The organism is Ruegeria profundi (assembly GCF_020171505.1).
GTDB lineage: Bacteria > Pseudomonadota > Alphaproteobacteria > Rhodobacterales > Rhodobacteraceae > Ruegeria > Ruegeria profundi.
Genome location: NZ_JAIUZS010000001.1, coordinates 1036548 through 1094218 on the forward strand (window position 1 = coordinate 1036548; position 57671 = coordinate 1094218).

Annotated in this window: 53 protein-coding genes (2 of these 53 cut by a window edge); 15 read left to right on the top strand and 38 right to left on the bottom strand. The window is 58.7% G+C overall.

Features of this window, described 5'->3' with window-relative positions; translation table 11 throughout:
• The 15 genes from LCM21_RS05005 to ruvC all read right to left on the bottom strand — a co-directional run.
• A protein-coding gene (locus LCM21_RS05005) for a formate--tetrahydrofolate ligase (protein WP_224889582.1) crosses the window boundary here: on the bottom strand, positions 1-28 show its beginning. Its footprint begins 1649 nt before the window's first position; 28 of the gene's 1677 nt are visible here — the first part of the coding sequence; the start codon lies at positions 26-28; the stop codon falls past the left edge of the window.
• Between the two features lie 165 nt (positions 29-193).
• The gene (locus LCM21_RS05010; protein ID WP_224889583.1) at positions 194-769 is read right to left on the bottom strand and encodes an MOSC domain-containing protein; all 576 of its coding nucleotides are present in this window, start codon (positions 767-769) and stop codon (positions 194-196) included.
• Between the two features lie 104 nt (positions 770-873).
• Complete coding sequence (ftsH, locus tag LCM21_RS05015; protein WP_224889584.1) at positions 874-2790, bottom strand: ATP-dependent zinc metalloprotease FtsH; 1917 nt, start codon at positions 2788-2790, stop codon at positions 874-876.
• Positions 2791-2866: 76 nt separating this feature from the next.
• Positions 2867-4120, bottom strand: a complete 1254-nt coding sequence (gene tilS, locus LCM21_RS05020) for a tRNA lysidine(34) synthetase TilS (protein ID WP_224889585.1) — start codon at positions 4118-4120, stop codon at positions 2867-2869.
• Positions 4117-4941 carry a tol-pal system protein YbgF gene (gene ybgF / locus LCM21_RS05025; protein ID WP_224889586.1) on the bottom strand — a complete coding sequence of 275 codons (825 nt, stop codon included), beginning with the start codon at positions 4939-4941 and terminating at the stop codon, positions 4117-4119. The genes tilS and ybgF overlap by 4 nt, the downstream gene beginning before the upstream one ends.
• A 4-nt stretch (positions 4942-4945) precedes the next feature.
• Entirely contained in the window at positions 4946-5461 is a 516-nt protein-coding gene (gene pal / locus LCM21_RS05030; protein WP_068337644.1) for a peptidoglycan-associated lipoprotein Pal, read from the bottom strand.
• Between the two features lie 88 nt (positions 5462-5549).
• The gene (gene tolB / locus LCM21_RS05035) at positions 5550-6869 is read right to left on the bottom strand and encodes a Tol-Pal system beta propeller repeat protein TolB (protein ID WP_224889587.1); all 1320 of its coding nucleotides are present in this window, start codon (positions 6867-6869) and stop codon (positions 5550-5552) included.
• Positions 6866-7963, bottom strand: a complete 1098-nt coding sequence (locus LCM21_RS05040; protein ID WP_224889588.1) for an energy transducer TonB — start codon at positions 7961-7963, stop codon at positions 6866-6868. Before LCM21_RS05040 ends, tolB begins: the two co-directional genes overlap by 4 nt.
• 9 nt (positions 7964-7972) lie before the next feature.
• Entirely contained in the window at positions 7973-8449 is a 477-nt protein-coding gene (gene tolR, locus LCM21_RS05045; protein WP_068337650.1) for a protein TolR, read from the bottom strand.
• 1 nt (position 8450) lies between these two features.
• The gene (gene tolQ, locus LCM21_RS05050; RefSeq protein WP_068337653.1) at positions 8451-9146 is read right to left on the bottom strand and encodes a protein TolQ; all 696 of its coding nucleotides are present in this window, start codon (positions 9144-9146) and stop codon (positions 8451-8453) included.
• Between the two features lie 109 nt (positions 9147-9255).
• Positions 9256-9663, bottom strand: a complete 408-nt coding sequence (gene ybgC / locus LCM21_RS05055; RefSeq protein ID WP_068337654.1) for a tol-pal system-associated acyl-CoA thioesterase — start codon at positions 9661-9663, stop codon at positions 9256-9258.
• 246 nt (positions 9664-9909) lie between these two features.
• Positions 9910-10533: a hypothetical protein gene (locus tag LCM21_RS05060; protein WP_224889589.1), complete on the bottom strand. Its 624-nt coding sequence runs from the start codon at positions 10531-10533 to the stop codon at positions 9910-9912.
• A 60-nt stretch (positions 10534-10593) separates the two neighbouring features.
• On the bottom strand, positions 10594-11613 hold the full coding sequence (gene ruvB, locus LCM21_RS05065) for a Holliday junction branch migration DNA helicase RuvB (protein WP_224889590.1): 1020 nt from the start codon (positions 11611-11613) through the stop codon (positions 10594-10596).
• Between the two features lie 16 nt (positions 11614-11629).
• A complete protein-coding gene (ruvA, locus tag LCM21_RS05070) occupies positions 11630-12307 on the bottom strand; it encodes a Holliday junction branch migration protein RuvA (protein WP_068337662.1) in 678 nt (225 codons plus the stop codon).
• Positions 12304-12801, bottom strand: a complete 498-nt coding sequence (ruvC, locus tag LCM21_RS05075; protein ID WP_224889591.1) for a crossover junction endodeoxyribonuclease RuvC — start codon at positions 12799-12801, stop codon at positions 12304-12306. The genes ruvA and ruvC overlap by 4 nt, the downstream gene beginning before the upstream one ends.
• Before the next feature lie 333 nt (positions 12802-13134).
• Here ruvC and LCM21_RS05080 point away from each other — a divergent pair, with 333 nt between their 5' ends.
• Positions 13135-13347 (top strand): DUF1127 domain-containing protein, encoded by a 213-nt coding sequence (locus tag LCM21_RS05080; protein ID WP_068337885.1) that lies wholly within the window; start codon positions 13135-13137, stop codon positions 13345-13347.
• Between the two features lie 92 nt (positions 13348-13439).
• Here LCM21_RS05080 and LCM21_RS05085 read toward each other — a convergent pair whose 3' ends face one another.
• From LCM21_RS05085 to LCM21_RS05100, 4 genes are all read right to left on the bottom strand, one after another.
• Positions 13440-13922, bottom strand: coding sequence for a hypothetical protein (locus LCM21_RS05085; RefSeq protein ID WP_224889592.1), 483 nt, complete (start codon positions 13920-13922; stop codon positions 13440-13442).
• Complete coding sequence (locus tag LCM21_RS05090; protein ID WP_224889593.1) at positions 13889-14761, bottom strand: 50S ribosomal protein L11 methyltransferase; 873 nt, start codon at positions 14759-14761, stop codon at positions 13889-13891. Before LCM21_RS05090 ends, LCM21_RS05085 begins: the two co-directional genes overlap by 34 nt.
• A gap of 66 nt (positions 14762-14827) precedes the next feature.
• Positions 14828-16060, bottom strand: a complete 1233-nt coding sequence (locus LCM21_RS05095; protein ID WP_068337673.1) for an MFS transporter — start codon at positions 16058-16060, stop codon at positions 14828-14830.
• Positions 16061-16134: 74 nt separating this feature from the next.
• Positions 16135-18330 carry a primosomal protein N' gene (locus LCM21_RS05100; protein ID WP_224889594.1) on the bottom strand — a complete coding sequence of 732 codons (2196 nt, stop codon included), beginning with the start codon at positions 18328-18330 and terminating at the stop codon, positions 16135-16137.
• Between the two features lie 89 nt (positions 18331-18419).
• On the opposite strand from LCM21_RS05100, the gene fsa reads away from it, so the two are divergent.
• From fsa to LCM21_RS05120, 4 genes are all read left to right on the top strand, one after another.
• Positions 18420-19073 carry a fructose-6-phosphate aldolase gene (gene fsa, locus LCM21_RS05105; protein WP_224889595.1) on the top strand — a complete coding sequence of 218 codons (654 nt, stop codon included), beginning with the start codon at positions 18420-18422 and terminating at the stop codon, positions 19071-19073.
• A gap of 197 nt (positions 19074-19270) precedes the next feature.
• Entirely contained in the window at positions 19271-19978 is a 708-nt protein-coding gene (locus tag LCM21_RS05110; protein WP_224889596.1) for a DUF484 family protein, read from the top strand.
• Positions 19975-20895, top strand: coding sequence for a tyrosine recombinase XerC (locus tag LCM21_RS05115; RefSeq protein WP_224889597.1), 921 nt, complete (start codon positions 19975-19977; stop codon positions 20893-20895). The genes LCM21_RS05110 and LCM21_RS05115 overlap by 4 nt, the downstream gene beginning before the upstream one ends.
• A 180-nt stretch (positions 20896-21075) precedes the next feature.
• Positions 21076-21789, top strand: coding sequence for a CDP-alcohol phosphatidyltransferase family protein (locus tag LCM21_RS05120; RefSeq protein ID WP_068337681.1), 714 nt, complete (start codon positions 21076-21078; stop codon positions 21787-21789).
• Here the strand turns inward: LCM21_RS05120 and LCM21_RS05125 are convergent.
• The 8 genes from LCM21_RS05125 to LCM21_RS05160 form a co-directional block, all read right to left on the bottom strand.
• Positions 21774-22241, bottom strand: a complete 468-nt coding sequence (locus LCM21_RS05125) for a hypothetical protein (protein ID WP_068337683.1) — start codon at positions 22239-22241, stop codon at positions 21774-21776. The genes LCM21_RS05120 and LCM21_RS05125 overlap by 16 nt on opposite strands.
• Before the next feature lie 77 nt (positions 22242-22318).
• Positions 22319-22774, bottom strand: coding sequence for a methylated-DNA--[protein]-cysteine S-methyltransferase (locus LCM21_RS05130; RefSeq protein ID WP_224889598.1), 456 nt, complete (start codon positions 22772-22774; stop codon positions 22319-22321).
• Positions 22775-22854: 80 nt separating this feature from the next.
• Entirely contained in the window at positions 22855-25767 is a 2913-nt protein-coding gene (gene ileS / locus LCM21_RS05135; protein ID WP_224889599.1) for an isoleucine--tRNA ligase, read from the bottom strand.
• 163 nt (positions 25768-25930) lie between these two features.
• Entirely contained in the window at positions 25931-28618 is a 2688-nt protein-coding gene (locus LCM21_RS05140; protein WP_224889600.1) for a DUF2339 domain-containing protein, read from the bottom strand.
• A gap of 65 nt (positions 28619-28683) precedes the next feature.
• Positions 28684-29394 carry a VIT1/CCC1 transporter family protein gene (locus LCM21_RS05145; protein ID WP_224889601.1) on the bottom strand — a complete coding sequence of 237 codons (711 nt, stop codon included), beginning with the start codon at positions 29392-29394 and terminating at the stop codon, positions 28684-28686.
• A gap of 54 nt (positions 29395-29448) precedes the next feature.
• Positions 29449-30438, bottom strand: coding sequence for a YcjF family protein (locus LCM21_RS05150; protein ID WP_224889602.1), 990 nt, complete (start codon positions 30436-30438; stop codon positions 29449-29451).
• Complete coding sequence (locus tag LCM21_RS05155; protein WP_224889603.1) at positions 30431-30886, bottom strand: GNAT family N-acetyltransferase; 456 nt, start codon at positions 30884-30886, stop codon at positions 30431-30433. Before LCM21_RS05155 ends, LCM21_RS05150 begins: the two co-directional genes overlap by 8 nt.
• On the bottom strand, positions 30883-32295 hold the full coding sequence (locus LCM21_RS05160) for a YcjX family GTP-binding protein (RefSeq protein ID WP_224889604.1): 1413 nt from the start codon (positions 32293-32295) through the stop codon (positions 30883-30885). The genes LCM21_RS05155 and LCM21_RS05160 overlap by 4 nt, the downstream gene beginning before the upstream one ends.
• Before the next feature lie 107 nt (positions 32296-32402).
• Between LCM21_RS05160 and truA the strand changes: the two genes are divergently transcribed.
• The gene (gene truA / locus LCM21_RS05165) at positions 32403-33170 is read left to right on the top strand and encodes a tRNA pseudouridine(38-40) synthase TruA (RefSeq protein ID WP_224889605.1); all 768 of its coding nucleotides are present in this window, start codon (positions 32403-32405) and stop codon (positions 33168-33170) included.
• Here truA and LCM21_RS05170 read toward each other — a convergent pair.
• Genes LCM21_RS05170 through LCM21_RS05180 form a run of 3 tightly spaced genes read right to left on the bottom strand, consistent with a single transcriptional unit; the run spans position 33167 to position 35584 of the window.
• Entirely contained in the window at positions 33167-34072 is a 906-nt protein-coding gene (locus tag LCM21_RS05170; protein WP_224889606.1) for a nickel/cobalt transporter, read from the bottom strand. The two genes, truA and LCM21_RS05170, sit on opposite strands and share 4 nt — an antisense overlap.
• A complete protein-coding gene (locus tag LCM21_RS05175) occupies positions 34057-34749 on the bottom strand; it encodes a DUF1007 family protein (RefSeq protein ID WP_319003899.1) in 693 nt (230 codons plus the stop codon). Before LCM21_RS05175 ends, LCM21_RS05170 begins: the two co-directional genes overlap by 16 nt.
• A gap of 28 nt (positions 34750-34777) precedes the next feature.
• Complete coding sequence (locus tag LCM21_RS05180; protein WP_224889607.1) at positions 34778-35584, bottom strand: thioesterase family protein; 807 nt, start codon at positions 35582-35584, stop codon at positions 34778-34780.
• A gap of 143 nt (positions 35585-35727) precedes the next feature.
• On the opposite strand from LCM21_RS05180, the gene LCM21_RS05185 reads away from it, so the two are divergent.
• A complete protein-coding gene (locus LCM21_RS05185; protein WP_224889608.1) occupies positions 35728-36663 on the top strand; it encodes a 2-hydroxyacid dehydrogenase in 936 nt (311 codons plus the stop codon).
• Positions 36664-36670: 7 nt separating this feature from the next.
• On the opposite strand, the gene LCM21_RS05190 is transcribed toward LCM21_RS05185, so the two are convergent.
• The gene (locus LCM21_RS05190; RefSeq protein ID WP_224889609.1) at positions 36671-37027 is read right to left on the bottom strand and encodes a hypothetical protein; all 357 of its coding nucleotides are present in this window, start codon (positions 37025-37027) and stop codon (positions 36671-36673) included.
• 175 nt (positions 37028-37202) lie between these two features.
• Here LCM21_RS05190 and LCM21_RS05195 point away from each other — a divergent pair, with 175 nt between their 5' ends.
• From LCM21_RS05195 to LCM21_RS05205, 3 genes are all read left to right on the top strand, one after another.
• Complete coding sequence (locus LCM21_RS05195) at positions 37203-38042, top strand: bifunctional allantoicase/(S)-ureidoglycine aminohydrolase (RefSeq protein WP_224889610.1); 840 nt, start codon at positions 37203-37205, stop codon at positions 38040-38042.
• Positions 38043-38125: 83 nt separating this feature from the next.
• Positions 38126-38446, top strand: a complete 321-nt coding sequence (locus LCM21_RS05200) for a hypothetical protein (protein ID WP_068337709.1) — start codon at positions 38126-38128, stop codon at positions 38444-38446.
• A gap of 54 nt (positions 38447-38500) precedes the next feature.
• The gene (locus tag LCM21_RS05205) at positions 38501-39487 is read left to right on the top strand and encodes a type I glyceraldehyde-3-phosphate dehydrogenase (RefSeq protein WP_224889611.1); all 987 of its coding nucleotides are present in this window, start codon (positions 38501-38503) and stop codon (positions 39485-39487) included.
• 36 nt (positions 39488-39523) lie between these two features.
• Here the strand turns inward: LCM21_RS05205 and LCM21_RS05210 are convergent, their stop codons facing one another.
• Together LCM21_RS05210 and puuE are read right to left on the bottom strand one after the other, a co-directional pair.
• Positions 39524-40009 carry an ureidoglycolate lyase gene (locus tag LCM21_RS05210; RefSeq protein WP_224889612.1) on the bottom strand — a complete coding sequence of 162 codons (486 nt, stop codon included), beginning with the start codon at positions 40007-40009 and terminating at the stop codon, positions 39524-39526.
• Positions 40006-41424, bottom strand: coding sequence for an allantoinase PuuE (gene puuE, locus LCM21_RS05215; RefSeq protein ID WP_224889613.1), 1419 nt, complete (start codon positions 41422-41424; stop codon positions 40006-40008). The genes LCM21_RS05210 and puuE overlap by 4 nt, the downstream gene beginning before the upstream one ends.
• Before the next feature lie 161 nt (positions 41425-41585).
• Here puuE and uraH point away from each other — a divergent pair, with 161 nt between their 5' ends.
• The gene (uraH, locus tag LCM21_RS05220; protein WP_224889614.1) at positions 41586-41942 is read left to right on the top strand and encodes a hydroxyisourate hydrolase; all 357 of its coding nucleotides are present in this window, start codon (positions 41586-41588) and stop codon (positions 41940-41942) included.
• Between the two features lie 205 nt (positions 41943-42147).
• On the opposite strand, the gene LCM21_RS05225 is transcribed toward uraH, so the two are convergent.
• Positions 42148-43068, bottom strand: a complete 921-nt coding sequence (locus LCM21_RS05225; protein ID WP_224889615.1) for a LysR family transcriptional regulator — start codon at positions 43066-43068, stop codon at positions 42148-42150.
• 96 nt (positions 43069-43164) lie between these two features.
• Here LCM21_RS05225 and LCM21_RS05230 point away from each other — a divergent pair, with 96 nt between their 5' ends.
• From LCM21_RS05230 to LCM21_RS05240, 3 genes are all read left to right on the top strand, one after another.
• Positions 43165-44388 carry a urate hydroxylase PuuD gene (locus tag LCM21_RS05230; RefSeq protein ID WP_224889616.1) on the top strand — a complete coding sequence of 408 codons (1224 nt, stop codon included), beginning with the start codon at positions 43165-43167 and terminating at the stop codon, positions 44386-44388.
• A gap of 158 nt (positions 44389-44546) precedes the next feature.
• Positions 44547-46349, top strand: coding sequence for an autotransporter assembly complex protein TamA (locus LCM21_RS05235; RefSeq protein ID WP_224889617.1), 1803 nt, complete (start codon positions 44547-44549; stop codon positions 46347-46349).
• The gene (locus LCM21_RS05240; protein WP_224889618.1) at positions 46346-50428 is read left to right on the top strand and encodes a translocation/assembly module TamB domain-containing protein; all 4083 of its coding nucleotides are present in this window, start codon (positions 46346-46348) and stop codon (positions 50426-50428) included. The genes LCM21_RS05235 and LCM21_RS05240 overlap by 4 nt, the downstream gene beginning before the upstream one ends.
• Positions 50429-50586: 158 nt before the next feature.
• On the opposite strand, the gene fdhF is transcribed toward LCM21_RS05240, so the two are convergent.
• The 3 genes from fdhF to LCM21_RS05255 all read right to left on the bottom strand — a co-directional run bounded on the left by fdhF (position 50587) and on the right by LCM21_RS05255 (position 56052).
• On the bottom strand, positions 50587-53370 hold the full coding sequence (fdhF, locus tag LCM21_RS05245) for a formate dehydrogenase subunit alpha (protein WP_224889619.1): 2784 nt from the start codon (positions 53368-53370) through the stop codon (positions 50587-50589).
• An 11-nt stretch (positions 53371-53381) separates the two neighbouring features.
• A complete protein-coding gene (locus LCM21_RS05250; RefSeq protein ID WP_224889620.1) occupies positions 53382-55085 on the bottom strand; it encodes an NAD(P)H-dependent oxidoreductase subunit E in 1704 nt (567 codons plus the stop codon).
• Positions 55086-55167: 82 nt separating this feature from the next.
• A complete protein-coding gene (locus tag LCM21_RS05255; RefSeq protein WP_224889621.1) occupies positions 55168-56052 on the bottom strand; it encodes a LysR family transcriptional regulator in 885 nt (294 codons plus the stop codon).
• 231 nt (positions 56053-56283) lie between these two features.
• Here LCM21_RS05255 and LCM21_RS05260 point away from each other — a divergent pair, with 231 nt between their 5' ends.
• Positions 56284-56823, top strand: a complete 540-nt coding sequence (locus LCM21_RS05260) for a carboxymuconolactone decarboxylase family protein (RefSeq protein WP_224889622.1) — start codon at positions 56284-56286, stop codon at positions 56821-56823.
• A 68-nt stretch (positions 56824-56891) separates the two neighbouring features.
• On the opposite strand, the gene ychF is transcribed toward LCM21_RS05260, so the two are convergent.
• Positions 56892-57671 carry the 3' portion of a redox-regulated ATPase YchF gene (ychF, locus tag LCM21_RS05265; protein WP_068337730.1) on the bottom strand. Its footprint extends 318 nt past the window's final position, so 780 of the gene's 1098 nt are visible here — the last part of the coding sequence; its start codon lies off the right edge, out of view — the gene reads right to left on this strand; its stop codon occupies positions 56892-56894.

Below are 57671 nucleotides of genomic sequence, written 5' to 3' on the forward strand. Positions count from 1 at the left end.
CGATTTCAATGTCGGATTTATAGCTCATTGGGCAGGGTCCCTGATTTAATGCCGTGCTAAACCGGCGCGATGCGTCGGCGCTGGGAAACCCATACCGTTGTGTACCAGAGAGATGGCTATAGATTCCGACATAATCATGCCGCGAAACGGCGTTGAAGCGGATCAGGCGCTGCTCATCGGAAACATGCGGACCTTAAGGCGCCCAATTCCGCTGATCCGGCACAAAAAGGGACATGGTATCGCCCAGCCTCAATTCTCCGGGCCGTTCGACCCATGCGGTGATACCACGCCGCCCCTGGGCAGCCGCCTTGAATGCCGCGCCATGGCCGGGCAAGTCTGCTTCAATCTCACGTCCCGGAAGCACGCAGGGGCGGTTTTCCATGTCGACCACTATGGTCAGACCACCGGCAACCTGAAGCCGTGACGATGGTGGAACATGCGTGAAGTCAGGGATACCACGCAGCACAAGGGTGGCCCCCAGAAAAGACGGGTCCAAACGCTGAACGCCCATCTCTTTTGCTGTCGCCTCAATCTCTTCCAGAGACAATACAGACAATTGCCGGACGTTGCGGATTTCAGTTCCCTTTGGGTAAAGGTTGGCCATACGTACGCAGGACGCCCTGTTTTCACCTTCATGCCGCGCCCCAAGGTCACCCGAAAACCCAAGGTCCAGCCAGTCAACCGCTTTGGCCCGAATACTGGTTCCTGCGGGGACATGGCCCAGCCAGACAACCTCTGCCTCATAGTCGGTCTTGCGTAAAACCGGCATGCTTGTTCCCCGTCTCAGCCACTTATTGAAGCGCACTAGAGGACAGAAAGCCAAGAATGAAAAGACAAAAAAAAGACCCGGGACATTGCCCGGGTCCAGTCTGTTTAAGCCGAGGGTTCCGGCTCCATCCCGCCTTCGGGCGGAGACTTTTTGACCTTGGTTTTTGGAATAGCGGTCACGCTGGGGGCGCTGCCTGCGTCAGGCTTGTCGCCTTCGTCATCGCTTTCGTTCGGGGACTCACCGTTCATGACGCGCTTGATCTCATCGCCAGTCAGGGTCTCATACTCCAGCAATCCTTGCGCCAGCCGCTCCCACTCTTCGTTTCTGTCGCTCAGAATCGTGTGCGCACGCTCATAGCCCTGTTGGATCAGGCGCTTGACCTCTTCTTCGATCAACTCCTTGGTATGCGCAGAGACCGAGAAGCCGGCGGTGTTGCCCTGATAGCCCTCATGGGCTTCGGCGTAGTCGATGTTGCCCACCTTGTCCGACATGCCCCAGCGCATGACCATCGCGCGCGCCAGCTGGCTGGCCTGCATGATGTCGCCCGCCGGGCCGTTTGAGACGTGATCCTCGCCGTATTTGATAACCTCAGCGGCTTTACCGGCCATGGTCATGGCAAGCTTCTGCTCACACTCGTCACGATGATAGTTCAGGCGATCCATTTCCGGCAGCGAGACAACCATACCCAACGCGCCACCGCGCGGAATAATAGTCGCTTTATATACCGGATCACACAGCGGCAGTTCCAGGCCAACCACGGCGTGACCAGCTTCGTGATATGCAGTCTTTTCCTTCTGGTCCTGAGTCAGCACCATCGAGCGGCGCTCAGCCCCCATCATCACCTTGTCTTTGGCGTTCTCAAAGTCTTCCATGGTGACAAAGCGGCGACCCACGCGCGCGGCCATTAGCGCGGCTTCGTTGACGAGGTTCGCCAGATCAGCACCCGAGAAACCCGGCGTGCCCCGCGCGATGATGCGCAGATCGACATCAGGCCCAAGTGGCGTTTTGCGGGCATGAACGCCCAAAATTTTCTCACGGCCTTTGATGTCGGGGTTGCCGACGGTCACGTTGCGGTCGAACCGGCCCGGACGCAGCAGCGCAGGGTCAAGAACGTCCTTACGGTTCGTCGCGGCCAGAATGATCACACCTTCATTCGCCTCAAACCCGTCCATTTCAACCAGCAACTGGTTGAGGGTCTGTTCGCGTTCGTCGTTACCACCACCGTAACCGGCACCACGATGGCGGCCCACGGCGTCGATTTCGTCGATGAAAACAATACAGGGCGCGTTCTTCTTGGCCTGTTCGAACATATCGCGCACGCGGCTCGCGCCCACGCCCACGAACATTTCGACAAAATCAGAGCCTGAGATGGTGAAGAACGGCACACCCGCCTCACCTGCAATGGCACGGGCCAGCAAGGTCTTACCTGTACCCGGAGGGCCAACCAGCAGCGCGCCTTTAGGAATCTTGCCGCCCAAGCGCGAAAATTTCTGCGGGTTGCGCAGGAATTCGACAATCTCTTCCAGTTCTTCTTTGGCTTCATCAATGCCCGCAACGTCATCGAACGTCACTCGGCCGTGCTTTTCGGTCAGCATCTTGGCCTTGGATTTGCCAAAGCCCATCGCGCCACCTTTGCCACCACCTTGCATCCGGTTCATGAAATAGACCCAGACACCGATCAGAAGCAGGAACGGTAGAAGTGTGATCAGGAATGATTGGAAACCCGATTGTTGCTGTTTAACAGCCTGAAATGGAATGTTTTCATCAAGCAACAGCTTGGTGACTTCGGCATCACCGGGCTTGATGGTTACATAGCTTGCGCCGCTTTCGGTGGTGTAGCGGATCTGCTCACCATCAACCGTCACATTTTTGACGTCGCCGCTTTCGACAGCGCTGACAAAATCGGAATATGTTCTTTCGTTACTTTGGAGCGTTCCGCCCTGACCGCTGAAAAAATTAAACAGTGCAAGGATCAGTAGAAACAGAACGACCCAGAAGGCGATGTTACGAGCGTTGCCCAAGGAAGATCTCCCACAAGATTTCGGCAGATGGAGGTCTGCCGCTTTGATTTATAAAATAGAGAGGATTCAAGCAGGTTCAATGCGATAAAATTGAAGAGTAGAACTCGGGCCGATGTGGCGCAAATTCGGCTGTCCAACCATTTGAATAAGCGGCCAAAGGCGCCGAAAGCAGTTTTTCCCCCTTCCAAACTGCGGGTGAGGATAAAAGCGCCTTGCGGGGTTTTCCCAAGTCTCGCCAGTCGGGCACTTGCGGCAAACCGTCCTTTCCGAGCACGCGCACCTCGGCACCGGGCGACGGTGGTCCCGATAGAATCCAACGGCTATCCCAAACCTCGTTCGGAGCGGCGGTTTCCGCCGCCACTGCGTTTAGCTCCCTGCAAAACCACGTTTTATTGGCATGCGGGATCAATAAGCAGCCAGATAGCGTCATTGCCCGACCATCCCTGACAGCCGCAACAGCCTGATCAACCGCAGTCCGACGCGGCGCGTACCCCTGCCCCGCAATCCATGCGATGATCGCCACAATCAACCGCCGTTGAATTTCTGCCGGGACCTGTTTGAAACCACCCCGGTCCAGACAGACATCCCCGCCATCTACTACAGAGATGCTACGCGCGGATTCTTGCGTATAGCGCGCCAAAGCCTCACGCGCTTGTGCAAGATTTTCAGCCACCCGGGCCAAAGATTGCGCAGAAATCCCTAATGTCTTGAGGTCCTGCAGCGCTTTGCGCGCCTTGATCCGGTCGAACCTCTGATCCTGATTCGACGGATCTTCAACCCAGCCCACACCAAGCTCTGACAGATAGTCCCGTAAGGTTTGCCGCGTGATACCCAGCATCGGACGCAGCAATATGACGCCATTGCGAACCCTTGCATTGGGCATTCCAGACAAGCCTGTCACACCAGCCGCCCGACCCAACCGCATCAGCACAGTCTCAGCCTGATCGTCCGCCGTGTGGCCAAGTACAATCGCCTCGATCTCGTTGCGCCGCGCCCAATCCGTCAACAACCGGTATCTTGCCTGTCGGGCTTGGTCCTGCAAGTTCCCTGCACCATCCCAGTCCTGCCACAGGAGCGTTTCATGCGCGATACCCAAACGCGCGGCCTGATCCGCCACCTGCTTGGCCTCATCAGGGGCCTCGGGACGCAGCCCGTGGTTCACGGTTGCTGCAAACAGGTGGATATTTTCGGACTGCGCAATCTCATGCAGTAGATGCATGAGCGCGACCGAGTCCCCTCCGCCGGACACAGCAATGCCCAATCGCTGCGGCAGATGTTCGGGCAGCCCAGCGCGCAGTTCAGATCGAAGCGTTTCGGCCTGACGGGTCAAGAACAGCCCAGCGACGCCATTTCCTGCGTGGCCGCAGACACCGTGGCCGAGGCTGGAAAGCGCACGCCAACTTCGGACAGGGTAATGCAGGCCTGATCGGTCTGTCCCAGCCGCCCCAAAGCCGCACCCAATTCAAAGAGCGCTTCGGGTGCAAAGGTACCTTCGGAGTCGCCGGTAAAACTGGCGAGGAACGCCCGTGCGGCTTCACGCGTGTTGCCCAGCCCTTCAAGCGCCTGACCGCGTTTCAGATGCGCCTCGGGCGCAAGCGGGCTTCCGGGGTACGAGATATCGAACTGCGCAAACTGATCGGCCGCAGCCTGAAAATCCCCTTCGGCCAGCGCCAGTGCAGCAGCTTCGAAGTCGGACTGCTCACCAACCGCCAACTCTCCTTGTTCGGTCACGGCTGGGGCGAGCGGAGAAGCCGGTGCAGCGGCGGTGATCTCTGCTTCGCCGCCCAAAGTCGAGGTCTCACCCAGCGTGCTCAGATCGCCGCCCTCAAGTTCGACAAGGCGGAATTCAAGGTCGCCGATCCGGTTGGTACCGTCGGTCACGATATTCTGCACCCGCTGGTTCAACTGTTCGGTCTGACGTGTCAGGCGCTGCAACTCGGCCTCGATGGCATCTACACGCTCGAGAACGGAACTGCCGGACAGGTTCGGGGCCGGCGAACCGGTCGTCGAAAACTCACGCTTCAGGCGCTGTATTTCGACGTGAAGCACGGTCAATTCCTGCCGGATATCCGCCAAAGTCTGCTGATCCTGTGCTTGTGCCACACCGGCGGTCGCAACAACCGCGGCCAGAATCCATCCTGCAATTCTCATCGTCTTACCCCAAGGTTGAACCGGTCAGCACCGTCACCGCGCGGCGGTTCTTGGAATAGCAATCCTCGGTGCTACAAATCTCGATCGGGCGTTCCTTGCCATAGCTCACGGTGGTCAGACGGTTGCCCGCCACCCCGCGAGAGATCAGGTATTCTCGGGCTGCATTCGCCCGGCGCGCGCCCAAAGCAAGGTTGTATTCGCGCGTACCTTGTTCATCCGCATGCCCCTCTATGGTCGCGACATAGTCCGGGTTGGCCAGCAACCACTGGGCCTGACCCTCAAGGACCGTCTGAGCCTGCGCTGTCAGGGTCGATTGATCCACCGAAAACAGAACCCGGTCGCCAATCGTTTGCTGGAAATATGCCGGTGAACGCGGATCGCTGGGTGAGCCCGACGCAAACGCCCCATTTGCGCCATTCGCGCCATTGCCAAAGCCGCCCAGGCCGGATGGGTCGTTATTGGTACAGGCTGCCATCGCGGTCAGCGCACCCAAGGCTATGATTTTGCCCAATACATTCATTCCAAGTGCCTCGTTGTTTTATCGGTTTATTGCCGTCTCTGTATCACAGTGCAGGTTTCTTGTGAACTTTTCCACACTCCTGCCTTGATCAATTCTGCAATGGCCCCCACGAGGGATCGCTGCCACCGTCCGGCGTACGCACCGGGCGCAGGTTCCGACCCGAGATATCCACCGAATACAATGTTGCCCGGCCACCGGCCCCTTGGGTTTCGCGGGTGAACATGATGACCCGGCCGTTGGGGGACCAGGTCGGACCTTCATCCAGGAACGACGATGTCAGCAGCCTTTCTTCGCTGCCATCCGTTCGCATGACACCGATGTGGAAACGGCCCTTGTTCTGCTTGGTAAAGGCGATCAAATCGCCGCGCGGCGACCAGACCGGTGTGCCATAGCGGCCTTGCCCAAAACTGATACGGGTCGCCTCGCCTCCATTGGCGGGCATTATGTAAAGCTGCGGCGTGCCGGATCGGTCGCTTTCGAACACAATCTGCGACCCGTCCGGCGAATAGCTGGGGGCCGTTTCAATTGCCGGGGTGTTGGTCAGTCGCGTGCTTTGACCCGAAGCCAGATCCATTCTCCAAAGGTCCGTGTTGCCGCCCTGGATCAAAGAATACACGATCGAACGCCCATCCGGCGAAAAGCGGGGCGAAAAGCTCATCGTGCCGTCCTGGGTATTCAGCTCGGTCCGTCTGACCCGATCAACATCCAGCACGTAGATGCGCGGCTGGCCGGTTTCATAACTGGTGTAAAGCAGCCTGTCACCTGTGGGTGAAAACCGCGGGGCCAGAACAATGGCCGAGCTGTCCGTGAGGTACTGCACATTCGCGCCATCGTAATCCATGATCGCCAAGCGCTTCAGCCGCTGATCCTTTGGCCCGCTTTCTGACACAAACGCCACGCGGCTGTCGAAGTAACTGCCCTCGCCTGTGATCCGGCTATAGACCTGATCAGAGACCTTGTGCGCCATGCGCCGCCAGCCGTCAGTCGTGCCAGCGAATTGAAGCCCATTGCCCAGTTCCTGCCCCGAAAACACATCCCAAACCCGGAACCGCACGGTCAGACGGTTGCCCGAGACGTTTACCGCCCCGGTCACAAGCGCCTCGGCATTGATAGCCTTCCAATCCGCAAACTGTACCGGAGAATCAAAACTGCTGACACGGCTGATGAACGCATCGGCAGAGATTTCGCGGAACAGCCCGGTGCCGGTCAGGTCAGCTGCGACAACCCGAGTGATGTCATTGGCATATTGCGCCGCCGCCGGTCCGTCGGGCACGAAATTCGGCACCGCAAAGGGCAGCGGTTCAATGATCCCCTGATCCAGTTCCAGGCGCAATGGCCCGCTTTGGGCGTAGACCGGCGCTGTCAATATCGTCAGGCCGAGCAACAGGCTGGTCACAAATCTTATCATTTTATCCGCATCCTCTCGGGATTGAATGTAATCTCAATATCCTGCCATTGCTCGTATTTTTCAGCAGGCAGGGTGTATCCTTTGGCCCCACAGCGCAAAATCGCCCGTCGTGCGGCCTCAAAAGCCTGATTTGCCGACGCAGCCGTACCGCCTGAGCTGTCGATCATGCGCAGACTCCCCCCGACAACTTTGCCATCCGGGGTCAGCGAAAATGCCACAACCACCACCGTCTGTAACGCATCGGTAGACAAAGAGCCCACATTCCAGCACTGCGATACGGCAAGGCGCATGGCGTCTTTCTCTCCGCTCGTCAACGGCGGGCCGGACGGTGCAGTGTTTTGCCCCAGCGCCTCGGCCAGAGCATCATCAATTGCGGTGTCGTTCTGCGCAGGCTCGGGCGGGGTCGGGTCCTGTTCTTCGGCTACCTCAGGCTCAGCCGGGGGCGCAGGCCGGTTCGGTCGCACTCGCGGTCGTGGGGATGTGCGCGGTGCGTTTTCTTTTGTTTCTTCGGCTTCGGTCACGATTTGATCGGTGGCCTCTTCCGGGGCGGTTTGATCCTGCTGCTCTTGCTGGGTTTCGGAGCCGTCATCCAGCGATACGGCGGGTGTTTCCACCTCATCGGGCTGAGCCTCTGGCGGCGGCGGAGCGATGGGCTGTGGTGCGACTTTATCGGCCGGGCGTGGCTGAGCCTCGGGGCCCGGAGGAACTGGCAAAGTCTCAGACACGGTTTCTGGCTGATCCAGTGTAGGGGGCTCTTCGACCAATTCGGGTTCAGGGGGTGCCTCAACTGGTTCCGGCACGGGATCGGGGTCAGGTTCTGGCGGTGTCACAACCTCGGGCGGCGTCAGCTCCTCCTCCGTCGCTTCGGGTGGCGTCACATCTTCCGTAGGCGCTTCGGGAGGCTGTAACGCCGATGGGGTTGGCACCTCGGGCGCGGTGCTCTGCGCGGTCAGTGCAGCAAACTGCTCAGCCGACACCACCGAAACCTCCTGTACCGCCATCGGCAAGGGCTCGGACCGAAAGGTGCCGCCAAACAGGGCCCACCCAATCAAGGTGACATGGGCAATAGCTGAGATCTTGGTGCCGGTATCCACCGCGCGGCCTCACTCTCCACCTTCGTCCAAGGCTGGCCCACCGGTGTCTGTCACCAGGCCCACATTGGAAAACCCACCTGCATTCAGCGCGCCCATGACCTGCATCACCTGCGCATAGGGGATAGATCCATCCGCCCGCAGGAACACGCGGTCACTGCTGCGTTCTGCCGCGATGGCGCGTAGCTTGCCAATCAACTCCTGCCGCAAAACATCCGTAGTCTGAATCTGTACCCGTCCATCTGCGGTCAGCGTCACGGTCAGAGGTTCCTCATTATCCCCGGGCAGCGCGCTGGCTGCCGTTTTCGGCAGATCGACCGGCACGCCCACGGTCAGCAAAGGTGCGGCCACCATGAAAATGATCAGCAGCACCAGCATCACATCAACGAATGGCGTTACGTTGATCTCGGCCATGGGTTGCGCGCGACCACGGCGGCGCCCCCGCCTGCGTCCGTTACCGCCTCCGTTCTGTTGAACAGCCGCACCCATGTCAGCTGTCCAATTGCCGCGAGAGGATCGTGGCGAATTCGTCGGCAAAAGCCTCGTAACCGCCGACAATCCGATCACTATCCGCACTAAGCTTGTTGTAGAATATAACCGCCGGGATCGCGGCCAGCAGGCCCAAGCCCGTCGCCAAAAGCGCCTCGGCAATACCGGGTGCGACGACGGCCAGGTTGGTGTTCTGTTGCTCGGCAATCTCGATAAAGGCGTTCATGATGCCCCAGACGGTGCCGAACAGGCCGATGAACGGCGCGGTCGAGCCTACGGTGGCTAAGATGGACAATCCCTTTTGCAGCGTCTCGGCCTCTTTCGCGATGGCGACATCCATCGAGCGGTCAATCCGCGCGGTGGCCCCGGCGATGAGACCGCCATCAGTCCGATGCGATCGCCGCCATTCGATCATGCCGGCCGCAAATATCTTCTCCGAACTGCCATCCGGTTGAGTTCCGATCTGGTCGAACAATTCATCCAGAGGGTTACCTGACCAGAAGCTTTCGTCAAACACCTGCGCCTCGCGCCGTGCGGCGCGGTAGTTGATCAGTTTTTGAATGATGATCGCCCACGACCAGATGGATGCAGCAATCAGCATCAGCATCACAAGTTTGACGATAAATGTCGCGCGGGCATACAGCCCCCACATGGAGAAGTCGATCTCCTGCGCCAGCGCCAGCGTTTCAGCTTCCATGAACCTGCTCTTTGTTTTGCCTGAGGGCCGTTCGTTTGGCCTTGTTTTTCCAAACGCTAACCCAGATGGTTATGAAAAGCCAACAGAACCACTTCGGCCTCGCATTTTGTTACAGCAATGCGCGAATCTCTGCCGGAAGGCGTACGGGCTTTCCCTGTGCATTCATGCATACAGCGGTGACTGTTGCGCGAAAAATCTCGGTTTCGCCGCGCTTTATCAGCTGTCCCATCATCAGCCGAACGCCGGACCGCGAGATAAAGCGGGTCTCCACCGTCAGTTCGTCCTCGAACCTCGCGGTTGCCAGATAGTCTGCCTCGATCCGCCGGACGACCCAGACGATCCCCTCATCACGCATGGCGTTCTGATCATTTCCCAGCTGGCGCACGTAGTCCGACCGCGCACGTTCTATATATTTGAGGTAGTTCGCGTGATAAACCACGCCGCCCATGTCGGTGTCTTCATAATAGACCCGCACGGAATAGACGTGCTTCTTCTGCTCGGGTTCTTGGTCGGTCATAGGGGACGGTCCGATCTTTCAATACTGTTGAAATTTGCTGACGCGGGACGCAACATGCCTCACATATATATAGCCCCGCGTGCAATCCCCGTATGACAACAATTTTGCATGCCGCTATTTCGGAGAAAGAGTTTTTTCACCTGCTGACTTATTTAACGGCTAAGCCTAGTGCGCGAGCAGAGTTGGATCAGAAAGGGGTCACTGAACTGGGCGTTTCGACGCTCTGACACCCCGGACGCCTGTGTCCTACTGCACTGGCTTCATCCGCGCAAACAACCGCAGCGCATGGGACGCTTCCCGCGCCGCGCCGGGCAGAACAGGGTCATAAGCCGCCCGGATCAACTCGGCTATGTCTGGCCGCAGAACCGTCGTTTGCCCCGCCACAGCCAAGGGCGATTGCGACCGAAAGGCCGTGTCCGACCACAATAGAATGGTCTGTACCACCTGGCTCAGCGCTAGGGTTTCCGCCGGAACCTTCGACAATTCATTATCCATCCTCAGAAAGACAAAAGCCGCGCGGATCGCGCCATCCTCTTCGAACCGAAAGACCCGATACTGATTGGCGTCCGCCGCCACCAAACGGTCCACCAAGGGTGCCAGATCCGGGATCAAACGGTCGAGGTCGGGAACCTCCAGCAACTCCTGCCAGTCGCGAAAAAAGAAGACCATGCAATTGGCGCCCAGCTCTGGATCGGTCTCGGCCATCTTGTGCCCGGCCAATGCCACCACTGCCTCGAACGCGCCTTTGACGGTGGACAGGGTCGCATCCTCAACGCCAAAAACAATGGGAACAATAGGTCGCCCCCAACGGGCAAACAGAAAATCACCATTTTCGCGTGTAAACAGCGCCTCGATCTGATCGGGTGTCACGCCCTGCCCCCAGTGTTTCAAACAAAGCCGCCAGAGCCTTAAAGTCTAATGGCGTGCAGTTCAACCAAACAGATCGCTCTGTCGCTTGGGGGCCACCATGCCCAGATGCGTCCATGCTTTTTGCGCCAGCATCCGACCGCGTGGCGTGCGCTGTATCAGGCCCTGCTGCAACAGATATGGCTCAATCACTTCCTCCAGCGAATCCCGGCTCTCGGACAGGGCTGCCGACAAGGTTTCGATCCCCACTGGTCCACCGGCGTAGTTTTCGGCGATCAGTTTCAGATACCTGCGGTCTGCCCCGTCCAGACCCAGATTATCGACCCCCAGCCGCGTCAACGCACCATCGGCCAGATCACGGGTGATCCGCCCGTCCCCTTCGACAATCGCAAAGTCCACAACCCGGCGCAGCAAACGCCCGGCGATCCGCGGTGTCCCGCGTGAGCGGCGGGCGATCTCGCGCGCGCCATCATCTTCGGCAGGCGCACCCAGTTTGCGGGCGTTACGGGTGACGATCTCGTGCAGCTCATCAACAGTGTAGAACTGCAAGCGCGTTGGTATCCCGAAACGGTCGCGCAAAGGGGTCGTCAACAATCCCATCCGCGTCGTTGCCCCAACAAGCGTGAACGGCTGCAACTCGATGCGCACGGTGCGGGCGGCTGGCCCCTCACCGATCACGAGGTCCAGTTCGAAATCCTCCATTGCGGGGTACAAGACCTCTTCGACCGCAGGGTTCAAACGGTGAATCTCGTCAATGAACAGAACGTCCCGCGATTCCAGATTGGTCAGGATCGCAGCCAGATCGCCCGCCTTAGCCAACACGGGTCCTGAAGTCATTCGAAAGTTCACCCCCAACTCCCGCGCCATGATTTGCGCCAGAGTGGTTTTTCCCAATCCCGGAGGGCCATGAAACAGCGTGTGATCCATCGCCTCACCCCGCTGACGAGCCGACTGGATAAAGATACGCAGGTTGGCTCGGGCTTCGGCCTGACCGATGAACTCATCCAGACCCTGCGGGCGCAGGGCGCGGTCATTGTCCTCGGGCAGCGGGTCCGGGCGCAGGGTGGGGTCGGCATCTACCATTTTATCACCCTCTCATTCAGCTTTTAGGGGCAAGCAGTTTCAGCGCAGCCCGGATCAGGTCAGCCTCACCCGCATCGGGCTGGCTGGCCGCTGCTTCGGCCACTGCAGAGGCCGCATCTGAAGGTCCGTAACCAAGGTTGCCAAGCGCTGACAGCGCCCCGGCCGAGGCTGCCGCCGCGCCCGAAACCGCCTTCGCCGCTCGCTTTGGCGCTGCGGTTGGTTCGGTCAGGTCGACAACATCCAGCTCTGGCCCCTCCATCGCCTCAGTCACAGTCCCGCCCATCGCCATTACACCCGGGGCTTTGTCCTTTAGGTCCAGCACAATCCGTTGCGCCGTCTTGGGCCCGACCCCCTTGGCCGCTTTGACGGCACCCCAGTCGCCCAGAGCAATCGCCCGGCTTACCCCATCCGGCCCAAGCGCCGACAGGATGGCCAGCGATACCTTGGCCCCGACGCCCTGAACCGAGCACAGCAACCGGTGCCATTCCTTTTCGACCAGCGACAGGAAGCCATAAAGCTGCATCAAATCCTCCCGCACGACCATATCGGTGTAAATCGATACAGCCTCCCCCACACCCGGCAAGGCCGCCATCGTCCGGTCCGAGCAATAGACGATATAGCCGACACCGCGCACATCGATCAGCACGTGATCCGCCGCGCGATAATCCAGCCGTCCCGTCAATTTCCCGATCATACCCGCACCTCTTTGATCCGCGCTTGCGGCGTTGCACCGTAATACGAGTGGCAGATGGCAATCGCCAGTGCATCCGCAGCATCCGCCCCCTTGGGTTGGCAGCCCGGCAATTGCAGTTTGACCATGTGAAGAACCTGCTCTTTTTCGGCGTGACCGACGCCCACAACCGTCTTCTTTACGCGATTGGGGGCATACTCACCCACTGGCAAACCTGCCTTGGCCAAGGTGAGCAACGCCACGCCCCGCGCCTGACCCAGCTTCAGCGTACCCGCGCCATCCTTGTTCACAAAGGTCTGTTCGATAGCCGCCTGATCCGGTCGATGCTCGGCAATGACCTCAATGATTTGGTTGTGCAGGGACAGCAATCGCTCGCCCAGATCGTCACCGTCCGATTTGCACAAGCCGTTGGCAACATGGCTCAGACGGCTGCCATGCGATTCGATGACGCCCCACCCCAGGGTTCTAAGCCCCGGATCAATGCCCAGAATTCGCATGTTATGCCTCGGTCTGCTCGGGTTTTTGTGACCTTTGTTTCCGGATAGCACGAAGCATGAACATTTTCCAAGCGATTTGACTCGTCATCCGAAAACGACACGCCTGTCTCACCAACGACAGAACGGCCTGTTTGCGACAACGAAAAGCCTGGAATCGACACGATTTATGAAGCAAAATGACCAACAAATTAAGGGAATTTCGCGAAAATCGGGCATTGCAAAAACTGCATAGGACACATGCAATTTTTGCACTTGCTAAGCGATTTTGACGACACTAGATGCCGCTCAGATTGGATGGTCGAGACCTAAACTTAAGACAGAAGGAAACAGGATATGGCTGCACTGGACACTACCCGCGCCACCACTGGCTCGTTCGGCCTCGTTGGCCGTATCGGCGCAACATTTGCATCGGTTGTTAACGCCGTTGTCGAATGGAATGACGCCCGTGTGACCCGCAACACGCTGAGCGGTCTGACGGATCGTGAGCTGGACGATATCGGCCTGTGCCGTGGCGATATTGACGTCGTGGCTGAGGGTCGTCGCTAAGACGAATTTACCACTCTCTCGCCCCACATCGGGCGCAAAAGAACGCCGCGCATCCCGCAATGCGCGGCGTTTTTTGTGAAAGCCTTTGAGGATTATTTTATGAAACTGTTGATCTGCGTTGCAAGGAACGCTGACACAGGATCGATTTGCATCACCCAGGCACCGGCTTGTTCAACAGGCGTTCCCAATGCCAGGTTATCAACGCGATACTGGTAGGCCGATGAGCCCAGGCTGCTCAGCAAAAAAACCTTGAACGCGAACAATCCGGCAAGGCAGATCAAAAGCAGCTTTGCCGGAACTGCCGAACGGACTCGCTGCGGTTTCATCACGACAAGACCATCTTTGCGCATCGTAGCGCGATAGCCCCGGCTGAGCTTTGCGTGTTTCTTGTTCAGGCGATGAATGCGCCGATCAAATTCCAGTTGTTTTCCCGTCATGGCAGCCTCCAAAAAACCGCCCCCGTAACCACAGTAAGACGGTAGTTGCAGATTGCGACAAAAAGGAGGCAAGAATCCAAGAAACTCCTGTAAATGGTCTAATTTCAGCCTTGTTTGCTTAATATCAGCGTCGTCCACTCACCAATCTTATCGTTTTTAATAAGATTGAACCCATTTTGAAGATAAACCGATATCACGTCATCGGCCTGTTCATTGAGGATTCCCGACAAGATCGCATATCCACCGATCCGCAGATTCGCCGCGATTTCCGGGGACAATGCGACAAGAGGACCTTTGAGAATATTCGCGAAAATCAAATCGTAGGGCGCACGCGCTTGCAAGTCCGGATGGTCGAAACCAGCGGCTTCTACGCAGTGGACCTGCCCTGCCATGTCATTGGCCTTGAGGTTGGCCTCGGCAACATCTACGGCGACCTGATCAATGTCACTTGCGATGATATCGCCGTCCCAAACCCGTGCCGCCGCCATGGCCAGAACCGCGGTTCCACATCCGATATCAGCCACTTTGGTCGCCGAGAACCCCGTATCCAGCAAGTAATCCAGCGCCTTGAGGCACCCCAATGTCGTGCCGTGGTGCCCTGTGCCAAAGGCCATCGCAGCCTCGATCAGCAGCGGTATGCGCCCTTCGGGCAGTTTTTCGGCATCATGGCTTCCATACACAAAGAACCGCCCCGCCTCGACCGGGGCCAGTTCGCGGCGCACATGGGCCACCCAATCGGTTTCGGGCAGTTCTGACACCACAAACGGTTTTGCTTGGAACGCAACGGCCAGAACAGCCAACGCCGCTTCATCCGGTGCCTCTGTGAAATAGCCACCAACTTCCCAAAGGCCCGAACCATCTTCGACCTCGAAAACGCCGACACCCGTGGGTTCGGGGTTCAGGCGTTCCATCGCTTGACCCAAACTGTCGGCGGCTTTTTTGCCTTTCAGCGTCGTAAGCGCGGTGAATGTGGGCATTTCGGCCTCCTGTCTCAGTTGAGACAGCGCCTAGGATGTGCGCCAGTCAAGGTCAAGCTCTGCCGGCTATTCCGCCGGGGCCGGTGCGTATTTTGACAGAATTGTTTCATTGCCCGGCTCGGGGTGGCGTGGAATCAACATTGACAGCAGTAACGACACGATGGCCATCGCCGCAGCCAAGCCAAAAACCGCACCGGGGGACACGACCCAAAGCAAGCCGAGCAAGGCAGGCAAAAACACCGCAGCAATGTGATTGATGGTAAATGCCACGGCCGCTGTGGGCGCAATATCTGCGGGATCCGCGATTTTCTGGAAATAGGTTTTCAAAGCCAATGCCAGCGCGAACAGAACGTGGTCGATCACATATAGGATCGCTGCCAGCACTACGCCCCAGCCGAACCAGTAGATGCCACCATAGGCCGCGAAGACGATCGCAAGACCCGTATATTCAAAGATCAGGGTCCGGCGTTCACCGAACCTTGCGACCGCTTTGCCCAACAAAGGCGCGGCGGCCATGTTGATCATGAGGTTGATCAGGTAAAGGCTGGTCAGTTCATGGACCTGAAAGCCGAATTTCTCGACCATCATGAAGCCCGCGAAAACAACGAAGATCTGGCGCCGGGCTCCGGCCATAAACTGCAGCGCGTAATACAACCAATACCGTTTGCGCAGGATGAGTTTCTTGGTCTGCGGCGTCGGCGCATTAAACTGCGGATAGGCGAACAGGCAAAACAACGCCAGCAGGGCAGTCATCCCTCCGGCAGCCATGAAAACGACATTGTACGACAGGTCGAACCGGTCCCAAGTCAGCACAATCAAGCCATAAACCACAGCCGTCGCCGCCGATCCCATGGCCACCAGCCATCCCAATATCTGCGGGGCACGGTCTTTTGGCAGCCATTGCAATTGCAGCGATTGGTTTACAGTCTCGTAGTAATGAAACCCAATCGAACTGAACAGCGTGACGAACAGCAATCCACCAAGGCTGGGAAACCACGCGGTCACCGCTGTCGCCACCCCAAGCATCATCAGCGAAATCATCGCCAGTACCTGCTCGCGGACAAAGATTATCACGGCGATCACGCCAACTGCCAGAAATCCGGGAATCTCACGTACCGTATGCAGCAGGCCGATATCGGCGCCGTCAAAATTCGCCACCTCGATGACAAAGTTGTTCAGCAGGGCGCTCCACCCATTGAACGCGATGGGCATGGTCAATGCCATCATGAACAACAACGTCACAGGACGTCGCCAGAACGGCAGGCTCTGCGCCTCAGAGAGTGGCATGGGTTTTAACATGCACCCCGTCTACGCCCATTTATTCTGTTTGGCGAGAACGTATCGCCGCACAAACGCCCTGCATTGGCGCAGGGTCAGTAAAAACTCTGTGGGTCGATGTCCACGGTCAGTCGTATGTCACCTTTCAGGCGTAGCGGATTGATCCAGCGTGTGATCGCGTCTTGAATAGGTGCTCCCTTGGGTGCCTTGACCAACAAACGCACACGATGCCGGCCACGAATACGCGCAATTGGGGCAGGAGCAGGTCCAAAGACCTGCGCCCCGATCTCGCGCAGGGGCGCATCGTTTCGGGCCAAGGCGTTGCCGATATCAAAGACCGACCCGACCTCTGGCCCGGACAGTACGATCCCGGCCATTCGTCCGTAAGGCGGTACGCCTGCAGCTTGTCGTCCAGCAGCCTCGGTTTTCCAAAACCCTTCTTCATCACCCGACAGGATAGCCCGGATCACGGGGTGTTCCGGCTGAAAAGTCTGCAACAAGGCCTGCCCCGGTTTGTCTGCCCGTCCAGCCCGCCCCGCAACTTGCCGCATCAGTTGGAATGTCCGCTCAGCCGCGCGTAAGTCGGCCCCGTGAAGGCTGAGATCCGCGTCAATAACACCGACCAGTGTCAGCTTGGGAAAGTTGTGCCCCTTGGCAACAAGTTGCGTACCGATGATGATATCTGCATCACCCTGGGCAATGTCTTCGATCTTGGCTTTCAATGCGCGCGCAGACCCAAACAGATCAGAGCTCAGCATCGCGATTTTCGCATCAGGAAAGGTCGCCTCAGCCTCTTCTGCCAACCGCTCGATCCCGGGCCCGATCGGAGCGAGTTTGCCCTCGACCCCGCAAGAGGGGCAAGCTTCGGGCATCGGTTTGGTTTCTCCGCATTGATGGCACATCAGGCGTTTGAGAAAACGATGTTCGACCATCCGGGCGTCACAGTGGTCGCAGGCGATCTGCTCACCGCATGCCCGGCACAGCGTCACGGGCGCATAGCCACGGCGGTTGATAAACAGCAGCGACTGCTCACCCTTTTCGATCCGCTGCAGAACCGCCTGCCGCAGGGACGGTGAAATCCACGTTCCCGGCTGCATTTGCTCGGCCCGCATGTCTATGGCGTTCATCTCGGGGAGCACCGCCGCACCAAACCGCGAGGTCAGGTCAATCCGGTCATACTTTCCGGCTTCGGCATTGGCCCAGCTTTCAAGCGATGGCGTTGCACTGGCGAGGATCACACGCGCACCGCAGATGGCAGAACGCAGAACCGCCATATCACGGGCGCTGTAATGCACCCCGTCTTCCTGTTTGTACGAGGTATCGTGTTCCTCATCGACAACAACAAGGCCAAGATCGCGAAACGGAAGGAACAAGGCCGACCGCGCGCCTACCACCAGTTGCGCATCACCCTGCCCGACCATTCGCCAGACCCGGCGGCGCTCGGTCATGGTTGCGCCTGAATGCCACTCAGCCGGGCGCGCACCAAACCTTGCCTCGACGCGCGTCAGGAATTCCGCGGTCAGCGCAATTTCCGGCAACAGAACCAGCGCCTGCCGCCCCATGCGCAGCGCTTCGGCCACGGCCTCAAGGTATACTTCGGTCTTGCCTGATCCGGTCACGCCTTTCAGCAGTGTTGTGCCGTAATCGCCGGTCCGCTGGCCTGCCTGCAGTTTGGCAACTGCCTCTGCCTGATCCTCGGTCAACACCTTACCCGGCAAATCCGGGTCCAGATGCGGATAGGGCAGATCGCGGGGGCTGTCCTCTTCGCGCACGGCCCCCTGCTTGACCAGCCCCTTCACAACCGAAGACGTCACCCCCGCCTGTTCGGCCAATTCCTTCAGCGTGAACGCCAGCCCGCCGTAGTCCTGCAACACCCCAAGCACGCGGGTTCTCGCGTCGGTCATCCGATCCGGCTGAGCCTGCCCCAAACGGTAGATTTTTCGCATTGATGGTGGGTCACCCAGACCCGGTGCCCGTGTCGCCAAACGCAACATCGCCGGCATTGGCGTCAGCGTGTAATCCGCAACTTTCCCCAAGAAAACCCGCATCTCTTCGCGCATCGGCGCGACCTCAAGCACCCGGATCACCGAACGCGCCTTGGCCAGGTCAAAGCCACCCTGCCCCGGGCCCCAGACCACGCCCAGCACCTTGCGCGGCCCCAATGGCACCTCGACAAACGCACCCAGAAAACACCCGCCCTCGGGCGATTTGTAATCCAGCGTCCGGTCCAGCGGCTGCGTTGTCAGCACCGCCACCAGCTCGCCTTGGTCGAAATACTCCTGAGTGCTCACCGCATATCCTAGGCAAGGGGGTTTCAGCATGTCCTTCTTTGGGGTAAAGCCATCCGCGACCAAGGCCAACCCATCAAAGGACTGCCCTCATGAAATTCTTCGTAGACACAGCCGAGATCGACGCCATCGCAGAACTGAACGACCTGGGAATGGTGGACGGCGTGACCACCAACCCTTCGCTGATCCTGAAATCAGGCCGCGATATTCTGGAAGTGACCAAAGAGATCTGTGATCTCGTCGACGGCCCCGTTTCGGCCGAAGTGGTCGCAACCGAGGCCGAGGACATGATCGCCGAAGGCCGCAAGCTGGCCAAGATCGCGCCAAATATAGCCGTAAAGGTTCCGCTGACTTGGGCCGGTCTGAAAACCTGTAAGACCCTCAGCGACGAAGGTCAGATGGTCAACGTCACGCTGTGCTTTTCGGTCAATCAGGCGATTCTGGCGGCCAAGGCGGGTGCAACGTTCATCTCGCCCTTCATAGGCCGTCTGGACGATATCAACCTAGACGGCATGGACCTGATCGCAGATATCCGTCAGGTCTATGACAATTACGGGTTTGAAACCGAAATCCTCGCTGCTTCGATCCGCACTGTGAATCATGTGACGGACAGCGCGCGCATTGGTGCGGACGTGATCACCGCCCCTCCGGGTGTCATCAAAAAACTGGCTGACCATCCCTTGACGGATAAGGGATTGGAAAGCTTTCTGTCTGATTGGGCAAAGACCGGTCAGAAAATCCTCTGATTTTTGGCGCAGCCGCGCGGCGCTGTCAGGCGCCGCGCCGGGCCCAACTGCAAAACCTGATCTTTTGATCAGGATTTTGCAGGCGGGAGCCTTGGCAACACATACCAGCGTAAAATCCGATTTTGCCTGTATTTTTCCCAAGGCAAAATCGACATCTCATGTTATAAACCTGCCAACAAAAAAAGACCGGACGGGACATGAGCAGCAACACAAAACTCAAGGACAACCTCCGCGCCGCGATTCTGGCCGAGCCGGACGCCGTGCTGGACGACAAGGATTTGATGCAGGCACTGGTGGCCGCAAACGAACACGCACGCGGTGCCAACGTTATCGACCTTCGGGGCATCGCCATGCAGCGGCTTGAGGCGCGACTGGATCGGCTTGAGGACACGCACCGCTCGGTTATTGCGGCGGCGTATGAGAATCTGGCTGGCACCAATCAAGTACAGCGCGCCATTCTGCGCCTTCTGGAGCCGGTAAAGTTCGAGGACTTCCTGCAGACGCTTGGCAACGACGTAGCCGAGATACTGCGCGTTGATCATATTACGCTGGTTCTGGAATCCACGGTTATTCAGGAAGACCCGGCAATCGAAAAACTGGGTGGCGTGCTGACCGTGGTCGAACCCGGTGTGATCGACGCTTATCTCAGCAAGGATCGCAGCGGTCCTGTACGTGACGTCGTTCTGCGTCAGGTGCAACAGCCCAGCCCGCGGATTTTTGGCCTCAATGCCAACCAAATCAAGTCTGAAGCCTGCCTGAAGCTTGATCTGGGTGAGGGTCGCCTACCCGGCATGATCGCAATGGGTGCCAAGGATGGCAACCATTTCACCCCGCAACTTGGTACTGATCTTCTGTCGTTCTTTGCTGGCGTGTTCGAACGGTCGATGCGTCACTGGCTGTCGTGAGCCTGATTTCACCAGCTTGCCGTGATGCGTTACAGCTGTGGCTGGACAGCTTAGGCGCGTTGGCCGGGCGGTCCGAAAACACAAAAACTGCATATAGCGGCGACGTGACAGATTTTCTGACGTTCATGACCCTACACCACAGCGAGCGGCAGGGGCTAGCAGCGCTGGCACGGATCACCGTGTCAGACATGCGCGCGTGGATGGCGGATCAGCGGGCCTCAGGGGTCGGAGCCCGTTCACTGGCGCGCAAACTCTCGGCGGTGAAAAGTTTCTATCGCTGGCTGTCCGAGCGTGAAGGGTTTGAGCCCACCGCTGTCCTGTCGACCCGCGCACCAAAATTTACTAGGAAACTGCCGCGACCGTTGGCCGAAGATGCCGCTCGCGCCATGATCGAAACGGTCGAGGTGCAGTCGGCAAACGATTGGATTTCGGCCCGCGATGTTGCCGTTGTCACGCTTCTTTACGGCTGCGGGCTGCGCATCTCCGAGGCGCTTTCCCTGACCGGGACCGACGCACCATTGCCCGAAACCCTGCGCATTGTTGGTAAAGGCAACAAAGAACGGATCGTTCCTGTCCTGCCGGCTGCACGCGCGGCAGTGGACCGGTACCTGAAGCTGTGTCCTTACACGCAAACCGCTGACAAAGCGCTGTTTCGCGGCGTGCGCGGTGGTCCGTTGAACCCGCGTGCTATCCAAGGGGTTATGGCAAAAGCGCGGATGCAACTTGGTCTGCCCGCAACGGCCACCCCGCACGCCCTGCGGCACAGTTTTGCCACGCATCTTTTATCCGCAGGCGGTGATTTGCGGGCCATTCAAGAGTTATTGGGCCACGCCTCACTATCCACGACACAGACCTATACCGCAGTCGATACCGCACGGTTGATGGAAGTTTACAACCGCGCGCACCCAAAGGCCTGAGTTTTCAAGCCTGTCCCTGAAAAAAGCCGCCGCCTAAATCGCGCGTTTTTGCCCAGCAACGCCAAGTTAACAGCCAGACAACCAAGTTTGCGTGACTAATTTTCACACCTGTTCTTGTAAGGCTGGCAATCCGGGGCTTTTTGCTTTGCATCTGCTTCACGCATCGTCCATGACACCCCCATGACACTCAGATTCAAAGCACTTTCCGTCCATCTCTTCACGGCGACAGGCGCCGTTTTTGCAATGTTGGCCATGCTGGCCGCTGTCGAAGAAAAATGGAGCCTGATGTACCTGTGGCTGGTGGTTTCATTCGTCGTGGACGGCATCGATGGCCCCCTTGCCCGTCACTACCACGTCAAGAAAAACGCGCCGGAATTCGACGGAGAGCTTCTGGACCTGATAATCGATTATCTGACCTACGTGTTTATCCCAGCGTTTGCGCTGTTCAAATCGGGATTGATGGATGGCTGGACTGGATGGGTCGCCATCATAGTCATCACCTTTGCCAGCGCCATGTACTTTGCCGACACCCGGATGAAAACAAAGGATAAATCCTTTTCCGGGTTTCCCGGGTGCTGGAATATGGTCGTCATCGTGATTTTCGCGCTGGAACCTAATTTCTGGGTCATATTGCTGCTGGTCTCACTGCTTTCGCTGGCGATGTTCCTGCCTTTGAAGTTCATCCACCCAGTGCGGACCCAAAGATGGCGCAACGTATCGCTGCCCATTGCCTTCGCATGGACGTTCTTTGCAGGTTGGGCGGCTTGGGTTGATTTCCACCCGGAAAGCTGGGCGCATTGGGGTTTGGTGATTACCAGCCTTTATCTGGTGTTCGCAGGAATTGCGCAGCAAATCATTCCACAGCGCAAAAGCGCGGACTACAGAACCTCCTGAACCTCGAACTCGCTGCCGTTATGGGTGAAAACCTCGCCCTCTTGCAGGCCGGCCATGGCCAGATAAATCGGGCTTTGGGTTGAAATTCCCATATAGGTTTTTCCATCCACATCAAATCGCGTGGTTGAAACGCAAACAACAAAGCACCGGTTGTTGAACTTGACGACTGCGCCGGGCTGCACGGTATCTGTTACGCTGAAGTCCGTGTTTTCGATAACGTCGATCTTGGCGTGATGCGCGTGAACAGGTGCGTCGAAAGCCGCCGCCAGATCCGCATTCTCGCGCGAGGCGGCGATGTCGTCCTTGTCATGCCCTTCCCGGTCATCCAACTGAGAGTCCTTGAGAAATGCGTCGTAGTGGGCCTGCGCAGTCGCCAGCTCCTGCGCTTCCAATGACATCAATCGGTCGATAATGGCCTTTTTGCGGGCAGCCGGGTCTGATTGGGCGGTCATTCAATACGATCCTTTGAATTCTGCATCAGATACAGGTTGAGCCTCAACCGGCTTGATTGCAACAGAAATCCATCTTTTCAGATCAACAGGCCGGCCGCCCGTTCATGACGCAGCAGGGCAACCTTGGTTTCGATCCCGCCGTCGCCGGAAAAGCCCCCAAGCCCGTTGGCGGCCAGCACGCGATGGCATGGGATGATCACCGGGATTGGATTCGCCCCACAAGCCTGCCCCACAGGTTGCGCCGGCTGACCAAGCTCCTTGGCGATATCGCCATAGGTGCGGGTGTAACCCGTTGGAATAGCGAACATCAGGTCGCAGACTTTTTGCTGAAACGCTGATCCGGCGACGTGATATGGCAGATCGAACCTGTCCAGCCGCCCCTGATCATAGGCCATCAACTGCGCTGCGGCTTCTTGCAGCAAATGTGTTTCTGGCCCCTCGTTCCGGCCGCCCCATACAAGGCGCGTGATTGCGCCGTCGGTTTCTTCGACCCCAAGGCGACCAAACTGAGTATCAACGGCGATCATCGGCATGAGCGCAACGTTCCAGATCACCACCGGCAACGCAAGCGATGAAAGAAAAACCCCCGGCGGTTTGCCGGGGGTTTTATCAGTTAACTTAACGCCTCATCGCAGCGCTTGCAGACACCGGCATGTGAGTGGAGCCCCACATCGGGCAAAATCTTCCAGCAACGCTGGCATTTTTCGCCCACCGCCTTTTCAAAGACTACTGATACGCCTTCGATTTCCGGCACGCGAAACGCTTCGGCGGGGGTCGGGTCTCCGGTGACGGTCAAGCCCGATGTGATGCACATATCATCCACGTCGAAGGTTGCCAGCAAGTCGCGCGTGTCGCCTTCCTCAACATGGACGATCGGCGCGGCCTCAAGGCTGGACCCGATGACCTTGTCCTGACGCTGTATCTCAAGCGCGGCGGTGACAACACGACGGACGCGGCGGACCTTGGCCATGTTGGCTTCCAGATCGACATCTCGCCAGTCTGCCGGCGTATCCGGGAAGTCCACCATATGAACCGAGCTTTCATTGTCAGGAAAACGTTCAAGCCAGACCTCTTCCATGGTGAATACCAAGACCGGGGCCAACCATGTCGTCAATCGGTGAAACAGGATGTCGAGAACGGTACGCGCGGATCGGCGGCGCAGGGTGTCACTGTCGCAGTACAATGCATCTTTGCGCACATCGAAGTAGAAGGACGACAGATCGACCGTTGCAAAGGTGAAGATGGCGCTGAACACACCTTGGAAGTCAAACGCGGCATAGCCGTCACGCACCTGCGCATCCAGATCGGCCAGACGGCTAAGCACCCAGCGTTCCAGGCGCGGCATATCTTCGGGTGCGACGCGATCCGCTTCGGTGAAATCAGCCAGAGAGCCCAGCATGAACCGCATGGTGTTGCGCAGACGGCGATAGCTGTCGGCGGTGCCCTTCAGGATCTCGGGTCCGATCCGCTGGTCAGCGGTATAGTCGGTCTGAGCCACCCAAAGACGCAGGATATCGGCGCCGTATTGCTTGACGATTTCTTCGGGTACGATGGTGTTGCCAAGTGATTTGGACATCTTGTTGCCCTTGGCATCCAGCGTAAAGCCATGAGTCACGACGTTGCGATACGGCGCACGGCCCTTGGTGCCACAAGCCTGCAGCATGGACGAATGGAACCACCCGCGATGCTGGTCAGTACCTTCCATATAGACGTCGGCGATACCATCCTCGGTCCCGTCCTCGCGGTCGCGCAGAACAAAGGCGTGAGTCGAGCCAGAGTCGAACCACACATCCAACACATCGAACACCTGATCGTAGTCTTCCGGGTTGGCGATGCCGTCCAGCATTTGCTCTTTGAACCCATCGGTGTACCAGATATCCGCACCGTTTTCTTCGAACGCAGCCTTGATGCGCGCGTTCAGATCGGCGTTGCGCAGCAAATAGTCCGCGTCGGTGGGCAGTGCCCCCTTTTTGGTGAAGCACGTCAGCGGCACACCCCAAGCGCGCTGGCGAGACAGAACCCAGTCCGGGCGCGCTTCGATCATGGAATACAGGCGGTTACGACCGGTTTTGGGTGTCCATTTCACCAGTTCATCAATGGACCGCAGCGCACGTTCACGGATGGTGTCCCCCATCTCGCCCATACCGTCGTCCAGCTTGCGGTCGACCGAGGCGAACCATTGCGGCGTGTTGCGATAGATGATCGGCGCTTTCGAGCGCCACGAATGCGGATAGCTGTGCTTGATCTTGCCACGTGCCAGCAGCCCGCCGACCTCGGCCAGCTTGTCGATGACCGCCTTGTTCGCGTCACCCTCGCCACCCTTGCGGGACAGGATGAATTTGCCACCGAAGAACGGCAGATCGGCGCGGAACGAGCCATCGTCCATCACGTTATAGGTGATGACCTGCTCCAACATGCCCAGATCGCGGTAGAGCTCGAATTCCTCCATCCCGTGCGAGGGCGCACAGTGGACGAACCCGGTCCCTTCGGTGTCGGTCACGAAGTCAGCGGCGCGGAAGTCGCGGATATCATCCCATTCGCCATTGCCGCCTTCGGCCCCGGCCAGAGGGTGAGTCAGTTGAACGCCCGCCAGCTCATCGGTGGTCACGTCACGGACGCGGGTCCACTGATCATCGCTCAGGCGCGCACGGCCCAACACATCCGCCGCCAATTTGTCCGCCAGCAGGAACCTGTCACCTACATTGGCCCAGCATTCATCCGGCGTGCCGGTGACTTCGTACAAGCCATACGAGATGTCGTTGCCATACACCACTGCCTTGTTTGACGGCATGGTCCAAGGGGTTGTCGTCCAGATCACGACAAACGCATCATCCAAATCGCCCGCGTTCACTACCTTGAACTTCACCCAGATGGTGAAGCTTTCCTTGTCGTGATACTCGACCTCGGCCTCGGCCAGCGCGGTCTTTTCGATGGGCGACCACATCACAGGTTTCGAGCCCTGATAGAGCGTGCCGTTCATCAGGAACTTCATGAATTCGTCCGCGATCACGGCCTCGGCATGGTAGTCCATCGTGATGTAGGGGTCGGCCCAGTTTCCGGTGATACCCAGGCGCTTGAACTCTTCGCGCTGGATGTCGATCCAGCCCTCGGCGAACTTGCGGCATTCCTGACGGAAATCGACGATGTTCACCTCATCCTTGTTTTTGCCTTTCTTGCGGTACTGTTCCTCAATCTTCCACTCGATGGGCAGACCGTGACAGTCCCAACCGGGCACATAGCGTGCGTCATAGCCCATCATCTGATGGCTGCGCACGATCATGTCCTTGATGGTCTTGTTCAGCGCGTGGCCGATATGCAGGTGGCCGTTCGCATAGGGCGGGCCGTCGTGCAGGGTAAAGGGCGTGCGGCCTTCTTTCTCGCGCAGGCGGTCGTATACGCCGATAGTCTCCCACCGTTCCAGCCATGCGGGTTCGCGCTTGGGCAATCCGGCGCGCATGGGAAAGTCGGTCTTGGGCAGGTTCAGCGTGTCTTTGTAGTCAGGTGTCTGGATCGTGTCGGCGCACATTGGGGGCGTCCTTTGGATGATCTGGTCGTACTAGGATCGAAGCGGTCGGTGCGAAGTCTCAAACACCTTTGCCCGGCGTCTCAGAGGGTCAGAGCGCCGGGGATATAATTCGAATAATGATGGCCATATGGTCAAGCATGGCGGGCTTATAAGACGCCCGCGCCTAATGGTCCAGAGGTTCCGCCAAATGCGGCGAATGGCGCAGCTTGGCCCATCGGTTCAGCCACGCCAAGCCCGCCAGCGCCAGACCCAAAGCCAGCAGCGAGAACACCCGGATCAGCCCGCCCAGCCCCGCGATATCGATCAGGAACACCTTGGCCACGGCCAGTCCGATGACCGCAAGCCCCGCCTTGCGCATCACATCCGAGCGGCGCGCAAGCGATTGGTAGAACAGCACTGCGCCGATCACCAGCAAAGCCATGGTATAGGTGTAAAGCTCGGGCTGGGTGACGCCGTTGCCTTCGAACATTCCCCCTGCCCCCTGCCAGAGGTGGCGGATCATCAACCCCAGCCAGACACTCGCCAAGACACCTGCCACCCCCCAGCTTGCCCGCTTGACCCAAAGCGGAGTTCTGTGAATACGCCAGACCGAAAAACCGATGGCCAGTGCGGGCATCAGATAGGCTACTGCCAGCGTGTTCAGCACAGGCGGGCCCAGAACCGGTGGCGCAACCGGGCTGAGCAACGGGTTTGCGTCAAACAACGCTTGCCCCAGCCGCAACACTCCGTGCCCGGCAAAGAAAATGGCCAGCAGATAACGAGCATAGTTCAACTTGCCGCCCAGTTCGAACCTCTGCACCTGCGCAAAAGCCAACAGCAACCAGATGATCGCCAACAGGCTCAGCCCCCAATGACTGTTGGTGGCGTTGCCTTCGCCAAAGCTTTGCAGCCAGCGCTCCAACAACAGGGACAAAAGAATGCCCCCGGTCGCCCAGGCTGCGCTTTCAAGCAGCAGTTTCGCGACAGGGCGATCCATGGCCCAAAGCAGCATCCATCCGAGCACAAAACCAACAGTCGCCACGCTGTACACAAGCACCATTTCGATGATCGGCGCCATACCGGCCCAATCAAGACCGGGGTTCAGCACCAACCGCACTGTTATGGCAAAGACGCCCGCCCATATGAACCAGGCCATCGGTGGCAGAGTAAACTTCCGGTCTAATGCGGCAGCAACAACCACCATAGCGACCAAAGCAATCGTCAACGCCGCCGAGCTTAGTACAATGACGCAGGCAAAGGTCAGGCATGACAAGGCCGACAACGTGGCCAGCGCAGGGCGCATGCGGTTTTCGCCGTCAACGCGCGCAAACCGTTCAGCGAAGACAACCATCAACACGCCCAGCGCAATCGCATGCAGCGCCCAGGGGTAAGGTCCGATAACCGTTGCAGGATGCCAACCGACCTCAAGCGCGATGGCCATGGCGGGCGCAAAAACAGCCGCAGCCCCGGCCCAGACCGCGACGTAGCTGCGCGCTCGCATTGATCGCCAAGCCGCAGCCAGCGAAACCACGGCCCCCAGCACAGTCAGAACAGTGACGACCCAAGGGAAGTCTGCCTCAGGCGTTTCGGCATAGGTCTCGGCAAACTGGCGAAGGACAATACCGCTGTCCCATCCGTGCATCAAAACAAACCAGATGAGGCCAAGCGCGGGCAATGCGGTTGCGTCCTGTAACGCCTCGGCCCGCTGTCCCCAGACCATCAACCCAAGTGTCAGCCCCGACAGCAGTGTGACGCTTAACCAGAACTCACCCAAGGAATCCGGCCAGTGCAAGGATACAATGGCCGCGCTCACAGCCACCGCCGCAAAGCCCAATCGCGTCGGGAATTCCGGCCAAAAGTCCCCCTTCTTGCGTCCGATGATTGAACTGATCATCGCCCCGCTGTGGTTCGGCCAGACCTGGCGGACGGGAATGGCAATTGCGATCACGGCCAGTGCCGATACGCAAACCAGATACGCAGCCTCGGTCGAAGGCGCGGACAGCACCAGCAACAAGCAAGCGGAATAGGTGCCGAACAGCGTCAATACCGATATCCATGCCCATCGCCGCACTGTGTCGATCCCCAAACCCAAAGTGGCGGCGAGGAAGAAGTAGGCATACAGCCAGCTTGGGTTCTCGGACGTGCCGCCCACTACGAAAGGGGCAGAGAACGCTCCGATCAAACCGACAGCAGCCAATAAGGGGCCGTGAAACCACCCCAGCACCAGACCCACCACGGCAATGGCGACCATTGCGACCAACGCGGTTTCTGGACCGATGAGATCATAGAGCTGCCTTGCAGCCAGAACGCCTCCGAACAGGGTAACCAGCCCGGCTCCGGAAAAGACTGACGGCAGATAGGCCGTGGCCGAAGTTTCGTCATCACCATATCTGCGCCTGATGACCTCACCGGCAGCGATCAGCGCTACACCAAAAAGTAAGGCCGCACCAACGCGGGCAGATGGCGGCAGCAGGCCGCTCTCCACGCCGTATTGGACCAGAAAAATCCCCGCCAGCGCCAGTGAAAGGGCTGACACCGCGTAAAACCAGTTTTCCCGAAGCCAGGAGCCGAGCGCCGCAAGGCGATCTTCGCGAAATACAACCGCTGCGGGCGGCGTCTTTTCAGCAGCAGGCTCAACCGTTGGAGCCTCGGGCTTGGCCCATGGGGCGGGCTTCGATGCCTTGTCCGGTGCTTCGGTGGATTGGCTGGGTTGTTCGCTCTTTGGCTCTGGCAGCGCGCCACCAAGTGAGAGGATCTGCGCCTCTAAGTGCTCTACCCGGCGGCGCAGGCGCGTTTGGCTGACCAATAGAACGAGAATGGTGACCGGGATGGCCAGCACAACTAGTCCGACCAGAACTAACAAGGATTCCACGGGGTTCTCCGGGTTGTTGCCCCGTCAGGCTACCCTAAGTGCTTGGCCTGCAACAGTGTTGGTGGTCAGGGATGGAACAAAGATCCCACAAAAAAGGCGACCAACGCTGCGACACCTCCGATCGCAAAGGTTTCAAGGCCAGAACGCCACCAAGGCGACAAGGACCAGCGGCTTTTGAACGCGCCGATGGCGAAGAACACGCACATGGTCATGCAGGCCGAGACAACAAAAGCGTTTTCCACCGAGAACAAAAACGGCAACAAGGGCACCAAACCGGCAACAAGAAAGGCCAGGAACGTCGCGATCGCCGCCTTCAGGGGATGGGGATCAACGCTGCCCAACCCATACTCGCCCTCAACCATAAGGTTGATCCAGTTGTCATGGTTGGCTGTGATCGCATCTGTGGCTTCTTCCAAAATACGGCCGGTCAAACCCTTTTGCGCCAATATCTCGCGCACTTCGCGGCGTTCGCCGTCTGGATACAGCCGGATATGACGTTCTTCGGTGACACGGATACGGCGGATATTGTCCAGCTCGGCTTTGGTGCCGGAATAATTCCCGGCAGCCATCGAAAACCCGTCGGCCAGCACGTTGGCCAGACCCAAGGCCACGATAATGAACGGAGACAACCCCGCCCCCGCGACCCCGGCGACAATGGCAAAAGTGGTCACGGACCCGTCAATACCGCCGTAGACCACGTCTCTTAGAACCCCGCGCCCCGGCGGTGCATTGATCCGTTCTGCGATTTCCTGCTGGCTGTGTCCGTGGTCGATCATCGCTGGCTCCGGCTTTGTTATGCATCTTAGCGGGCCACAAGACTTTGCGCTGTATCAACTTTTCGAGAATAACCCACTGAGCGCACGTTTGATCATACCGCGGGTCGAGGGTTTGTGCCGTTTGGAAAACGGCAGCGGGCGACAGACCTCCATCGCGGCGACGCCGACCCGCGCGGTCAACGCACCGTTCACCAGACCCTCACCAAACCTGCGGGACAGTTTGCTTAGGACCGACCCGCCCAAGACCGGCTCAAGCAGATCATCTCCGACGGCCACAGCTCCGGTTGCAACGAGATGCACGAAAACAGCGCGGGTCAGCCGCCAACTGCCCAGAAACCCGGCTCGGCCACCGTAAATCTCTGCCACCCGGCGGATCATTCGCAACGAAGCCGCAAGCGCCGTTGCCACATCCGCAAGCGCCAAGGGCACCAGCGCAGTCACTGTTGCGACCTGCCGGGCTGCGGCCTCAACCTCGCGGCTGGCGGCGGCATCGAGGGGGGCCAGCAACTCATCCTCAGCCAAGCTGAACAGTGTCGAGGCGTCGAACTGTTCCCCCATCCGTTCTGCCAGCCGGTCGCGGCCCCATCGGGTTTCCTCGCGCCCTTTGTAGAACGCGATCAGTCGGGTTGTGACCTTTCGGGCCTGAGCCAGATCGTCTTCTGCAAGAGCTGAATCCACGGCCTGGCGCATCCCGTCCACGCGAGAGAGCCGACCAATCGCCGCCAGCTCTCGCACCGCGATGATCAGGGCAACCACAACCAACGCGCCGATCAGGACGGTGACAAACCAACCCAATACAGGCGCGCGCAGCAACAGTGAATTGACGAAATCCCACGCCGCAACGGACACCACCGCGCCAATAACAGCCACTGCCAGCCCCCAGAACCAGCGCGAAAGCTTTGACGGCTTCCGCGCCGCCAGCCGAACGGCTGTCTGCATGGCCTGCCCCTGCGGCGGGGCAATATCGGGCACTGGCGGGGCCAGCGACACGTCTGCGGCAGGTTCCTCTGCTTCCAGATCAATCAGTACCGGACCTTTAGCCATCCGCCACCTCACCCCTGCGCCAGACATATTTGATGTCCGGCAGGTTTTCGTCATTGTCTGCCCCATCACTGCGGTCGACTTCGATAAAACCGTTACGCTCATAGAACCGGCAGGCTCGTTGGTTGGCTTGAAAGGCAAACAAGGACAGTTCTTCCCGTTTGGTTTTTGCCTGATCCAACAGGCACCGACCAATCCCCCGACCGCATTCAGACGGCGTCAGGTACAGACAGTGGATCTCTGTCCCGTTCAGCGCCAAGAACCCCACGACACCTGCATTCGTTTCGGCAACCGTGACCCAGTGTTGGTCGATCATCCAGCCACCAAACGCGATGGTTTCGGCACCGGAATACAGCTCGGGCATCCATTCGTGTTCGCGGGCAAAGCCGTGCAGAATATCTCCGATACGACCGGCGTCCGTGGTGCGGGCTGGGCGGAGGGTTAGGGTCACAGCCGGTCTCCGATCAGAAATTGCGCCGCGCGATCCAGCCGGATATGCGGCGGGCCGTCTCCGGGACGCAGCGTCAGATGGGCAGGCGCAAAAGACATGAAACCAAAATCCTCGTTCAGCCAGCTTTCGGCCCCGTTGCGGGCCGGACCCAGCAGATGGGCCGGATCCTCGGGCAGGTTGCCGGGAAAAAAAGCAGCTTGCTTGCCATTCAGCAAGGTTCCGCGCACACAGGGCAGCTCAATCCCGTTATGGGTCCGCGTTTCCTCGGTGGTTGCGCGCAACGCAGCCAGCGACAACGCCGCCGTTTCCGCACCGGCAAAGCTGGCGCGGTCACGCGCGTCGCGGGTCAGGGCCTCCATGATATGGGTCAGGCGGGGGTGTTGCGTGTGATGCAGGTGGTCGGCCTTGGTGGCGGCGAACAGGATACGCTCAACCCGTTTGCCCAGCAGTAACTGGCTGAGCCATGCATTACGCCCCGGGCGAAACGCCGACAGGATATCTGCCATTGCATGGCGCATATCCTCGACCGCTTGCGGCCCCTGATGGATTGCCCCCAGCGCATCGACCAGAACGACCTGCCGGTCAATTCGGGCGAAATGGTCCCGGAAGAAGGGTTTCACGACCTGCGACTTATACGCCTCGTACCGCCGCGCCATTTCCCGGTGCAGGCTGCGCCGGGGCGCATGGCCATCGACGGGCAGTGGCGCAAAGGTCAGCACAGGTGACCCTGCAAGATCACCGGGCAAAAGGAATCGCCCGGGCGTACAGTCATAAAACCCGGCCTCCCGCGCGCCAGCCAGGTACTCCGCAAACGCCTTGGACAATGCCTGCGCCGTTGGCTCGTCATGGGCCGCCGCCGGGTCGGACGCTTTGGCCTGCGCCAGAAACTGTTCAGCTTCACGCCGCCCGGAAATGCGGTCCAGCGTCTCGGATGACCAAGCCTCATAGGATTTATCCAGAAGGGCCAGATCAAGCAGCCATTCGCCGGGATAATCCACGATGTCCAGATGGAGAGTCCGCGGCCCTTGCAGCCCCGCTAGCAAGCCCGAAGGCCGGGCCTTGAAGGACAGGCGCAGTTCGGACACGGCGCGCGTGCTGTCGGGCCAGTGCGGCTGCGGTCCGGTCAGCGCGGTCAGGTGGTTTTCATAGTCAAAGCGCGGAACCGTATCGTCAGGCTGTGGTTGCAGGTAGACGGTGTTTATCCGCCCCTCTTGCTGCGCAACGAGACCCGGCATCCGCCCCCTGTTCAGCAGATTCGCGACAAGGGACGTTATAAAAACCGTCTTGCCCGAGCGCGCCAGACCGGTGACGCCCAGGCGGATAACCGGCTCGAACAATGTCTCGGATACGCGATCGCCAACGGCTTCGACACCGCGCACAAGACTGTCTGCCAGGGATGAGATGACCAAACCGTCGCCCCGCTTTTTTCGTTTCGCCCAAGATAGGTAGAGGACACGTCACATGCCAGAGCTTTCCCGCCCTTGCCCCCTTTGGCGCGTCAGGGTACGAGCGGGCCATGCCTAGATACGCGCTGAAAGTTGAATACCACGGTGGGCCGTTTGCCGGATGGCAGCGCCAAAAGGATCAGCCATCCGTTCAGGGGGCGATCGAACACGCGCTATCGCGTATCCAACCCGGCGACCACACCATTGCTGCTGCTGGTCGCACGGATGCGGGCGTGCATGCGCTGGGTCAGGTGGCCCATTGCGATCTGGTGAAGGATTGGGACCCGTTCCGCCTGTCCGAGGCGCTGAACTATCACCTCAAGCCCCAGCCTGTGGCCATCGTCAAGGCCGCAAGGGTCGGTGATGACTGGCATGCCCGTTTCTCGGCTTTGGAAAGACAATACCTGTTTCGCATCCTAATGCGGCGCGCACCTGCGACACATGACGCCGGGCAAGTTTGGCAGATCAGCCATGATCTTGACGTCACCGCCATGCAGGCCGGTGCGGATGTTCTGATCGGACGGCATGATTTCACCACCTTCCGCTCATCCATCTGTCAGGCTGCCAGCCCGGTCAAAACGCTGGATGAACTGCGTGTCAAACTGGTTGAGGGATTTTCCGGCCCCGAGGTGCATTTCCACGTGCGTGCCCGGTCATTCCTGCATAATCAGGTGCGCAGTTTTGTTGGAACGTTGGAAAGGGTCGGCGCAGGCGCGTGGACACCCGAGGATGTCCGCAACGCGCTTGAGGCAACGGATCGCGCCGCGTGCGGACCGGTATGCCCACCGCAAGGTCTGTATCTGGCGCGGGTCGGTTATCCGGACCCGGTGTTCGACTAGACCGCGCGCATCAACAGGCCAAAGGCGATCACGGCGATAATCAGACCTGCCACCAATTCGATTGTGGGCGCCAGCACCGAGGCAAACCGGGTCGCCGAAGCCGAGGCTATCAATCCCCCGCGCAACCCAAACGAAGTCCAACCGACAAGGGTCGTCACCGTGGCTGTCCCCAGCGCCATTGCAAAAGCCCCGGCGATGCCAGCCATCGCAATGCCCATCTGCCAGGTCAGGATCAGCACAAACAGTGCTCCGGTACAGGGGCGTGCCGCGATGCCTGCGATCAGCAACACAGACTCGCGCAGGGTTCCGACCTGCGCCACCTCTTGGGCCGTTGGGCCATGTCGATGGCCGCAACTGGAACAGGTGCCGTGATCGTGATGATTATCTTGAGGCGTTGTTGCGCTGTGACTCCGCCGCGCGAAGCTGCGAATGGAACGCAGCACTAGCCACAGACCAATGGCGGCAATCGCTCCGTAACTGATTGGTGCCATGACCTGTTCAGTTGCGCCCACCAGGCTTTCACGTGACATCTGAAAGATCAGAACACCTGCATAGACCAACACGATGGCAGTGACTGCCTGCCCGAGGCTGGACAGGACGCTGATGGCAGACAGGCGCAGAAAAGCGACGTTGCGACCGAGCCCGTAGCCCCCGATCAGCACTTTGCCATGGCCGGGACCGATCGCATGGAAAAAACCATAGGCAAAACAAACCATCAGTAAGGTCGCGATGGCCGCAGGCTGCTCGGCACGCGCTGCACGCAGGGCACGGGCGATCTGGTTCTGGAATTCGCGTTGCTCACCTGCGGCCCAGGCCGCAAGGCTGTCAAACCCGCCGCTTCCCCAGAACCACAGCAATACGGCAATGGCTATAGCAACAGGAACAATCAGGTACTTGGACATGTAATAATAATCTCGGTTGCAAAGCTTTCACCGACCAACGGGATATCGTTTTCCTCAAGGTCGTAGTTGGCATCCAGCGTCAGCAGAAAGGCCCGCATTTGCGCCAACTCCGCATCAATGTCAGGGTCAATCCGGTCGATCTTGCACGACTCTGGCCCCGACACCTTTACGGGGCGCGTCACCTCGTAGGCGGTGTAAAATGTCTCATCATAGGCTTTGGCCGTCAGCGCAGCTGCCGGAACCCCACCGCCATCTACCGCCCTAATATGAGAGGTCACGATGCGTCCGTTCTCAGCCGTTGCGTCCGCCTCCATCGGGCCCGACAAGGCCACAGGCACGCCGTCTGCAAATACAACCAGATCACCGTTATATCCTTCGACCCACTGCGCGTCGAAACCTGACAGAATCTGTTCTTCCGTTTCGGTTAGAACGCCATCGGCATCCTGATCCAGCTTCATGTCTTCCAGCACCAGCAACGAGTAGAACTCATCATATGCCCAAGTCACACGTACGTGCGTCAGTTGGCCGGACTCGTCGACGATGAACTCTAACCCGGTGTCGATAAAAACATGCGGGTGCGCCGTGACCGAAAACGGCAGGCAGCAAATCATAAAAGGTGCAATCCAACGCATGAACGCAAGATAGGATCTTGGCCCGCGCGCGGCAATGCGTTTCACACAGAGCGCGCAGAATCCGGCCACCGGGTCAGGTTGGTGGAAACAGAATAATGGTTTGCAGGGCCGTACCCACCGGACCTTCGGTGTCGTACAGAACCGACTGAGACATTCCGATGCCGGACGGCTGCCAATGACACACCGACTCGGAGGCCAGCCAATCCGAGACAGGCTCGCGGTGGATTTGCACTGTCAGGTCCGTATTCATGAACCCCATCTCAGAGGTTGGTGCGTTCCACGAGATACCATTCCCGCAATCGGCCAGCGGGCAGAGCGCCTGAATCGGTGACGGCACTTCACCCTCCAGCAAGGCAGGGGTCTGCATCCAGACCGTTTTTGGCCCTGCCCCCTGATTGCCGCCCTTGGGGTACAGAACATTGGAATGATTAGCAAATCCCGGCAGTCCGTGACGTACTTCGCCGATTGGAAACGGACCTGCGACCGCATCTTCCAGCCGGGGGGACGGCATTTCTACATTCGGTACAGATCCAAGATCCCGGCGCGCAAGATGCATTGTCGTGGCCGTGGCGCAGAGCGAGTCGTTCAGGTCGTGCACCGTAACCCGCGTGGTGGCCAGCGTCTTGGTGTGGCGCGTTGTTTCCGCGGCAACCCGCAACCCGGTCAAGGGTTGCGGCCGTAGCAGATCAACCGTCAGGCGGGTTAACATCTTTTCCGGTCCCACCTCAGCCTCTGCTGCGCGTACGATCAGCCCGCTGACCGGCCCTGCGTGGCAGTGATCCGCTGACCACGGCCCCCGCGCAGGATCGTTGCCTACAAAAACGCCATCGTCGCGCAGATGAAAATAGGCCTGTTGGCTCAGGTCTTTTGTCCCGTTCATGGGGTGCCTCAATTGTGTTGTTTGGTCCTTCCACCCGGCAACCGGGCTTTACGTTCGATCAAAGAATGGCTTAGCTGCGCCAGCAATGTCCAGTTCGGTGACGGGGCGTTATTTCACTCAATTTGCAGCCGAGGAGGCGCGACATGGCATTGTTGATCGAAACCGGGCTGACAGACTGGATCAATGACAGCGACATTGCCCGTGACATTCGTCACCTGTATCCCGGCGCGGATGTGCGGACGCCGGATACCCTTGGTAATCCTGCCGATATCACGATGCTTGCAGTTGTCGGCTTGCAGGACACCCACCCGCAGCGCCTGCCCAATCTTCAGCTGGTTCAAAAGCTGGGCGCGGGGGTCGAAACGATCATCAGCAACCCGAATCTACCTGCCCATGTGCGCATTGCGCGGCTTAAGCCTGACGCCCCTGCACAGGGAATCGCCGAATGGTTCGTCGCCTATGTGCTGCGCCACCAGCGCCACATGACCTTTCACGAGGCGGCCCAGCGCCGTGCCGAATGGGTGCCCAAGGCACCGATCTACTCACCGGATACAGTGGTTGGCGTGCTGGGCTTGGGCCATATCGGGGCGCGCAGCGCCAGGATGCTGAACGCCGTTGGTTTTCAGGTGATGGGTTGGAGCCGCTCTGCCAAACAGATCGAAGGCGTGACCTGCCTGCACGGTGAGGCCGCTCTGCCTGATCTTTTGGGGCGATGCGATCATGTTTGCGCCATTCTGCCTTCGACCCCGCAAACTGTCGGGCTGTTCAATGCGGAAATGCTGGCCGCAATGAAACCGGGCAGCCAGTTGCTGAACGCCGGGCGCGGAGACCTGATTGACGAAACCGCCCTGATCACGGCATTGGAACGTGGAACACCGGGGCATGCGGTGCTGGATGTAACCTCAACAGAACCGCTGCCGTCCCAAAGCCCGCTGTGGAAACATCCCGGCGTTACGATCACACCACATGTCTCGGGCTGGCATCTGGGCGAGGCTTTGGCGGATGTTGCGGAAAATTTCCGACGGTTGACCGCAGGCGAACCCTTGCTGCACGAGGTCGATAAATCGCGCGGCTACTAGCTTCGGATCAAGGGGTCAGAATCCAGTTGCCGCTGGCATCGCGGCACCGGCGGGTTCGGACCTCACGCGGTTGATCAGCGCCTTCAGGCTGAATGATGTGCTGTAGATGCACGCAATTGTCCCGCACATCACGCACGCGGATCGTGCCTTTCGAACCGGTTTCATCATTGGTCCAAACGCGTTCTTCACCCACCTGGGGCGTCGATCCCGACAGCATCGCAGTCGACGCGGCATTCAGAACGTTAAAATCCGCAGGCGTCAGCCCCATTTCTGCAATTATGCGCGACAGCGGTTTGGCCTGACCGGTTGAGGCCGTTGCCAGCACACATATCGCAACCAAGGTAGAAAGAATTCGGGCTGTCATACTCGCCTCGCCTGACTGAAATAATCTTGCGCTCAAGACTATACTGGCAAACGGTGCGGGCCAAGCCCCGCGCAGTGACCTTCAAATTATACCGAACAAACCTAGTGGGACTCTGCCGGTTGGTCCGTAACTGCAACCGGCCCATAGTCCCCACATCAAGAATCAGAGGACACCGATGGCAAACCCGACCTATTTCGCGCCCACGGGCGGCCACCCTGGCCAGGACCAGCTTTTGACTGACCGCGCCATGTTTACCGAGGCCTATGCGGTGATCCCAAAGGGCACAATGCGCGATATCGTCACCAGTGCCCTTCCGTTTTGGGAAAAAACCCGCCTTTGGGTCCTGTCCCGGCCGCTGAGCGGATTTGCCGAAACCTTTTCGCAGTACATCATGGAAGCTCAGCCCGGCGGCGGCAGCGACCGCCCCGAGACCGACCCATCAGCCCAGGGCGTACTGTTTGTCGTCGAAGGTGCCGTAACACTCGCTCTGAACGGCTCCGAACATGTTCTAGATACTGGTGGATATGCTTATATCCCGCCCGGCAGTGATTGGACCTTGCACAACCGAACCGAAGAAATCGCGCGATTCCACTGGATTCGCAAAGCTTATGAGGCCGTGCCCGGCCTGCCAGCACCTAATCCGATCATCACCAATGAACGCGACGTTACCCCGGTCGAAATGCCCGACACCCAGGGGCGATGGTCCACCACCCGGTTCGCCGACCCTCAGGATCTGCGCCACGACATGCACGTAAACATCGTCAATTTTGAGCCAGGCGGCGTGATCCCCTTTTGCGAAACGCATGTGATGGAACACGGGCTTTACGTGTTGGAAGGTAAGGCGGTTTACCGGCTCAATCAGGACTGGGTCGAGGTTGAGGCCGGTGATTACATGTGGTTGCGCGCCTTCTGTCCACAGGCCTGCTACGCTGGTGGGCCGGGACGATTCCGCTATCTTTTGTACAAGGATGTGAACCGTCATATGCCGCTGTCATTGGCAAAACGCCACGGCTAACCCCGCTTTTTGCGGCGCGGGGGTTCACAGAGGCGCTTTAATCTGGTGAAATAACACCTGTTTTTAGCACTGGAGATTGTTCAATGGTACTGCGTGGATCCCTGCTGGCACTGGCAGCTATAGTTGGCCTGACGGCCCTTGAGGCAACCCCTGTTGCCGCGAAAGAGACCAAATCGGTTTCCGTCATGAGCCGCACCTGGGCTATCACGCAGGTCGCGGATACTCCGGTCGTGTTTCGCGCCACCCGCGACAACAACAACCTGAACCCGTTTGGCCCGCCGCCCCGTCTGCGTACCATTCAGGCTATTGCCGCCATTCAGGCGGCCACCGGTTGCAAGCCGATCGTGGCCAGCATGTATCAAAATATCTCGGGTCAGTTTTTCTCGCAGGTTAGCTGCAACTGATTCTTTCACCGGGCGGGCATTGAGGTCGGCGCACCCCACTGCCATAGCTTGCGCATGAAACTCGCAATCAATGGATTCGGCCGCATAGGTCGCACGATTCTGCGGCAACTGCTTGCGTTGCCGTTGGGCAAAGATATTGAGCTGGCGTTGATCAATGATATCGCGCCGCTCGAAACCTGCACTTATCTGTTCAAATACGACAGCACGTTCGGCCCCTACCCCGGCACGGTCGAGTCTGCAGATGGCATGTTGGTGGTTGACGGACACGCCATCCCAATGACGCACAACCCGGACCTGTCCTGCGTTGATCTGACCGGGGTCGACGTCCTGATGGATTGCACAGGTGTGGCGCGCACCTCTGACGTTGCGAGCCAAGGCCTGACCGCCGGGGCGGGAAAAGTGCTGATTTCCGGCCCCTCGCCCGCGACCGAAGTGACCATCGTTCTGGGGGCGAATGAAGACACATTGGGCAATGCACGGATCGTATCAAACGCGTCCTGCACCACCAATGGGCTGGCCCCGCTGGTCAAGGTAATCGACGGAATAGGTGGCATTGCTTCGGCCCATATGACAACCATTCACTGCTACACCAACAGCCAGCCTATGGTTGACGCCCCGCGCGGCGATCTGGCTCGGTCGCGCGCCGGAGCCCTGTCGATGGTGCCCACCACCACCAGCGCCACGCACCTGATCGACGAAGTTATGCCGCATCTTGCGGGCCGCATTTCAGGCGCCGCCGTACGCGTCCCGACGGCCAGCGTTTCAGCCGTAGATCTGGTCGCTACGCTGGAACGCGGGATGTCCGCCCCCGACTTTGAAGCCGCGCTGCGCAACGCGGTTGCGCAATCCCGCGTTCTCGGCTGGACTGATCACCCGCTGGTGTCATCGGACCTGCGCGCAAGACCCGAGTCTCTTGTGATCGCCGGTCCCGAGATACGTATGGTTGGCGAAAATCAAATCCGCGTCTTTGGTTGGTACGATAATGAGTGGGGTTTTTCGGCGCGCATGATTGATGTCGCCCGTCTTATGGCGCAACCCTGATCCCGCACGCGGGCGCAGCTGGCGGGAGAGCTCGGCTTAGCTTGCGACCACCTCATATGGCTCGTCGAACCAAACCTCCTCCAGATTGGCACCATCGCCGATCCGATCCACAACGGCGAATAGGCCAGGGTCATGCAAGGGTGTCAGAACCCCATGCCACGTGCCGCGCCGGTAATTCACGCCCTGCCCAGGTGCCGTGACGAAGGCCAAAGGCCGCCCCGGCCGTCCATCGACATCCGGCGCGACAACAACCAGAAAGGGTTGATGCGTCATGGGAATAAAGGCCTGACTGCCCGCAGGATGCCGTTCGACCATGTCCAGCCGGTACGGCAGGTGCCTTGGATTTGCGCGGAACAGGCTGATACCTGCACGACCATCGGAAAAATCCAAACCGGCAAGGTCGTGATACCGGCCACACTGTCCCTGATTGATAATCTTGTCCGGCTCTCCTGAAACCTCAAGGACATCACCAAAGGGCGCAAAAGCCGCTGCGGTCAGCGGCGCGGCAACAATCCGGGTCATGATGGCAAAAGATCGCGCAGACGAAACTCCGCGATGCGCTCTACCTGGCGGCAGGCCTCTGCGAACTCTGTATCGCGATCCTGCGAAATGCGTCGTTGAAACGCTTGCAGGATTGACGCTTTGTCGTGATCCCGCACAGCAATGATGAACGGAAACCCGAACTTCTGTGTGTATTGCTGGTTCAGGTCGGTAAAGGTCTCTCGCTCCTGATCCGTCAGCGCATCCAACCCGGCCGAGGCCTGCTCGGACGTGCTTTCCTGCGTCAAACGCTTTGCCTGCGCCAGCTTGCCCGCCAGGTCCGGATGAGCTGTCAGGACGCCCAACCGCTCTTCTTGCGAGGCCGAGCGGAACATACGCGTCAGCGCGTTATGTAACCCCCCGGCAGTGTCATGGGCCGGACCAAGCTCAAGTTCATAGGCGCGCTCAGCAATCCAGGCGGAGTGCTCAAAGACCCCGCCGTAGGTGCCTACAAAGACGTCGCGGGTCATCAGTGAGGGTTTTGGGTGCTGGGCTGGCGGGTTCTGTGCCGCCCAATGCTCGGCGATCTGCAGGCGCGTCGCGAACCAAACATCCGAGAACCCGCGTGCGTAGTCCAAAAATCGCCTCAACGCCATCACGCGACCCGGACGTCCGATCAATCGGCAATGCAGGCCGACAGACAACATCTTGGGCGCACCTGCCAAGCCTTCGGCATAGAGCGCGTCGAAACTGTCCTTAAGATACGCGTAGAACTGATCACCTGAGTTGAACCCTTGCGGCGTGGCAAACCGCATATCGTTGCAGTCCAGAGTGTAGGGAACAATCAACTGGTCGCGCCCTTCGACTTGCGTCCAATAGGGCAGATCATCGGCATAACTATCCGCCACATAGGTAAATCCGCCTTCCTCGGTTGCCAATCGAACGGTATTCTCTGAACAGCGCCCGGTATACCAACCGCGTGGACGCTCTCCAACAACCTCGGTATGCAGTCGAATGGCTTCGGCGATGTCTGCACGTTCCTGCTCTTCCGGCATATCCTTATACTCGACCCATTTGAGGCCGTGGCTGGCGATCTCCCAACCCGCATCCTTCATCGCCGCAACCTGATCGGGCGATCGGGCCAAAGCAGTCGCCACGCCGTATACTGTGATCGGAAGATCATGCATCAAACGATACAGGCGCCAAAAGCCTGAGCGCGACCCGTATTCATAAATCGATTCCATATTCCAGTGACGTTGACCGGGCCATTGCGCGGCGCCGACGATCTCGGACAGGAACGCTTCGGATGCCGCGTCACCATGCAAAACATTGTTTTCACCACCTTCTTCGTAGTTCAGCACGATCTGCACGGCCAGTTTTGCACCACCGGGCCAATTGGCGTTGGGTGGGTTCGCACCGTATCCGATCATGTCGCGAGGGTATCTGGGCGGCTTCATGACAACTTCCGTTCTTAAGCGTTTCGACAGCCTTACCGCATAAATGCGCCCGTGATTATCAAACTAATCCGAACGCTGCTTCCAGTTCTTTCGGCATTTCCACTATTTTGAACTTTGCGTCAGACTGCGACAAAGCAAAAGACAAATCAAAGGAGCTCCCCTTGGCCGGCTATTTGACAACTCATGTTCTGGACACAGCCCGTGGCTGCCCTGCCGAAGGGCTGAAGATAACGCTGTACGAGATCACCGGAGACACCCGCCGTAAGCTCGCTGAGACCGAAACCAATTCAGACGGGCGCACCAACAGCCCCATCCTGCCACAAGAAAGCTTCAAGGTTGGCACCTACGAATTGATCTTCTCTGCCGGAGAGTATTTGCGCGGCACAGGTCAGGGTGCGGAGGATCCCCTGTTTCTGGATCAGATACCAATCCGGTTCGGCATGTCAGATCCAGAGGCGCATTACCACGTTCCCTTGCTGCTATCGCCCTACGGCTATTCAACGTACCGGGGCAGCTAGGAGAACCCGAATCCCTCCCGCCCGTCGGGGCCCCTTTTGGGGCACCTTCCGTTGGGCCAAGCGCCGCACCTTTCAGGCGCGGCGCGGTCGCAAGACGAAACTCATGTACCGCTAAAACTCATGCAGCCGCGCCGCGGCCAAGCCGCGGCGCCGGGCCCAACGCTGTGCAGTGCCTGCAGGGCGCAAATAGAGGCGGGAGGACGTGTTAACCTGACGACTCCGCATTGCGCACAACCTTTGCGATATGACCGATCATGAAATCCATGAACAAACGCGCCTTGGGGTCTTGGTGCCGGCGATGCGTGTAAAGGCAGGCCATCTGCACAGGAACCGGCGGCGTCATCGCTGCAACCGGCACCAAACGCCCCGCTTGCAGGTGCTCAGCCACTTCGAAGACAGGCTTCATCGCAATGCCCTGCCCGGATAAGGCCCAATCGGTCAATACGTCGCCGTCATCGCATTCGAACCTGCCTGAAACGGCAAACCGCTTGGGCCCCTCGGGTGTTTCCAATTGCCACTGAAACTCCGTCGCGCCCGGAAAACGAAGGTTCAGGCATTCGTACTTGCCCGAAATCAAATCAGCGCCGGTCTGCGGCATGCCCTTTCGCTGCACGTATTCCGGGGCGGCGCAGAGCACCCTCTGGCAATCAGCGATTTTGCGGATACGTAATGTGCTGTCTTCAGGCTGACCGATGAAAAACGCCAAATCCAACCCTTCGGTCGTCAGGTCCACCGACCTGTCCGTTAGGCGCAGGCGCACGTCGATTTCGGGGTACTTGTCCAAAAACTCAGGCACATGCGGCGCCAATAATCGACGACCGACACCCAATGGCGCAGCAACAAACAAAGACCCGCGCGGCGCTTCGGTCAGGTGGATCACCTGCGCTTCGGCCTCATCCACAGCATCAAGAACCGAGACGGCCCCGGGGTAGAACGCCCTGCCTTGCTCGGTCGGGCTGAGATTGCGCGTCGTACGCTGGAAGAGACGCACGCCAAGGTGATCTTCAAGCTGAGAAATGCGTGCAGATGTCACCGCCGGCGATATGCGCAGATCGCGGCCCGCAGCGGACATGCTGCCCAGATCATAGACGCGAACAAAGGTACGGATATTATCCAGATAGGACATCTTATCGTTTTTTTTGATACAGTTTGACAATATACGGGAATACCGAAGAAAATCGGGTTTGCCTAGTGTTGCGGCACCTTATCGGAGAGACCTCTCATGTTCGAATTCGCCGTATTCTGGGATTGGATGGCGTTTGCGGTGCGTTGGTTGCACGTGATCACCGCGATTGCCTGGATCGGATCATCTTTCTACTTCATCGCGCTGGACCTTGGCCTGAACCGCAACATCCCCGGCCCTGCAGATGGCGAAGAGTGGCAGGTCCATGGCGGCGGTTTCTATCACATCCAGAAATACCTTGTCGCTCCGGATCGCATGCCGGACCACCTGACCTGGTTCAAATGGGAAAGCTATGCGACCTGGCTTAGCGGTGCGGCCCTGCTGATGATTGTCTACTGGGTAGGTGGCGAACTGTATCTGATCGATGCCGAAAAAGCTGATCTGGCGTTGTGGCAGGGCATTCTGATCTCGGCTGCCTCGCTGACAGTGGGCTGGCTGATCTATGACTTCCTTTGCAAGTCAGGACTGGGCGAACGCCCTACCCTGCTGATGGTTTTGTTGTTCATACTGCTCGTCGCTATGGGCTGGGGGTATAACCAGATCTTCACTGGCCGGGCAATGATGCTGCATCTGGGTGCTTTCACCGCCACGATCATGACGGCCAATGTGTTCTTCATCATCATGCCGAACCAGCGGATCGTGGTGGACGACCTCAAGAACGGGCGCACGCCGGATCCGAAGTATGGCAAGATTGCCAAGCTGCGGTCGACCCACAACAACTATCTGACGCTGCCGGTTGTGTTCCTGATGCTGTCGAACCACTATCCGCTGGCCTTTGCGACCGAATACAACTGGATCATCGCAGCACTGGTGTTCCTGATGGGCGTCACCATCCGGCATTACTTTAACACCCGTCACGCCCGCGCAGGCGATCCGACCTGGACCTGGGCCGTGACCGCCCTGCTGTTCATCGCGATCATGTGGCTGTCCACCGCGCCGATGTATAAGCCGCTGGAAGAGGCCGAGGCACAGCCGCTTACGGCCTACGAACAGAAATTTGCTGCCGCAGACGGGTTTGCAGAGGCGCATGACATCGTGCTTGGCCGCTGTTCGATGTGCCACGCGCGCGAACCGGTTTGGGATGGCATCCTCTGGGCTCCGAAAGGCGTATTGCTGGAAACCGAAGGTGATATCGCCCGTAATGCCAGGCAGATATACCTGCAGGCAGGCGTCAGCCATGCCATGCCGCCCGCCAACGTGACCTACATGGAACCTGAAGATCGCGCAGCGATCATCCGTTGGTTCCGCAATGCCGGATCGTGAATCAGGGGCCATACAGGCACATAAACTGCTTATTCGCCGTTTGTGTCGATAATTTCTTTCCCTGCTCTGAAACTGATGCTCTATGTTGAATACAACCAGCCGTCATTTTTCATAAGACGGTGAAACTGATTTCGACTTGGGGCAGTTGGAGCCATTCGATGCGGGGACGCGGGCCACGGGCCTTTGTAAAATACTGTCTGCTCGGCGTGATGGTCGCCTTTCCATCCTCTCTGGCTGCGTTAGAGATAACACTCAATGCGCCCGGTGCGCCAAAGGCGCTGGTTGAGCGTATCGAGGAAACCTCCTCGGTCGCAACGGCGGACAGCAGGGGGTTGGACACGCCCTTGGAAATCCTGTCCGCGGCCTTGTCGGATTACCGAACCATTGTTCAGATTCTGTATGATGAGGGCTATTTCAGCCCCGTCGTCAGCATAAAACTGGATGGGCAGGAAGCGGCTGAGATGAGTTCGCTGACCGTACCCAACGCAATCAACCGCGCGGTCATTACGGTCGAGACAGGGCCGACCTTCACGTTCGGCACCGCCGTCATCGCCCCTGTCGCACCGGAAACAGTCCTGCCCGAGGGCTTCGCCACTGGTAAGCCGGCGACGACCGGGGCCATCCAACGGGCAGTTTCGGACGGGGTGCAGGGGTGGCGCAATGCTGGCCATGCCAAGGCAGAACTTGAGAGCCAAAGCGTTATCGCCCGCCATGCCCAAAGAAGGCTGGATGCCCAGATCGCGCTTGCGCCGGGCCCGCGCCTGACCTTTGGCAAGATGATCATCAAAGGCGACACTGATGTGCGTCATCGGTCGATTGAAAAGATCGCCGGGTTTCCTTCGGGAGAAGTCTTTTCGCCCGAAAATATCCAGAGGGTTGGCACTCGGCTGCGTCGAACCGGCACATTCAGCGTCGTTTCGATCGAAGAAGAAGAGACACCCAACCCGGATGGAACACTGGATTTCATTGCCACGTTCGAAGATTTGCCAAAGCGCCGCCTGACATTCGGGGTCGAGCTTGCTTCGAACGCCGGGCTGGACGTGACTGCGACGTGGACACATCGCAATGTTTTCCGCCGCGCGGAACGATTGCGGTTCGAGGCTGCACTGCGCAACATCGGCGGGACCGAAGATCTGGACGGACGCTTTGGCCTGCGTCTGGATCAACCTGACCGGCTCGGTCCGGACGACAATACTTTCTGGAGCGCGTTGCTGGAGCGGAAGAATACCGACAACTACAACGTTACAATCACCGCCTTGGCCTATGGTGCACGGCGCACTTTTTCGGATCGGTTATACGCCGAAGCATCGGCCGGGTTTCAATGGTCAGATGCGGATGATGCCTTTGGCGATGGGCGTAAGTTCCGGTACTTCATCCTTCCGCTGCGGTCAGAATGGGACCAGCGCGACAGCAAGGTCAGCGCTACCCGGGGTTTCTATCTGGATGCGCAGGCGATGCCCTTTGTCGGGCTTTCAGGCACGGAAACTGGTCTTAGGCTGTTTTTCGACGGACGCGGCTATACAAGTCTGCGCACAGGCGGGCGAATCGTGCTGGCTGGCCGCGTGCAACTTGGCTCGGTAATCGGCCCAGCCTTAGACGGGGTGACGCCGGATTTCCTGTTTTTCTCAGGCGGTGCCGGAACGGTGCGCGGGCAACCGTTTGAAAGCCTGGGCATCCCGGTCAATGGTGGCGTCGCAGGCGGCAAATCCTTTCTTGGGCTTTCCGGTGAAATCCGCGGCAAGATTACCGATGCGATATCGCTTGTCGGGTTCTATGATTTCGGTACCGTAGACACGTCCTCGTTCATTGGCAGCGGTGCCGAGTATCACTCGGGCGCAGGCCTTGGGGTACGGTATGATCTGGGCGGCTTTGGCCCGCTGCGTCTTGACCTGGCCCTGCCGGTTCAGGGCGACACGGATGGCGGACTGCAGTTTTATATCGGGATCGGACAGGCATTTTGATACGGCAGTATTCATATCCGGTTGTAACAACGGTGCTGATCCTGACCGCACCGCCCGTTTTTGCGCAGCAGGACGACGGCGGCGGCAGCATGCTAGAGCGGTTCCTGCAGGACACCCTGTCAGGTGACGATCAGAACGTAACCGTGAAAGGCCTGCAAGGCGCGCTGAGCGCACGCGCCACGATCGAAGAGATCACCGTTTCTGACGACGAAGGCGTCTGGCTAACCATCAAACAGGCCGAACTGGACTGGAACAGGCTCGCCCTGATCCGGGGGCGGTTCTCGGTCAATGCTCTGACCGCGCAAGAGATCGACATCGCGCGCGCACCCGGTACAACCACCAAGGACACGCCGGAGCCTGCGGCTGAAACTCAGCCGTTTGAGCTGCCAGAGTTACCGGTTTCGGTTGAGATCGGGGAAATCCGAATCAATGAGCTGTTGCTGGGTGAGCCATTGATTGGTGTTGCCGCTGCACTTTCGGTGACCGGCAATCTCTCGTTGGCCGATGGCACGCTGGATACCAACCTGGACATAACCCGGCTGGACCGTGCTGGCGACAGGGTGACTCTGACAGCCGGGTTCCAGAACGCGTCGCGTGAAATCAATCTGGATTTGGATGTGAGTGAGGCTGAGGGCGGCGTTATCTCTACGGCGCTAAAAATCCCCGACAGCCCCGCGATTGGGTTCACCGCCAAGGGAGCCGGTCCACTAACGGATTTCACAGCCGATATTGCCCTGAGCAGTGACAGACAGCCGAGAGTTACCGGACAGGTTCAACTGCGCGCCGCAGAAACCGGCGCGGCGGACGGAATAGCGTTCACCGCCGATCTGGGCGGTGACCTGACCCCGTTCATGGCCGAGGATCTTGACCCGTTCTTTGGGCCAAATACACGCGTGTTTGTCAACGGTCAGACCAAGCCACAAGGCGCGCTGGACCTTCCTGATATTGAACTGACCACGCAAGCCCTTGATTTGAAGGGCGAACTGCAACTGGCCGAGGGCGGCACGTTGGAAATGGTGGCCCTGCAGGGCCGGATCACACCACCTGACGGAGAAACCGTGGTCTTGCCAGTCAGTGGCGGGGATACCTCGATTGAGGCAGCACAGATTTCTGCGTTGTTTGATCGCGCAAACGGGAACCTCTGGGACTTGAGCCTGACGGCAGATGCGTTTCAATCGCCCCAAGCGAGCCTGAGGGATGCCGCGATCACAGCACAGGGCACGCTGGAACAGGGCGACGCCTTCAGCATACAGGGCGATCTTCAAGCCATTGTGGATGGGGTTGATCTGAACGATCAAGCCATCAATACCGCTTTGGGGGACCGCCTGACGCTGGACGGCCAGTTCGACTATGGCAGCGACCAAACCTTGAACCTGTCCGGGTTCGAACTGGTCGGAACTGACTATACCTTAGCACTGGATGCGCTGATCGACGGGCTGGACACTGGCTTGACGGTGGATGGCTCCGCCGTGCTCAACGCAACGGATCTGGCCCGGTTTTCAGACCTGGCGCAGCTTGACCTTGGCGGTCAGGCATCGGCTCGGATCGACGGCAACGGCTCAACGTTAGAGGGCAGTTTTGATGGTAAATTGACTGTTGAAGGTCGCAATCTAGTGACAGGTCGCGACGACATCGACCCGATCATCAAGGGGGAAACAACGATTACCGTGGATGGCAGCCGTGGCAGTGGCGGCATCACCATCCGCGAATTTGCGCTGAATAGCGCGGCTGCGCAGGCGCAGGCCAACGGAGACATCACAACCCCCAATGGCAACCTGACCATCGACGGACAAGCCAGCGTTACAGCGTCTGACCTGTCTGTTTTTTCCGGATTGGCAAAACGTGACCTTGGTGGCGCGCTGCAGGCAAAGGTAGTCGGGAAAGGCGCGGTACAGACGCTGGAATTTGACGGCACGGCCAGTGTGACCGGTCAGGACATCAAGACCGGGATGTCAGAGATTGATCCTCTGCTGGCAGGCAAAACCGTGATCAATTGGGATGGCGCGTATTCAGGCGACCGGATCGAAATTCGCGAGGCGACGGTGAACGGCGCCGCCTTGACCGCACAGGTTGCCGCAACGGTTGATGATCCGACCAGCAATCTGGCCATAGACGGCAATGCCCGCATTAATGCTCCTGATCTGTCGCTGTTCTCGGGGCTGGCAAAACGCGATCTGGGCGGTTCGATCGCGGCCAATATCCAAGGGAACGCGGCCATTGCCAACGGGATTTTCGATATTCAGGGCGAGGTGAACGCAGACGACATTCGAACCGGCATCGAAATGGTCGATACCTTGATCCAAGGCCGCACCACCCTAAACATCGACGCCGCGAACGGTGAACAAGGGGTGGATATCCGCACCTTTCGCCTGACGGGCACCGCCCTCACCGCAACGGCATCGGGCCAGCTGGACCGCGAGGCCGGAGGGCTAAGCTTCAATGCCCGGCTTGATGATCTGGCCCGCGTCAACACCTTGGTGTCCGGGCCACTGACACTGGACGGTAATGTTGCCCCAACGCCTTCAGGGCTGGAAGGCACCACACGGTTGACCGGGCCCGACAGTTCTTATGCGGAATTGACCGGAACCGTAGACTCGGATGGCTCGGCCGATCTGGATTTCGATGCCAAACTGAACAGGATCGAACGCTTTGCGCCCGAGTTCCCTGGCACTGTTGCGGCAATTGGCAACGCTAAACGTAACGGTGGCGTATGGACCATCGACGGGTCGGCAAATGGCCCTGCCGAGATTAGCAGCACGATCAAAGGAACATTTGATGAGACCTCGGGCGAGGCCGATCTTGAGGCGCAGGGCGGCATCAATTTGGGTGTGGCCAATCTCTTTATTTCGCCCAACAAGATTGAAGGAACCGCGCGGCACAATCTAAGGCTACGGGGGAAACCCGGTCTTGGCGCGCTAAGCGGGTCCATCACCACCTCTGGTACGTCGCTTGCGCTGCCCGGTATCGGACAGACAGTCACCGGCATCAGCGGATCGGTTGAGCTTGCGGAAAGCCGGGCAACGATCTCGCTGAGCGGAGGAATGCGTGCAGGCGGAAACTTTACCGTGTCCGGCCCCTTGGACCTTACGCCACCGCTGAACGCGAACATAGTTACACGTCTCAACAACCTCGTGCTTACGGACAAATTGCTGTACGAGACTACACTGAATGGCGAAATCGCCATGACCGGCACCCTGGCGGGTAACAGTGCACTTACCGGTCAGATCACGTTTGAAGAAACGAACATAAACCTTGCCGCGGCATCAGGTGCCGTAGGGGCCGCGCCGATCCCCGAGATCGAACACTTAGATGAAAGCCAACCGGTCTTCATCACCCGCGAACGGGCGGGGCTGGTTGTTGAGGAAGGTCAAACCAAGAGCGAATCCCGCATCGCGTTGGACATCAGTCTGCTGGCACCCAAGGCGGTTTTTGTCCGCGGTCGGGGCGTGAACGCGGAACTGGGTGGAAGGCTGTTTATCGGCGGCACGACGACCTCGATCATTCCATCCGGGCAAATTGAACTGATCCGTGGTAACTTTGATATTCTGGGGCGCAGGCTGGCGCTAACCAAGGGGCTTGTGACGTTACAAGGGGACCTGAAACCCTATATCGAATTCGCCTCGTCCACCAGCACATCCGACGGCACTGCCACCATCGAAATCGCCGGGCCACTGGATTCGCCCAAGGTTGATGTTTTCTCGGACCCTGAACGCCCCGCCGAGGAAGCGCTGGCCATGCTCTTGTTCGGCAATCGTTTTTCGGAAATCTCACCGTTTGTGATTGCCCAGATGGCGGCGTCGCTGGCGCAACTCAGCGGCGCAGTCGGAGACACAACCAAGGGGCTGCGCGAGGCTGCGGGCGTGGACACAGTGGATATCGGTGCAAGCGAAGGTGGTACCGGGCGCCTGGGTGCCGGGGCATACCTGAGCGATAACCTTTACACCGATTTCACCGTCAACACGGAAGGCGACACCGAAGTGAACCTGAACCTTGATGTCACTGACAGTTTCACCGTGCGCGGCACGGTGGACGGGCGCGGTGAAACTGGGCTCGGTGTGTTTTTCGAACGCGATTACTAGCGACGTCACTCGGCATCAACTAATTTTTCGACCCGTGGCGTGAGCCCGGTTGAAGCGTGAATCTACTTGGATCAGGGCCGCCACGCGTGGACCTTTGAAAAGACAAAAAAGCGGGACTGTTGCAGCCCCGCCTTTTCCAGATTGTCACTAACAAAGAGTTACTCTGCCGCGATCGCGTCCCCGATCTTTTCAACGCGAATGGCCGCGAACTTGAACTCGGGGATCTTCCCATAGGGATCGATGGCCGAATTGGTCAGAACATTCGCAGCCGCCTCAACGAAGGCGAAGGGGATGAAGACCATGTCCTCGGCAATGGCCCGGTCGGCGCGGGCCATGATCTCGATCGAGCCGCGACGCGTGGTCAGGCGGACCATCTCGCCCGGTTCAATTCCCATCAGCTTGAGCGTGCGCGGGTTCATCGAACAGTTCGCTTCAGGCTCGACCGCGTCCAGAACCGTGCTTCGGCGAGTCATTGCGCCGGTGTGCCAATGCTCAAGTTGGCGGCCAGTGGTGGCAATCATCGGGTATTCCGCATCCGGTGCTTCATCCGGTGGGATAACACTGGCCGGCGTGAACTTGGCCTTGCCGCCTGCCCGTGGGAATCCGTCGCCAAACACGATGGACTGACCTGGATCAGTCTCACTCAGCGACGGGTATGTGATCGAGGCGTTTTCCAACCGCTCCCACGTGATGTTGTCCAGCGACGCCATGGTCAGCTTCATCTCGGCAAACACCTCGGAAACGTCTGTGTATTCCCAGTTCAGCCCGATGTGCTGCGCCAGTTCGACTGTGATTTTCCAGTCCTCACGCGCATCCCCCGGAGGTGCCACGGCAGGCCGCACACGCTGCACCTGACGGTTGGTGTTCGAGGTGGTCCCGTTCTTTTCATACAGCGCCGAGGCCGGCAGGATGATATCGGCGTAGTTTGCCGTTTCGGTCAGGAAGATATCCTGCACGATCATCAGATCGAGCTTGGCCAACGCGTCGCGTGCGTGGTTCACATCCGGGTCGGACATCGCGGGGTTTTCACCCATGATGTACATACCCTTGATGTTACCCGCATAGGCCTGATCAATGATCTCAGTAACTGTCAGGCCTTTTTCATTCGAAAAGTCGTCTGAGTTCCAGACGTTGTTGAACTTGGCCCGGATGTTGTCATCGGTCACAGTCTGATAGTCCGGCAGGAACATCGGGATCAGGCCCGCGTCAGATGCGCCCTGCACGTTGTTCTGACCACGCAGCGGATGCAGGCCCGCACCGGGTTTCCCAACGTTGCCAGTCATCAGAGCCAGCGAAATCAGGCAGCGCGAGTTATCCGTACCGTGGATATGCTGGCTGACGCCCATACCCCAGAAGATCAGACCGGCCTTGGCCTGTGCAAAGGTACGCGCCACGCGGCGTATCTGATCGGGTTCGATACCGCAGATCGGGGCCATCGCCTCGGGCGTGAACTGGCGCAGATGTTCTTTTTCTGCCGCCCAATCCTCGGTCCAGCGGTGGATGTACTGGCTGTCATACAGTTCTTCTTCGACGATCACGTTCATGATCGCGTTGAGCATCGAAACATCCGCCCCCGGACGGAATTGCAGCATCTCGCTTGCGAATTTGCGCATGCCGACGCCGCGCGGGTCCATCACAATCAACTTGCCGCCGCGCTTGGCGAACTGCTTGAAATAGGTCGCCGCGACAGGATGGTTTTCGACCGGGTTCGCCCCGATGATGATCGCCACATCAGCGTTTTCGATCTCGTTGAAGGTCGCAGTCACAGCGCCCGAACCCACGTTTTCGATCAGCGCCGCAACGGACGACGCATGGCACAGACGGGTGCAGTGGTCGACGTTGTTGTGCTTGAAACCCTGACGGATGAACTTCTGGAACAGGTAGGCCTCTTCGTTGGTACACTTGGCCGAACCAAACCCTGCGACGCTGCGCGGGTCTTCGTCGCGCAAGGCCATCAGCTTGGTGGCGGCCAGATCCATCGCCTCTTCCCAGGTCGCTTCGCGGAAATGGGTCGACAGGTTGCCTGGATCGACGTTCAAACCCTTCTCGGGCGCGTCCTCACGCCGGATCAGAGGCTTGGTCAGGCGGTGCGGGTGGTGGATATAGTCAAAGCCAAAGCGGCCTTTAACGCACAAGCGGCCTTCGTTTGCAGGGCCGTTGATGCCCTCGACATACTTGACCTTGCCGTCCTTGACCTTCAGCGAGACTTTGCAGCCCACACCGCAGAAAGGGCAGACGCTTTCGGTTTCGCTATCGTAGTCCTTGCTGTCGCCCTTTTGCTGATCATCCAGCACCGTTGCGGGCATAAGTGCGCCGGTCGGGCAGGCCTGAACGCATTCGCCACAGGCCACACAGGTTGAATCACCCATCAGGTCGTTCTGGTCGAACACCACCTGCGAGGTATGCCCGCGACCGGCCATGCCGATCACGTCATTCACCTGAACTTCGCGGCAGGCACGGACACAGAGGTTACAATTGATGCAGGCGTCCAGATTGACGCGCATCGCAACGTGGCTGTCATCCAGCAGTGGGATTTTTTCAGGCTCTTTCGCGGGGAAACGGCTGTTGCTGACATCGTTCAGCTTAGCCATGTCCCAGAAATGGCTGGACTTGTCATGCGCTTCTTCAGGCTGGTCGGCGACCAGCAACTCCATGACCATCGCGCGCGATTTCTCAGCACGCTCTGAGTCGGTCTTCACCACCATTCCCTCTGCCGCAGGACGGATGCACGAGGCGACCAGAGTGCGCTCGCCTTCCACCTCGACCATGCAGGCGCGGCAGTTGCCATCCGGGCGATACCCCGGCTGCGGCTTGTGGCACAGGTGAGGAATGGTGAACCCCTGCCCCTTGGCGGCTTCCCAGATGGTCCAGCCTTCGGGCACGGTGACGTCTTGTCCATTCAGGTTGAAGGTGACGGTCTTGGTTGGGCTTGCATCAAGCATGGCTGTCTCCTTCAGATTTCGTCAGCAAAATGTTTCATGACCAGACGGATCGGGTTCGGGGCCGCTTGCCCCAGACCGCAGATCGAGGCATCGCCCATGACCTGACACAGGTCTTCCAGCAGGTCTTGATCCCATTTGTCGGCCTGCATCAGCTTTACCGCCTTTTCGCAGCCCGCCCGGCAAGGGGTGCACTGGCCGCAGCTTTCATCTTCGAAGAAGCGCAGCATGTTCAGCGCCGCATCGCGGGCTGTGTCCTGATCAGATAGAACGACCACGGCAGCGGACCCGATAAAGGTGCCCAGCGGTTGCAATGTGTCGAAATCAAGTGGTACGTCGTTGATTGACGCGGGCAAGAGGCCAGAGGACGGCCCACCCGGTTGATAGGCCTTGAACACGTTGCCCTCAGCCATACCGCCGGCGGCATCAATCACGTCAAGGATGGTCGACCCCGCAGGCAAAAGGTAGACACCCGGCTGCGCGACCCGGCCCGAGACCGAATAGCTGCGCAGGCCTTTGCGGCCATTCTTTTCAACTGAATTCAGGATCTGCGGCCCCTCGCGGCAGATTTTCGACACCCAATAAAGTGTCTCGACATTGTGGACCAAAGTTGGGCGGTTAAAGACCCCAACCTGCGCCACAAACGGAGGACGATGACGCGGCAGGCCCTTCTTGCCCTCAATCGATTCGATCATCGCGGATTCTTCACCGCAAATATAAGCACCGGCACCGCGACGCAGGTCGATGTAGCCTTTTTCGACAATGCCTGCGTCTTCCAACGCCGAAATCTCGCGGCGCAGAATTTCCAGAACCGCCGGGTATTCATCGCGCATGTAGATGAAGCAGGTCTGCGCCTCGACCGCCCAGGCGGCAATCAGCATACCCTCAAGGAATACATGCGGAGTGCGCTCAAGGTAGTAGCGGTCTTTGAAGGTGCCCGGCTCGCCCTCGTCGCCATTCACGGCCAGATAACGCGGACCTTCGTTCATGCGAACAAAACCCCACTTTTTACCGGACGGGAAGCCAGCACCGCCCAGACCACGCAGACCCGAGGACAGGACGTCTTCCTGCACCTTTTCCCAATCGCCGCCCTCACGCAGCTCTTTCAGTTTGGCGTAACCACCTTCGGCCTCATAGGTCGCGAAGGTTTCGTAGTCAGGCAGATGGGCATGCGTATCATCGGCAGCAATCGCCGCCTGCACCTTTTCCGGGGTCGCATGGTCGATGTGATTGTGACCGATCTCAAGCACAGGGGCCGTATCACAACGCCCCATGCAGGGCGCGCGCAGGACACGAACTTGTGATGCATCCAACCCATCTTCCAGCGCCTTTTGCAACTGCTGGGCACCGGCCATTTCGCAGGACAGAGAATCACAAACCCGGATCGTCAGCGCGGGCGGAGGGACCTCATCCTCTTTGACCACATCGAAATGGGCATAGAAGGTGGCCGTTTCATAGATTTCGGCCTGACCGACCCGCATTTCCACTGCCAACGCAGCGATGTGATCGGCGCTTATGTGGCCGTGCGCATCCTGAATTAAGTGCAGAAATTCAATAAGTAAGTCCCGGCGTCGCGGTCGGTCGCCCAAAAGGGCTGCGATTTCGGCCTGCGCCTCGTCCGTGAATTGACGGCCCTTGGGTGTGTGCCGTCCCTTGCCTTTACCTGACTTCCAGACGCCCTTGGGGGCGCCGGATGGCTTGGTATCTAATGGTGCCATGATGTCCTCCGATTGAGAGTCCGAATGTCATCAGACTAGCATATCGTCAAATCGCATATTTCAATCGCACGATAAGGAAATATTATTGCTCCAAAGACGTCACCACATCACGCAAAGCATCAACCGTTGGCAGTTCTGGTTCACGGATCAAGGTGGCCAGACAAATCGGTTTGCTGACCACCGGATCGACCAGCGGTAACACCCTGGTCCCCGTCAGATCACCCAAGGCGCGTACCAGAACGTGGGGGACGACGGTTGCCGCCAGCCCCTCGCACGCCATGACCATTGAGGCGGAAAAACCACTGGTTTCCGCAACCACGTCCGGATGCAAACCATGCTCGGCAAAAATTCGGTCAAGAATACGCCGGTTTTGCATCTGAGGCTCAAGCAGGCTCAGCGGGAATTCGGCTACTCGACCCCACGGAATTGGGCCGGTTTCATCCGTCATATGTGTTGGGACCAACAGCACATAGGTCTCTTCGTACAGCGGCTGCACTCTGCGCAAGTCAGTGCCGATACTGTCGCCATAGGTCACTCCGGCATCTATGCTGCCTTCGTCCAGCCGGTACTGTATCACGGTGGAGGACAGGGTTTCGATCCGGGTCACAATACGAGGATGCGCGTCCCGCAGGTGCTTGATCAGATGCCCCGTGAATGCAATCGCCGTTGGGATCACACCCAGAATCAAAGTGCCGGTAATCTCACCCTTTACCGCCAGAACCTGCTGTTCCAGCGCTTTGGTGTCGTCGAGGATGCGCCGCGCCCGCTGGACGATCATCGCGCCTTCTTCGGTCAGCCCCTGAAACCGGTTCGCACGGCGGACAATCGAAACGCCAAGCCGGTCTTCGAGATTGCGAATACGCATCGAAAAGGCAGGCTGCGAGATCCCGCATTCTTCGGCCGCTTTGGCAAAATGTCGGTGCCGCGCGAGGGCGCTGAGCAATTGTAGGTCACGGATTTCGATCATTTCAGGGCGTCTCACAAGGCAAATCAGCCCCCACCTTAACGGCGGGCGTGCTGCATAGAAACGAATGAATTGACCCGGACTGTCGCATTTAGCCAGCAACACGCGGAGCGCTTTCCAGTGCCCGTGATCGCGCGGGATAAACCGATTGTGAGCTTCACGGCAAGTTAAGTCATTCGTGAAGAAAAACTCGATACTACGTGTGAGGACAGCACAGTTCAAAGGGAGGACGACGTGTTACTCAAGAAACTCGCCGCGCGTATTATTCGGCGCGCAGAAAACCGTATCGGTGTTAAACTGGATTATACTCACAAGATCGCGGAGACCGACATGGGTCTTCTCATGCGGTACAACCGCATTTTCGGGTTTCTCGACCCGAACAAACACGTTCCCGCACTGGCATATCACACGGCCCGCATGCGCGGCGCGATTGCTGCAGATTGCGGTATCTGTGTAGAAGCGGAAATCAACCTTGCGGGGCAAGCAGGCCTTGACGAAGCAACGATAGATGCAGTGTTGCGATCCGATTATTCAGAGCTTCCCGAGGATGTGACGGCCGTCGCAAATCTGACAGATGCGGTTGTTGGTCGACACGAGGATGACACTGAGGCACGTGAAATCATCAAGACAGCTTATGGAGACGCTGGTTTGATTGAGGTGAGTTTTGCCATGAACGGCGCGGCGCTTCTTCCGAACATCAAACGCGCGATGGGATACGCCACAGTGTGCGATATCGCAGTTCTGCGCAGGCGGGCCTGGTTGTCGGCAGGCTGAACAGCCCTGACGACGATGGGCACAGCGGCCCAACTCAAAACAGGTCAGATTGGTCGGAAACGCCCGGATCAGGTATTGAACAGGAAGTGCATGACATCGCCATCCTTGACGATGTACCCCTTGCCCTCGGCCCGCATTTTACCAGCTTCTTTCGCCCCCTGCTCGCCATTGGCGGCGATGTAGTCGTCATAGGCGATGGTCTCGGCGCGGATGAACCCTTTCTCAAAATCGCCATGGATTACGCCAGCGGCCTGCGGTGCGGCGGTGCCGGTGCGAATGGTCCAGGCGCGGGCCTCTTTCGGGCCGACGGTGAAATAGGTTTCCAGCTTCAGCAGATCGTAGCCGGCGCGGATCAGACGGTCGAGGCCGGGTTCTTCCAGACCCATCTCTTCGAGGAACATCTGCGCCTCATCCTCTTCCAGCAGGCTGATCTCTTCCTCGATCTTGGCGCTGATGATAACATGCGCGTTGCCCTGCGCCGCGGCCATTTCGGCCACGCGGGCAGAGTATTCGTTGCCTTCGGCAGCTTCTTCCTCGGACACGTTGCAGACATAAAGCACTGGCTTGGTCGTCAACAGCTGCAGCATCTTCCACGCCTTGGCGTCTTCGTCCGAAACCTCGACCAAACGCGCGGGTTTGCCACTTTCCAACATAGCCTGAGCGTCGGCAAGAAGGCGGTCTTGCTGCTGCGCTTCCTTATCGTTGCCCTTCAGCTTGCGCACCAGATTAGCGCGTCGCTTTTCGATGCTTTCCAGATCGGCCAACATCAGCTCGGTTTCGATCGTGTCGGCATCCGCGACCGGATCCACGCGACCGTCAACATGGGTTACATCGCCATCTTCGAAACA

Excerpts from the sequence above, each read along its gene's own strand:
- LCM21_RS05010 (WP_224889583.1), bottom strand. The coding sequence starts at position 769 with ATGCCGGTTTTACGCAAGACCGACTATGAGGCAGAGGTTGTCTGGCTG.
- ybgF (WP_224889586.1), bottom strand. The coding sequence starts at position 4,941 with ATGAGAATTGCAGGATGGATTCTGGCCGCGGTTGTTGCGACCGCCGGT.
- pal (WP_068337644.1), bottom strand. The coding sequence starts at position 5,461 with ATGAATGTATTGGGCAAAATCATAGCCTTGGGTGCGCTGACCGCGATG.
- tolB (WP_224889587.1), bottom strand. The coding sequence starts at position 6,869 with ATGATAAGATTTGTGACCAGCCTGTTGCTCGGCCTGACGATATTGACA.
- tolR (WP_068337650.1), bottom strand. The coding sequence starts at position 8,449 with ATGGGTGCGGCTGTTCAACAGAACGGAGGCGGTAACGGACGCAGGCGG.
- tolQ (WP_068337653.1), bottom strand. The coding sequence starts at position 9,146 with ATGGAAGCTGAAACGCTGGCGCTGGCGCAGGAGATCGACTTCTCCATG.
- ybgC (WP_068337654.1), bottom strand. The coding sequence starts at position 9,663 with ATGACCGACCAAGAACCCGAGCAGAAGAAGCACGTCTATTCCGTGCGG.
- ruvB (WP_224889590.1), bottom strand. The coding sequence starts at position 11,613 with ATGGTAGATGCCGACCCCACCCTGCGCCCGGACCCGCTGCCCGAGGAC.
- ruvA (WP_068337662.1), bottom strand. The coding sequence starts at position 12,307 with ATGATCGGGAAATTGACGGGACGGCTGGATTATCGCGCGGCGGATCAC.
- ruvC (WP_224889591.1), bottom strand. The coding sequence starts at position 12,801 with ATGCGAATTCTGGGCATTGATCCGGGGCTTAGAACCCTGGGGTGGGGC.
- LCM21_RS05080 (WP_068337885.1), top strand. The coding sequence starts at position 13,135 with ATGGCTGCACTGGACACTACCCGCGCCACCACTGGCTCGTTCGGCCTC.
- LCM21_RS05090 (WP_224889593.1), bottom strand. The coding sequence starts at position 14,761 with ATGCCCACATTCACCGCGCTTACGACGCTGAAAGGCAAAAAAGCCGCC.
- LCM21_RS05095 (WP_068337673.1), bottom strand. The coding sequence starts at position 16,060 with ATGTTAAAACCCATGCCACTCTCTGAGGCGCAGAGCCTGCCGTTCTGG.
- fsa (WP_224889595.1), top strand. The coding sequence starts at position 18,420 with ATGAAATTCTTCGTAGACACAGCCGAGATCGACGCCATCGCAGAACTG.
- LCM21_RS05110 (WP_224889596.1), top strand. The coding sequence starts at position 19,271 with ATGAGCAGCAACACAAAACTCAAGGACAACCTCCGCGCCGCGATTCTG.
- LCM21_RS05120 (WP_068337681.1), top strand. The coding sequence starts at position 21,076 with ATGACACTCAGATTCAAAGCACTTTCCGTCCATCTCTTCACGGCGACA.
- LCM21_RS05125 (WP_068337683.1), bottom strand. The coding sequence starts at position 22,241 with ATGACCGCCCAATCAGACCCGGCTGCCCGCAAAAAGGCCATTATCGAC.
- LCM21_RS05130 (WP_224889598.1), bottom strand. The coding sequence starts at position 22,774 with ATGCCGATGATCGCCGTTGATACTCAGTTTGGTCGCCTTGGGGTCGAA.
- ileS (WP_224889599.1), bottom strand. The coding sequence starts at position 25,767 with ATGTGCGCCGACACGATCCAGACACCTGACTACAAAGACACGCTGAAC.
- LCM21_RS05145 (WP_224889601.1), bottom strand. The coding sequence starts at position 29,394 with ATGATCGACCACGGACACAGCCAGCAGGAAATCGCAGAACGGATCAAT.
- LCM21_RS05150 (WP_224889602.1), bottom strand. The coding sequence starts at position 30,438 with ATGGCTAAAGGTCCGGTACTGATTGATCTGGAAGCAGAGGAACCTGCC.
- truA (WP_224889605.1), top strand. The coding sequence starts at position 32,403 with ATGCCTAGATACGCGCTGAAAGTTGAATACCACGGTGGGCCGTTTGCC.
- LCM21_RS05170 (WP_224889606.1), bottom strand. The coding sequence starts at position 34,072 with ATGTCCAAGTACCTGATTGTTCCTGTTGCTATAGCCATTGCCGTATTG.
- LCM21_RS05180 (WP_224889607.1), bottom strand. The coding sequence starts at position 35,584 with ATGAACGGGACAAAAGACCTGAGCCAACAGGCCTATTTTCATCTGCGC.
- LCM21_RS05185 (WP_224889608.1), top strand. The coding sequence starts at position 35,728 with ATGGCATTGTTGATCGAAACCGGGCTGACAGACTGGATCAATGACAGC.
- LCM21_RS05190 (WP_224889609.1), bottom strand. The coding sequence starts at position 37,027 with ATGACAGCCCGAATTCTTTCTACCTTGGTTGCGATATGTGTGCTGGCA.
- LCM21_RS05195 (WP_224889610.1), top strand. The coding sequence starts at position 37,203 with ATGGCAAACCCGACCTATTTCGCGCCCACGGGCGGCCACCCTGGCCAG.
- LCM21_RS05200 (WP_068337709.1), top strand. The coding sequence starts at position 38,126 with ATGGTACTGCGTGGATCCCTGCTGGCACTGGCAGCTATAGTTGGCCTG.
- LCM21_RS05205 (WP_224889611.1), top strand. The coding sequence starts at position 38,501 with ATGAAACTCGCAATCAATGGATTCGGCCGCATAGGTCGCACGATTCTG.
- LCM21_RS05210 (WP_224889612.1), bottom strand. The coding sequence starts at position 40,009 with ATGACCCGGATTGTTGCCGCGCCGCTGACCGCAGCGGCTTTTGCGCCC.
- puuE (WP_224889613.1), bottom strand. The coding sequence starts at position 41,424 with ATGAAGCCGCCCAGATACCCTCGCGACATGATCGGATACGGTGCGAAC.
- LCM21_RS05225 (WP_224889615.1), bottom strand. The coding sequence starts at position 43,068 with ATGTCCTATCTGGATAATATCCGTACCTTTGTTCGCGTCTATGATCTG.
- LCM21_RS05230 (WP_224889616.1), top strand. The coding sequence starts at position 43,165 with ATGTTCGAATTCGCCGTATTCTGGGATTGGATGGCGTTTGCGGTGCGT.
- LCM21_RS05235 (WP_224889617.1), top strand. The coding sequence starts at position 44,547 with ATGCGGGGACGCGGGCCACGGGCCTTTGTAAAATACTGTCTGCTCGGC.
- fdhF (WP_224889619.1), bottom strand. The coding sequence starts at position 53,370 with ATGCTTGATGCAAGCCCAACCAAGACCGTCACCTTCAACCTGAATGGA.
- LCM21_RS05250 (WP_224889620.1), bottom strand. The coding sequence starts at position 55,085 with ATGGCACCATTAGATACCAAGCCATCCGGCGCCCCCAAGGGCGTCTGG.
- LCM21_RS05255 (WP_224889621.1), bottom strand. The coding sequence starts at position 56,052 with ATGATCGAAATCCGTGACCTACAATTGCTCAGCGCCCTCGCGCGGCAC.